General features: G+C 62.2%; 57 protein-coding genes and 3 tRNA genes (2 of these 60 cut by a window edge). 41 read left to right on the top strand and 19 right to left on the bottom strand.

The window, feature by feature from the left end; translation table 11 throughout:
- The 3 genes from LJF34_RS04980 to LJF34_RS04990 all read right to left on the bottom strand — a co-directional run.
- Positions 1-423: the 5' portion of a succinylglutamate desuccinylase/aspartoacylase family protein gene (locus LJF34_RS04980; protein ID WP_231183672.1), read on the bottom strand. The gene continues 480 nt to the left of window position 1, outside the view; the window shows 423 of its 903 coding nt (coding positions 1-423); its start codon is at positions 421-423; its stop codon lies beyond the left edge, outside the window.
- Between the two features lie 73 nt (positions 424-496).
- Positions 497-1,372, bottom strand: coding sequence for a mechanosensitive ion channel family protein (locus tag LJF34_RS04985; protein ID WP_231183674.1), 876 nt, complete (start codon positions 1,370-1,372; stop codon positions 497-499).
- Positions 1,372-1,617: a YhbY family RNA-binding protein gene (locus tag LJF34_RS04990; RefSeq protein WP_231183676.1), complete on the bottom strand. Its 246-nt coding sequence runs from the start codon at positions 1,615-1,617 to the stop codon at positions 1,372-1,374. The genes LJF34_RS04985 and LJF34_RS04990 overlap by 1 nt, the downstream gene beginning before the upstream one ends.
- Before the next feature lie 134 nt (positions 1,618-1,751).
- Between LJF34_RS04990 and LJF34_RS04995 the strand changes: the two genes are divergently transcribed.
- Complete coding sequence (locus LJF34_RS04995; protein ID WP_231183678.1) at positions 1,752-2,915, top strand: NAD(P)/FAD-dependent oxidoreductase; 1,164 nt, start codon at positions 1,752-1,754, stop codon at positions 2,913-2,915.
- Between the two features lie 82 nt (positions 2,916-2,997).
- On the opposite strand, the gene LJF34_RS05000 is transcribed toward LJF34_RS04995, so the two are convergent.
- On the bottom strand, positions 2,998-3,729 hold the full coding sequence (locus LJF34_RS05000; RefSeq protein WP_231183679.1) for a fumarylacetoacetate hydrolase family protein: 732 nt from the start codon (positions 3,727-3,729) through the stop codon (positions 2,998-3,000).
- A gap of 105 nt (positions 3,730-3,834) precedes the next feature.
- Between LJF34_RS05000 and LJF34_RS05005 the strand changes: the two genes are divergently transcribed.
- The 4 genes from LJF34_RS05005 (at position 3,835) to LJF34_RS05020 (ending at position 6,441) form a co-directional block, all read left to right on the top strand.
- A complete protein-coding gene (locus tag LJF34_RS05005; protein WP_231183680.1) occupies positions 3,835-4,560 on the top strand; it encodes a metal-dependent hydrolase in 726 nt (241 codons plus the stop codon).
- A gap of 984 nt (positions 4,561-5,544) precedes the next feature.
- Complete coding sequence (locus tag LJF34_RS05010) at positions 5,545-5,937, top strand: OsmC family protein (protein ID WP_231183681.1); 393 nt, start codon at positions 5,545-5,547, stop codon at positions 5,935-5,937.
- A gap of 58 nt (positions 5,938-5,995) precedes the next feature.
- Entirely contained in the window at positions 5,996-6,172 is a 177-nt protein-coding gene (locus LJF34_RS05015; RefSeq protein ID WP_007978781.1) for an HVO_2753 family zinc finger protein, read from the top strand.
- Positions 6,173-6,174: 2 nt separating this feature from the next.
- Complete coding sequence (locus LJF34_RS05020; RefSeq protein WP_231183682.1) at positions 6,175-6,441, top strand: elongation factor 1-beta; 267 nt, start codon at positions 6,175-6,177, stop codon at positions 6,439-6,441.
- A gap of 27 nt (positions 6,442-6,468) precedes the next feature.
- Here the strand turns inward: LJF34_RS05020 and LJF34_RS05025 are convergent, their stop codons facing one another.
- Both LJF34_RS05025 and LJF34_RS05030 read right to left on the bottom strand, forming a co-directional pair.
- Complete coding sequence (locus LJF34_RS05025) at positions 6,469-7,131, bottom strand: MBL fold metallo-hydrolase (protein ID WP_231183683.1); 663 nt, start codon at positions 7,129-7,131, stop codon at positions 6,469-6,471.
- A gap of 76 nt (positions 7,132-7,207) precedes the next feature.
- A complete protein-coding gene (locus tag LJF34_RS05030; RefSeq protein WP_231183684.1) occupies positions 7,208-8,374 on the bottom strand; it encodes a cystathionine gamma-synthase in 1,167 nt (388 codons plus the stop codon).
- A 230-nt stretch (positions 8,375-8,604) separates the two neighbouring features.
- On the opposite strand from LJF34_RS05030, the gene LJF34_RS05035 reads away from it, so the two are divergent.
- The 8 genes from LJF34_RS05035 to LJF34_RS05070 all read left to right on the top strand — a co-directional run bounded on the left by LJF34_RS05035 (position 8,605) and on the right by LJF34_RS05070 (position 14,823).
- Positions 8,605-8,895 carry a 50S ribosomal protein L21e gene (locus tag LJF34_RS05035; RefSeq protein ID WP_231183685.1) on the top strand — a complete coding sequence of 97 codons (291 nt, stop codon included), beginning with the start codon at positions 8,605-8,607 and terminating at the stop codon, positions 8,893-8,895.
- A gap of 3 nt (positions 8,896-8,898) precedes the next feature.
- Positions 8,899-9,255 (top strand): RNA polymerase Rpb4 family protein, encoded by a 357-nt coding sequence (locus LJF34_RS05040; RefSeq protein ID WP_231183686.1) that lies wholly within the window; start codon positions 8,899-8,901, stop codon positions 9,253-9,255.
- 43 nt (positions 9,256-9,298) lie between these two features.
- Positions 9,299-9,871: a DUF655 domain-containing protein gene (locus LJF34_RS05045; protein ID WP_231183688.1), complete on the top strand. Its 573-nt coding sequence runs from the start codon at positions 9,299-9,301 to the stop codon at positions 9,869-9,871.
- A 113-nt stretch (positions 9,872-9,984) separates the two neighbouring features.
- Positions 9,985-10,869, top strand: coding sequence for a 16S ribosomal RNA methyltransferase A (locus LJF34_RS05050; RefSeq protein WP_231183690.1), 885 nt, complete (start codon positions 9,985-9,987; stop codon positions 10,867-10,869).
- Positions 10,869-12,068 (top strand): mechanosensitive ion channel family protein, encoded by a 1,200-nt coding sequence (locus tag LJF34_RS05055; protein WP_231183692.1) that lies wholly within the window; start codon positions 10,869-10,871, stop codon positions 12,066-12,068. The genes LJF34_RS05050 and LJF34_RS05055 overlap by 1 nt, the downstream gene beginning before the upstream one ends.
- Positions 12,065-12,640 (top strand): HemK2/MTQ2 family protein methyltransferase, encoded by a 576-nt coding sequence (locus tag LJF34_RS05060; protein WP_231183694.1) that lies wholly within the window; start codon positions 12,065-12,067, stop codon positions 12,638-12,640. The genes LJF34_RS05055 and LJF34_RS05060 overlap by 4 nt, the downstream gene beginning before the upstream one ends.
- Positions 12,641-12,703: 63 nt before the next feature.
- Positions 12,704-13,699: a 5-methyltetrahydropteroyltriglutamate--homocysteine methyltransferase gene (locus LJF34_RS05065; RefSeq protein ID WP_231183695.1), complete on the top strand. Its 996-nt coding sequence runs from the start codon at positions 12,704-12,706 to the stop codon at positions 13,697-13,699.
- The gene (locus tag LJF34_RS05070; RefSeq protein ID WP_231183696.1) at positions 13,696-14,823 is read left to right on the top strand and encodes a methionine synthase; all 1,128 of its coding nucleotides are present in this window, start codon (positions 13,696-13,698) and stop codon (positions 14,821-14,823) included. The genes LJF34_RS05065 and LJF34_RS05070 overlap by 4 nt, the downstream gene beginning before the upstream one ends.
- A gap of 98 nt (positions 14,824-14,921) precedes the next feature.
- Here the strand turns inward: LJF34_RS05070 and LJF34_RS05075 are convergent, their stop codons facing one another.
- Positions 14,922-17,237, bottom strand: a complete 2,316-nt coding sequence (locus LJF34_RS05075; protein ID WP_231183697.1) for an immune inhibitor A domain-containing protein — start codon at positions 17,235-17,237, stop codon at positions 14,922-14,924.
- A gap of 484 nt (positions 17,238-17,721) precedes the next feature.
- On the opposite strand from LJF34_RS05075, the gene LJF34_RS05080 reads away from it, so the two are divergent.
- The 3 genes from LJF34_RS05080 (at position 17,722) to LJF34_RS05090 (ending at position 21,999) form a co-directional block, all read left to right on the top strand.
- Positions 17,722-19,068, top strand: a complete 1,347-nt coding sequence (locus LJF34_RS05080) for a ribonuclease J (RefSeq protein WP_231183698.1) — start codon at positions 17,722-17,724, stop codon at positions 19,066-19,068.
- A 1-nt stretch (position 19,069) separates the two neighbouring features.
- Complete coding sequence (locus tag LJF34_RS05085; RefSeq protein WP_231183699.1) at positions 19,070-20,125, top strand: polyprenyl synthetase family protein; 1,056 nt, start codon at positions 19,070-19,072, stop codon at positions 20,123-20,125.
- Between the two features lie 107 nt (positions 20,126-20,232).
- Positions 20,233-21,999, top strand: a complete 1,767-nt coding sequence (locus LJF34_RS05090) for a glutamate--tRNA ligase (RefSeq protein ID WP_231183700.1) — start codon at positions 20,233-20,235, stop codon at positions 21,997-21,999.
- A 283-nt stretch (positions 22,000-22,282) separates the two neighbouring features.
- Here the strand turns inward: LJF34_RS05090 and LJF34_RS05095 are convergent, their stop codons facing one another.
- A complete protein-coding gene (locus LJF34_RS05095) occupies positions 22,283-22,438 on the bottom strand; it encodes a hypothetical protein (RefSeq protein ID WP_231183701.1) in 156 nt (51 codons plus the stop codon).
- Between the two features lie 128 nt (positions 22,439-22,566).
- Between LJF34_RS05095 and LJF34_RS05100 the strand changes: the two genes are divergently transcribed.
- Positions 22,567-22,851 (top strand): HalOD1 output domain-containing protein, encoded by a 285-nt coding sequence (locus tag LJF34_RS05100; RefSeq protein ID WP_231183702.1) that lies wholly within the window; start codon positions 22,567-22,569, stop codon positions 22,849-22,851.
- Between the two features lie 39 nt (positions 22,852-22,890).
- Complete coding sequence (locus LJF34_RS05105) at positions 22,891-23,571, top strand: helix-turn-helix domain-containing protein (protein ID WP_231183703.1); 681 nt, start codon at positions 22,891-22,893, stop codon at positions 23,569-23,571.
- Here the strand turns inward: LJF34_RS05105 and tmcA are convergent.
- The 3 genes from tmcA to LJF34_RS05120 all read right to left on the bottom strand — a co-directional run bounded on the left by tmcA (position 23,568) and on the right by LJF34_RS05120 (position 27,179).
- Positions 23,568-25,841 (bottom strand): tRNA(Met) cytidine acetyltransferase TmcA, encoded by a 2,274-nt coding sequence (gene tmcA, locus LJF34_RS05110; protein WP_231183705.1) that lies wholly within the window; start codon positions 25,839-25,841, stop codon positions 23,568-23,570. The genes LJF34_RS05105 and tmcA overlap by 4 nt on opposite strands.
- A gap of 188 nt (positions 25,842-26,029) precedes the next feature.
- Positions 26,030-26,884, bottom strand: coding sequence for a heme-copper oxidase subunit III (locus LJF34_RS05115; protein WP_231183706.1), 855 nt, complete (start codon positions 26,882-26,884; stop codon positions 26,030-26,032).
- Positions 26,885-27,041: 157 nt separating this feature from the next.
- The gene (locus tag LJF34_RS05120; protein WP_231183707.1) at positions 27,042-27,179 is read right to left on the bottom strand and encodes a hypothetical protein; all 138 of its coding nucleotides are present in this window, start codon (positions 27,177-27,179) and stop codon (positions 27,042-27,044) included.
- A gap of 191 nt (positions 27,180-27,370) precedes the next feature.
- Here LJF34_RS05120 and rpl7ae point away from each other — a divergent pair, with 191 nt between their 5' ends.
- Genes rpl7ae through ndk form a run of 4 tightly spaced genes read left to right on the top strand, consistent with a single transcriptional unit; the run spans position 27,371 to position 28,618 of the window.
- Positions 27,371-27,733, top strand: a complete 363-nt coding sequence (gene rpl7ae, locus LJF34_RS05125; protein WP_231183708.1) for a 50S ribosomal protein L7Ae — start codon at positions 27,371-27,373, stop codon at positions 27,731-27,733.
- Between the two features lie 11 nt (positions 27,734-27,744).
- Entirely contained in the window at positions 27,745-27,972 is a 228-nt protein-coding gene (locus tag LJF34_RS05130; RefSeq protein ID WP_231183709.1) for a 30S ribosomal protein S28e, read from the top strand.
- Complete coding sequence (locus LJF34_RS05135) at positions 27,972-28,163, top strand: 50S ribosomal protein L24e (protein ID WP_007978742.1); 192 nt, start codon at positions 27,972-27,974, stop codon at positions 28,161-28,163. Before LJF34_RS05130 ends, LJF34_RS05135 begins: the two co-directional genes overlap by 1 nt.
- Positions 28,160-28,618, top strand: coding sequence for a nucleoside-diphosphate kinase (gene ndk, locus LJF34_RS05140; protein WP_231183710.1), 459 nt, complete (start codon positions 28,160-28,162; stop codon positions 28,616-28,618). The genes LJF34_RS05135 and ndk overlap by 4 nt, the downstream gene beginning before the upstream one ends.
- Before the next feature lie 60 nt (positions 28,619-28,678).
- Here the strand turns inward: ndk and LJF34_RS05145 are convergent, their stop codons facing one another.
- Positions 28,679-29,377 carry a hypothetical protein gene (locus tag LJF34_RS05145; RefSeq protein WP_231183711.1) on the bottom strand — a complete coding sequence of 233 codons (699 nt, stop codon included), beginning with the start codon at positions 29,375-29,377 and terminating at the stop codon, positions 28,679-28,681.
- Between the two features lie 312 nt (positions 29,378-29,689).
- Here LJF34_RS05145 and LJF34_RS05150 point away from each other — a divergent pair, with 312 nt between their 5' ends.
- From LJF34_RS05150 to LJF34_RS05170, 5 genes are all read left to right on the top strand, one after another.
- A complete protein-coding gene (locus LJF34_RS05150) occupies positions 29,690-31,093 on the top strand; it encodes a selenium-binding family protein (protein WP_231183712.1) in 1,404 nt (467 codons plus the stop codon).
- The gene (locus LJF34_RS05155) at positions 31,090-31,419 is read left to right on the top strand and encodes a 2Fe-2S iron-sulfur cluster-binding protein (protein WP_231183713.1); all 330 of its coding nucleotides are present in this window, start codon (positions 31,090-31,092) and stop codon (positions 31,417-31,419) included. The genes LJF34_RS05150 and LJF34_RS05155 overlap by 4 nt, the downstream gene beginning before the upstream one ends.
- A gap of 194 nt (positions 31,420-31,613) precedes the next feature.
- Entirely contained in the window at positions 31,614-31,805 is a 192-nt protein-coding gene (locus tag LJF34_RS05160) for a hypothetical protein (protein WP_231183714.1), read from the top strand.
- Positions 31,806-32,338: 533 nt separating this feature from the next.
- Positions 32,339-34,714 carry a penicillin acylase family protein gene (locus tag LJF34_RS05165; RefSeq protein ID WP_231183715.1) on the top strand — a complete coding sequence of 792 codons (2,376 nt, stop codon included), beginning with the start codon at positions 32,339-32,341 and terminating at the stop codon, positions 34,712-34,714.
- Entirely contained in the window at positions 34,711-35,040 is a 330-nt protein-coding gene (locus LJF34_RS05170; RefSeq protein ID WP_231183716.1) for a hypothetical protein, read from the top strand. The genes LJF34_RS05165 and LJF34_RS05170 overlap by 4 nt, the downstream gene beginning before the upstream one ends.
- A 10-nt stretch (positions 35,041-35,050) precedes the next feature.
- Here the strand turns inward: LJF34_RS05170 and LJF34_RS05175 are convergent, their stop codons facing one another.
- The 5 genes from LJF34_RS05175 to LJF34_RS05195 all read right to left on the bottom strand — a co-directional run bounded on the left by LJF34_RS05175 (position 35,051) and on the right by LJF34_RS05195 (position 40,367).
- Positions 35,051-35,653 (bottom strand): class I SAM-dependent methyltransferase, encoded by a 603-nt coding sequence (locus LJF34_RS05175; RefSeq protein WP_231183717.1) that lies wholly within the window; start codon positions 35,651-35,653, stop codon positions 35,051-35,053.
- Between the two features lie 120 nt (positions 35,654-35,773).
- Positions 35,774-35,844, bottom strand: a tRNA-Gly gene (locus LJF34_RS05180).
- Positions 35,845-35,960: 116 nt separating this feature from the next.
- Positions 35,961-36,602 (bottom strand): class I SAM-dependent methyltransferase, encoded by a 642-nt coding sequence (locus LJF34_RS05185; RefSeq protein WP_231183718.1) that lies wholly within the window; start codon positions 36,600-36,602, stop codon positions 35,961-35,963.
- Between the two features lie 31 nt (positions 36,603-36,633).
- On the bottom strand, positions 36,634-38,733 hold the full coding sequence (locus LJF34_RS05190) for a type II secretion system F family protein (protein ID WP_231183719.1): 2,100 nt from the start codon (positions 38,731-38,733) through the stop codon (positions 36,634-36,636).
- Positions 38,733-40,367, bottom strand: a complete 1,635-nt coding sequence (locus LJF34_RS05195; protein ID WP_231183720.1) for a type II/IV secretion system ATPase subunit — start codon at positions 40,365-40,367, stop codon at positions 38,733-38,735. The genes LJF34_RS05190 and LJF34_RS05195 overlap by 1 nt, the downstream gene beginning before the upstream one ends.
- 236 nt (positions 40,368-40,603) lie before the next feature.
- Here LJF34_RS05195 and LJF34_RS05200 point away from each other — a divergent pair, with 236 nt between their 5' ends.
- Positions 40,604-41,077: a DUF5793 family protein gene (locus tag LJF34_RS05200; protein ID WP_231183721.1), complete on the top strand. Its 474-nt coding sequence runs from the start codon at positions 40,604-40,606 to the stop codon at positions 41,075-41,077.
- A gap of 23 nt (positions 41,078-41,100) precedes the next feature.
- On the opposite strand, the gene LJF34_RS28860 is transcribed toward LJF34_RS05200, so the two are convergent.
- Entirely contained in the window at positions 41,101-41,232 is a 132-nt protein-coding gene (locus tag LJF34_RS28860; RefSeq protein ID WP_255665692.1) for a hypothetical protein, read from the bottom strand.
- Positions 41,233-41,320: 88 nt separating this feature from the next.
- Between LJF34_RS28860 and LJF34_RS05205 the strand changes: the two genes are divergently transcribed.
- The 7 genes from LJF34_RS05205 (at position 41,321) to LJF34_RS05235 (ending at position 49,439) form a co-directional block, all read left to right on the top strand.
- Positions 41,321-42,682, top strand: coding sequence for a phosphomannomutase (locus LJF34_RS05205; protein ID WP_231183722.1), 1,362 nt, complete (start codon positions 41,321-41,323; stop codon positions 42,680-42,682).
- Positions 42,683-42,770: 88 nt separating this feature from the next.
- Positions 42,771-43,958: a BMP family protein gene (locus LJF34_RS05210; protein ID WP_231183723.1), complete on the top strand. Its 1,188-nt coding sequence runs from the start codon at positions 42,771-42,773 to the stop codon at positions 43,956-43,958.
- A gap of 48 nt (positions 43,959-44,006) precedes the next feature.
- The gene (locus LJF34_RS05215; RefSeq protein WP_231183724.1) at positions 44,007-45,554 is read left to right on the top strand and encodes an ABC transporter ATP-binding protein; all 1,548 of its coding nucleotides are present in this window, start codon (positions 44,007-44,009) and stop codon (positions 45,552-45,554) included.
- Positions 45,551-46,864 (top strand): ABC transporter permease, encoded by a 1,314-nt coding sequence (locus tag LJF34_RS05220; protein ID WP_231183725.1) that lies wholly within the window; start codon positions 45,551-45,553, stop codon positions 46,862-46,864. The genes LJF34_RS05215 and LJF34_RS05220 overlap by 4 nt, the downstream gene beginning before the upstream one ends.
- A complete protein-coding gene (locus tag LJF34_RS05225) occupies positions 46,857-47,909 on the top strand; it encodes an ABC transporter permease (RefSeq protein WP_231183726.1) in 1,053 nt (350 codons plus the stop codon). Before LJF34_RS05220 ends, LJF34_RS05225 begins: the two co-directional genes overlap by 8 nt.
- 222 nt (positions 47,910-48,131) lie before the next feature.
- Positions 48,132-48,551, top strand: a complete 420-nt coding sequence (gene cdd, locus LJF34_RS05230) for a cytidine deaminase (protein ID WP_342765859.1) — start codon at positions 48,132-48,134, stop codon at positions 48,549-48,551.
- Between the two features lie 69 nt (positions 48,552-48,620).
- On the top strand, positions 48,621-49,439 hold the full coding sequence (locus LJF34_RS05235) for a nucleoside phosphorylase (RefSeq protein WP_231183729.1): 819 nt from the start codon (positions 48,621-48,623) through the stop codon (positions 49,437-49,439).
- On the opposite strand, the gene LJF34_RS05240 is transcribed toward LJF34_RS05235, so the two are convergent.
- Positions 49,436-51,709: a DUF2298 domain-containing protein gene (locus tag LJF34_RS05240; protein WP_231183731.1), complete on the bottom strand. Its 2,274-nt coding sequence runs from the start codon at positions 51,707-51,709 to the stop codon at positions 49,436-49,438. The two genes, LJF34_RS05235 and LJF34_RS05240, sit on opposite strands and share 4 nt — an antisense overlap.
- A 149-nt stretch (positions 51,710-51,858) precedes the next feature.
- Here LJF34_RS05240 and LJF34_RS05245 point away from each other — a divergent pair.
- The 6 genes from LJF34_RS05245 to LJF34_RS05270 form a co-directional block, all read left to right on the top strand.
- A tRNA-Met gene (locus LJF34_RS05245) sits at positions 51,859-51,933 on the top strand.
- A 105-nt stretch (positions 51,934-52,038) separates the two neighbouring features.
- Positions 52,039-52,113 (top strand) — tRNA-Met (locus LJF34_RS05250).
- Between the two features lie 98 nt (positions 52,114-52,211).
- On the top strand, positions 52,212-52,895 hold the full coding sequence (locus tag LJF34_RS05255) for a type 1 glutamine amidotransferase domain-containing protein (protein ID WP_231183733.1): 684 nt from the start codon (positions 52,212-52,214) through the stop codon (positions 52,893-52,895).
- Between the two features lie 55 nt (positions 52,896-52,950).
- Complete coding sequence (locus LJF34_RS05260; protein WP_231183734.1) at positions 52,951-53,220, top strand: hypothetical protein; 270 nt, start codon at positions 52,951-52,953, stop codon at positions 53,218-53,220.
- A gap of 143 nt (positions 53,221-53,363) precedes the next feature.
- Positions 53,364-55,424 carry an ABC transporter substrate-binding protein gene (locus tag LJF34_RS05265; protein WP_231183735.1) on the top strand — a complete coding sequence of 687 codons (2,061 nt, stop codon included), beginning with the start codon at positions 53,364-53,366 and terminating at the stop codon, positions 55,422-55,424.
- A 185-nt stretch (positions 55,425-55,609) separates the two neighbouring features.
- A protein-coding gene (locus tag LJF34_RS05270) for an ABC transporter permease (RefSeq protein ID WP_231183736.1) crosses the window boundary here: on the top strand, positions 55,610-55,649 show its start. It continues 947 nt past the right edge of the window; the window shows 40 of its 987 coding nt (coding positions 1-40); the start codon lies at positions 55,610-55,612; the stop codon falls past the right edge of the window.

Raw genomic sequence — 55,649 nt, forward strand, 5'->3', positions numbered from 1 at the left:
CTTCCGCCGCTGGTGTTCGACCCCCTGACTGTTCGCCTCGGGGAGGACGACGAGCGTTCCGGCGTCGATGTCCCACTTCCTGATGGCATCGGCGGCCCAATATCCGCTCTCCTCGTTACCGTGCATGCCGCCCTCCACGAACGCTGTCGGGCCGGGTTTCCCGGAACGAATCTCGTAGATGGTCGTTTCCTGTTCCGTCCCGTCCCGTATCGTCGTGGTCGAGATGCCCCCTTTTCCGTTCGATGTGGTCGTCTCCACTCCGTCCGTCGAAGTCGTTTCGGGCGCTTTTCCCCCCGATTCTCCCGTCGTTTCGGCGTTTGCCGCCGCATCCGAACCGCTTCCGGTACAGCCCGCGAGGAGAACAGTGCTACCGGCCGAAACCGACCCGACGGTCGAAAGGAACGCTCTTCGACTCCCGTCCATGGTAAAACCGTAGCAGTCGCCCTACTTCAATGCTGTTTCCGAATTGTTGAAACGAAAACCCGTAAATCAGGTGTTAGTCATTCGTCAAGACCGCCATTTCGGACGGGTTCGAAATCTCGATGCCGCCCGCGAGGTTTCGATAGGGGTACGGAATGTCGATGCCTTCCGCGTCGAAGCGCTCCTTGACCGCGGTGACGTACTCGCCGCGCGTCTTCACGAAGTCGCCGCGCGCCGGGTCGGCTATCCAGAAGCGGGATTTGAGGCCGACCGAGGAGTCGCCGAGTTCGGTGAGTCGAACCGACGGTTCGGGGACGTCGAGGATCTCCGCGTGCTTTTCGGCCTCCTCGATGATGATTTCGGTCGCCCGGTGGATGTCGTCGTCGTAGCCGATGCCGAAGAGGAACTGGATGCGGAGTTTGTCCTTGGCGACGGGGTTCTTGATGACGTCGTCGGTCAGCACCGAGTTCGGCACGGTCAACATCTCGTTGTCGAAGGTTCGAACGCGGGTCACGCGGAGGTCGATGTCCTCCACGATGCCGGAGTAACTGCCGCCGTCCCACTCTATCCAGTCGCCGATTTTGAACGGCTTGTCGGTGAAGATGAACACCCCGGCGACGAAGTTGGCGAGGAGGTCTTGTAGTGCGAAACCGATGGCCAGCGTTGCTGCAGCAGCGACGGTGGCGAAGGCGGTTAAGAAGTTCCCGAGTTCGGCAAACCCGAACGCGAGTGCGACTGCCACGAATAGGACGACCAACTGAGTTATCTTCGTAAGTGGTTTCTTGACGCTATCATCATATCCACGCCTGTCGAGTAGGCGTTTCATCATCGGAATGACGATTACCCTTCCGAGCAGGTAGAGTATGATAAACGAGACGACGAAATAAACCGCCTGTGTCACGACTTCCGCGTTATCGCCGAAGATACCACTAAGTCCGGGAAGCGGTTCCATCAGTGATACACCGCCGTGTTTCCGCGTGTTTCTACCAGTTGTGCGTTCACCTCGTTGGCCAGTTCCTCCGCGAGTTCGTCCGTCGAGGTGCCGCCGCGGGCCGCCCGCAGGAACTTCACCTTGACGAGTTTCTCGTTTTGCAGTTGGTTCTTTAGCTCCTCGGTGACGGCACCGATGCCGCTTTTGCCGACCCACACGGTTACGTCGAGGTCGTGTGCCTCCTTTCGCAACTCCTGATTACTCATAAGTAGCGGATAGTTTGGCCCTATCGCCTTTAAAGCTTGCAACCAACACGTCCGGGTTTATCGAGAGAGACAATATCTCACACCCGCTTGCGGGTTTCAACACCTTTGTATCGAATGAATCCAGATGGTCGGGTATGACTACGAAGGTCGTCGTGCTCGGTGCTGGCTACGCTGGTGCTGGCGCGATACAGCAACTCGAAGATGAACTCGACGACGCCGACATCACGTGGGTGTCGGACAAGGACTACCATCTGGTCCTGCACGAGTCCCACCGCGTCATCCGCGACCCGCGAGCGCAGGACAAGGTCACGATTCCGATTCACGAGATCAAAGCCCCGAGCACGCGATTCGTTCAGGACACCGTGACGGGCATCGACACCGACGACCGAACGGTCGAACTCGAAGACGGTGCCGACCTCGACTACGACTATCTCGTCGTCGGACTCGGCAGCAAGACGGCCTACTACGGCATCCCCGGCATGGCGGAAAACGCCCTCACGCTGAAGAGTCTGGACGACGCGCTCGAAATCCACGAGCAGGTCAAGGAGGCCGCGAAGACCGCCTCCCGAAACGACCCCGCGAAAATCGTCATCGGCGGCGCTGGTCTGTCCGGTATCCAGAGCGCCGGTGAAATCGCGGAGTACCGCGACAAGCACCGCGCACCCATCGACATCTACCTCGTCGAGGCGCTCGACGAGATCATGCCCGGCATGGATCCCGAACTGCAGGGGACGGTCAAGAAGTACGTCCTCGAAAAGGACATCAACATCCTGACCGGCGACCCGATTACGGAAGCGACCGAGGACGAAATCCAGTTCGACGAGGGCGAACCCCTCGACTACGACGTGTTCGTCTGGACGGGCGGCGTGACGGGCCGCGACGCCATGGACGACTGCGGACTCGACAACCAGCACAATCGCGTCACCGCCGAATCCGACTTCCAGACCAGCGACGACCGCGTGTTCGCCATCGGCGACTGTGCCATCATCGACCAAGGCGAGAACCCGGCACCGCCCACCGCACAGGCCGCGTGGCAGGCCGCCGAAGTCGTCGGCGAGAACGTCGCCCGCTCCATCTACGGCCAACCGCTCAAAACGTGGACCTTCGACGACAAGGGGACCGTCATCTCTATCGGCGACGAGGCCGTCGCTCACGGCGTCAAAGTCGCCGGCATGGACTTCCCCATCAGCACCTTCAACTCCCGTGCGGCGGAGACGCTGAAGAAGATGATTGCGGCACGCTGGATCGCCGACATCTCGTCGTACAACCGCGCCGTTAAGGCGTGGAGCGTCCTCTAAGCGCGACCGTCGTTCCGAAAATTCGTCTCACATCTACCGTTCCCGCTTCTATTGGTTTCCTGCTCCTACGAGTCCCCCGCTTCTACGGGATCCGAACGTCGTGTGCGAGCGTTCCGACTCCCTCGATTTCGACCTCGACCGAATCGCCGTCTTCGAGCGGTCCGACCCCCGACGGCGTGCCGGTGATGACGACGTCGCCGGGTTCGAGCGTGAGGTAGGTCGTGATTTCCGCGATGAGTTCCGGGATGGAGAAGATGAACAGGTCGCGCGAGGACTCCTGTCGAACCTCGCCGTTGACGCGGAGTCGGACGCTGGCGTCGTCCGGCACTTCGTCGGGCGTCGCCACGACCGGCCCCAGCGGGCAGGAGTTGTCGAACGCCTTGCCGCGGACCCAGTTCTGCTCCAAATCCTGATCGTCGCGGTTCGAGATGTCGTCGGCACACGTGAAGCCTGCGACGACGTCCATCGCGTCTTCCTCGGCGACGTGGCGACACTGTTCGCCGATGACGACCCCGAGTTCGGCCTCGTGATCGATTCGCTCCTTTCCGGCGGGAAGCGTGATCGTATCGCCGTGGGACGCGACGGCGTTCGGCGGCTTGAGGAACAGGAGCGGGCGCTCGGGGACGTCCTCGTTTCGCTCGGCCGCGTGTTCCGCGTAGTTTCGGCCCACGCAGACGATTTTCGTCGGTTCCGTCGGCGCGAGGATATCGACCTCCTCGGGGTCGTAGCTGTCGTCCGCAAATAGAAGTTCGCCGTCGTGCCATTCGCCGGTTCGGACCGACCCTGCCGGATCACGGAATCTAACTCGATGCATACGCTGGGTGTCGTATTCCCGCGCCTAAACCGTTCGGACTCCGGTAACACCCCACTCGTCGTCAACATCCTTTAAGGCCGTTTGCGCCCTATCGGAACCCACACTATGGAGCTTACTTGGTACGGACACTCGACATGGCACGTCACCCTCGACGACACTGAACTCCTCATCGACCCCTTCTTCGACAACCCGAAGACGGACACGGACCCGGAGGAGTTGGATCCGGATTACGTCCTGCTCACGCACGGGCACGCCGACCACATCGCGGACTCGGACCGTTTCCGCGACGCACACTTCATCGCCACGCCGGAGGTCATCGGCTACGTGACGGACGAGTACGGCATCGAGGACGGCACCGGGATGAACATGGGCGGGACCTTCGAGGCCGAGGACGCCTACGTCACGATGGTCCGCGCGGACCACACCAACGGCCTCGACACGGGTTACGGTGCCTCTGGCGGAATGCCCGCCGGTTTCGTCATCAGCGACACGAAACCCACCCAAGTCTCCGACGAGGAGAGCGAGACGTTCTACCACGCGGGCGACACCTCGTTGATGACCGAGATGCGCGACGTCATCGGCCCGTTCCTCGAACCCGACGCCGTCGCGATTCCCATCGGCGACCATTACACCATGGGACCGTGGCAGGCCGCCATCGCGGTCGATTGGCTGGACGCCGACTACGCGTTCCCGATGCACTACGACACGTTCCCGCCAATCGAGCAGGACCCCGAGGACTTCGTGCGCGAGGTGGACGCTACCGGCAACGACGCCGAGGTCCACGTCCTGGAGGGCGGCGAGACGTTCGACCTCTCCGACCAACTCTGGTAACGGGAATCGAACGCAGACGGGACAGTTTTTCGTTTTCTTCGGCGAGTTCGAGTGCGTTGGTCGCTACGATTCGATTTCGACGGAAGAGAGGTGTGTCTCGGAGAGTACCAGTTTTCGAAAGCCCCCACCCGCTCGCTACGAAGTGACTTTGATTGTTTTGCGATTGCAGTTACAGGGGAGCAGGCGGCCCCTTTCAATCCACCCACCCAACCGCACCGCGTGCTCGCGGCTACACCGCTCGCTTTCGAGGTTTCGAAGAAACCTCGCACGCCACGTCCTTCCCAACCGATTCCCTCGGTCGTTTCACTTTCTCGGTCATCCATTGGAAGACGTTTCTGCTCACTTCGTTGCGCAGACATGCGACTTCCATGCCATTCGTTCACTCCGGAAGACGCTCTGCGTCTTCCGTGCCCTCGTTCGTTGCACTCACGAGGATTCCGTTCACGAAGACCTCGCGCGATATCAACGGAGACGACTCGGACGAGATGTCCTCGTCGCCCCGCCAGCACGCGCCACCTCAGAAGTCAGTGGTACGCGATACCGACCAACCGCTATGGGCGCGTGCACCAGCAACCAGAGGATTTCACATCCGAGGGTTGCTGGCAAGCGCGAGGGACGACTGAGCGCATGCGAAGGAGTCGGTTGGGGAGGATGTGGCCGTCGCGGTGCGGTGCCGTAGCGGTTTCACTGACGTCTGTACTTGCAGTCACAGCAATATCAACGAGTCAGCGGGGGCTTTCGAGGACGTCTTCTCGCCGTTGCTGAAATCCCAAGACTCCAAAACACGTCCGTTCGAAGCAGGGCCTTCGGGTCTGCGTCTCCGTAACTACCGTAGCAGAACGACCAAACGTAGCTCGTGATAAATATCGATAATTCCGACCAACTCCTCGCGATGACTATCTTCCACGGTTCTACACGTTCACTCCGACAATCCCGACCGGAAGAACAAACCTTAGGAGTGTCGCGGATAAGGAGACAACTGCAATGCCAGAAGTCACTACCACGTCGGAAGAGGGATACAGCGCAGAGAACGACATTCGCGACTTCTCCGTCACCATCGACGCGACGGGCGAGGACGCCCCGGACACGCTCGAAACACTGCTGGCCGCGTACGGTTCGTGCTACGTTCCCGCCCTTCGCGTGGGTGGCGAACAGCGCGGCGCTGGCGACCTCGGCACGATCGAAATCGACGTGACCGGCGACCTGAACGACGACGACAAACTCGAAGCCGTCGCGTTCGACATCAAGTGGGAGACCGAGACGGACGACGAGACGGCACAGGACGTCATCGACCGCGCCTTCGAACTCTGCAAGGTTCACGACGCGGTGAAGGCGGACCTGCACGCCGACACGACCGTCGAGACGGGCGCGTTCTAACGCCCTCCTCGAACCCCGAAAGGGAAGCGTTAAAAGTCGCGCGGCGGAACGTGGGTGTATGAGTCAGACCCAAAAACAAGCGCGAAAATGCGTCTCGTGCGGGATCAATATCTCCGGCACGAACGCCGCGTCGTTCAAGTGCCCCGACTGTGGGCAGACCATCTACCGCTGTGCGAAGTGCCGAAAACAGAGCAACCTCTACGAGTGCCCCGACTGTGGGTTCCTCGGACCGTAATCATGGGAAAAGTAGCAGCCAAAGTCAAAGTGATGCCGCAGAGCCCGGAAATCGACTTGGACGACCTCCAAGAGAAACTCGAAGATTCGCTCCCCGAGGGTGCGAAAATCAACGGCTTCGAACGCGACGACGTCGCGTTCGGTCTCGTCGCGCTCCTGCCGACGGTCATCGTCCCCGACGATGCCGGTGGCACGGAAGCCGTCGAGGAATCGTTCTCGAACGTCGACGGCGTCGAGAGCGTCGAAGTGCAGAACGTCGGTCGGATATAACTCCGCGGTTTCGTTTTCGGTCCGCGCTTACTCCGTGAGCGACTGGTACGTCGCCCCGACGTCGGCGTCCTCGACGAACCCACCGTGATAGCAGAGGACGTGACTCGTGTCGAAGGCGGCGAGTTTGCCGACGGAATCGACCGCTCGTTCCATCTCGGGCGTGAACTCCTCGTTCGGGCCGACGAGTCCGTCCTCGTCGGCGACGGTGGCGTCGGCGGCGATGAGGAGGTCCGCTTCGGGCAACACGACCGAGAGGTGACCGGGCGTGTGACCCGGCGTTTCGACGATACGCATCGGTCCGGCCTCGGTTCGGAAGGTGACGCCGTCGACCACCTGCACGTCGACCGGAACAGGCGGGTAGCGGTTCGACTTGACGAGTTCCTCGTCGCCCTCGATGGCGGGCGTGTCGCCCGTCGAAGCGACGACGGTGGCGTCGGTTCGGGAGAGGAGGTCCTCGGCCCCGCCCGCGTGGTCGCCGTCCTGATGGGTCAGAAGCAGCGTCTCCACGTCGTCCAACGTGAAGTCGTGTTCGGCGAGTGCGTCGGCCAAGTCGTCCATTTGGCCGGAAAAACCGGCGTCGAGGAGAATCAGTCCGTCCTCGGTTTCGACGCCCGAGGGGTTGATGACGGCTTCATGGTCGCCGCGCTCGAAGGTCAGTGGAAACGCGTACACGTGGTCGCTTAGTTCCATACGCGAACGTATGGGTTTCAACGAGGTGTACTATTCGGCTCCGGCACTCGGTTCCGGGAGTTGGACCCGTCTCGGTTCAGTGCAGCGCGGCGTCGAACGCCTGCTGGAGGTCCGCTTTCAGGTCGTCCACGTGTTCGATGCCGATGCTGGCGCGGATGAGGCCGTCGGTGAGTCCCGCCGCCAAGCGCTCTTCCTTCGGAATCGCGGCGTGGGTCATCGTCGCGGGTTGTTCGATGAGCGACTCGACGCCGCCGAGGCTTTCCGCGAGGGTGAACACCTCCGTCTCGCTCACCACGTCGGCGGCCTCTTCGAGCGTGGCGTCGAGTTCGAAGCTGACCATGCCGCCGAAGTCGGTCATCTGCTCGGCCGCGAGTTCGTGGTTCGGATGCGATTCCAAACCGGGATAGTAGACGGTGTCCACCGCGTCGTGGTCGTCCAACCACGCCGCGATGTCGCGGGCGTTGTCGCAGTGGCGGTCCATCCGCACGCCGAGGGTCTTCGTCCCGCGCAGGACGAGGAAACTGTCGTGCGGGCCGGGGGTCGCGCCGACGCTGTTCTGGTAGAACCCGATTCGCTCGTCCAAGTCGGCGTCGTCCGTGACCAGCGCGCCGCCGACCACGTCCGAGTGACCGCCGAGGTACTTCGTCAGGGAGTGGGACACGATGTCCGCGCCGAGTTCGAGCGGACGCTGGAGGTACGGCGTTGCGAAGGTGTTGTCCACCGCACACAGCGCATCCGCTTCCGCCGCGATATCGACCATCGCGGCGATGTCCACGATGTTGAGGAGCGGGTTCGTCGGCGTCTCGACCCACAGCAGTTCGGTGTTCTCGCGCACCGCGTCGGACACCTCGCTCGGGTCGGTCATGTCCACGAAGGAGAACTCGATATCGTAGTCGGCGTACACCTGCGTGAAGATTCGGTGGGTGCCGCCGTACACGTCCTCGCTGGCGATGACGTGGTCGCCCGAAGAGAGCAGGTTGAGGACGGTGTTGATGGACCCCATTCCGCTGGAGAAGACGCGGCCGTACTCGCCCCCTTCGAGGCTGGCGAGGTTCGCTTCGAGGTCGGTTCGCGTCGGGTTGCCCGTGCGGGAGTACTCGTAGCCGCGGTGGTCGCCCGGCCCGTCCTGCACGTACGTCGAGTTGGCGTAGATCGGCGTCATCAGCGCGCCCGTCTCCTCGTCGGGTTCCTGTCCGGCGTGGATGGAACGCGTTTCGAACTCGAAATCGTCGCTGTCGGTCATGCGCGAGGGAACGAACCCGAGGAGGGTTATCCTTTCGTCTCGCGGTCGGAACGAAGAGGCACGTAGGGGCGACGTGGCGGACGGGGTCCACCAGCGGTGGTGGCGCGATTTGCCTCCCTGCGACGTGGCGTTTCGGCCGGATCCGTGCGAAACCGACCCGCGGCGGTGAACGCTCGGCGATGAGGAACGTATCTTTTATAACCGTCACTGAACAAGAGCGTCATACGACTATGCCGAGCTCGAACGGACCGTACAACACCACCCGAGAGAAACTGTCGAACAATCCCCGCGACCGTGGCACCTCGCCACCACAGCGTGCAGTCCAGCAGTACGAGAACGGACAGAAAGTCCACCTCAAAATCGACCCGAGCGTCCGCAAAGGTCGCTTCCACCCGCGATTCAACGGTCGAACGGGTGAGGTCGTCGGTCAGCAGGGCAAAGCGTACAAAGTCATCATCAACGACGGCGGCAAGGAAAAGACGCTCATCACCCAGCCCGCACACCTCCGCGCACAGAAGTAAGTCATGACCATCTTCAAGGAAAAGCTCGACGAGGAGTATCTCACGACGCCGGAGGCGAAGGAACTCCTCGCGGACATCGAACGCGAACGTGCGCTCGACGAGGACCGCGAGATGCCCTACAACCTCTCCCGTGCCATCGAGCACGTCAACCGATTCGCCGTCCTCGATGCCGAGGAGTCGCGCGAACTGGTCGAGGAACTGCTCGAACTCGAAAAAGTAAACGGCGCGACGGCGTACAAAATTGCCGACCTCCTGCCGCAGGACCGCGACGAACTGCGGGCGATTTACGCTCAGGAGCGGTTTACCCTCTCGGGCGACGAGTTGGACGAGATACTGAACGTCGTGGCGAAGTACGAGTAACTTCACCGATTCTTTAAGTTGCTCGTCGCCGTATTTGGTTGCAATGAGTGAATCCGAGACTGACAGCGAAGCGTCGGCTGTTGTACTCGACTTCCTGCCGAACGGTCGTGCGGAGGACGACCGTCCCCAGTACCAGAAGGAACCGCTCGCGTACGTCTTGACGGAATCCGATTTCCATCTGCTCGAACTCACGCTCGAACAGGAAGCGAGCGTCGGTATCGGCGACAGCATTCCCATCGAACCGCCCGCCGCCCGCGAGAACGTGACCAACGTTCGAGAAGTCGCATATAGCGACCTCACGTCCGCGGCGCAGTCGGAACTCGAACACGCCGTCACGGACGTCGTGAACCGTCACGAGCGCCGATTCGTCGACTTCTACAACGACGCCCAACCGATAACCCTCCGACTCCACCAGTTGAACCTCCTTCCCGGCATCGGGAAGAAACTGCGCAATCACGTCCTCGAAACGCGAAAGCGAAAGCCGTTCGAGAGCTTCGACGACCTCGAAGACCGCGTTTCGGGGCTTCACAACCCGAAGGACGTGCTCGTGGACCGAATCCTCGAAGAGATACGCGAGGACGATTTGAAGTATCGGACGTTCGTTCGCTACGACTGACGCGAGCGCTCGGTCGTTTTCGCTCGCTTTCCGTTTCCACCCGAAGAGCGCCGACTAACGTCGGTCGGAACTCGGTGGGTTTACGCCGCTCGCACCGATAGAGGGGGGCAACGATGGAACGCTCGCCACCCGAGGAACCCGGTACGAGGGACCCCGACGCGCTGATTCGCCGTGCGGGCGCACGGGCCGACCCGAACCGCGACCAGCACTTCCTCGTGGACGACCGCGTCGTGGATAGAATACCGACGTACGCCGACGGCTGGGACCTCGAACACGTCCTCGAAATCGGCGGCGGCCCGGGTGTTCTGACCGACCGCTTGCTCGCGGCAGCGGACCGCGTGACGGTCATCGAACGCGACCCGACGTTCGCGGAGTTCATCCGACGGGAGTTTCGAGCGGAGTGCGACGCGGGTCGCCTGACGGTCGTCGAGGGCGACGCGCTGTCGGTCGAACTTCCCGACTTCTCGGCCTGCATTGCCAACCTTCCATATGGGATTTCGAGCGAAATCGCGTTTCGACTCCTCCCGCTCGGAAAACCGATGCTACTCATGTTCCAAAAGGAGTTCGCCGAACGTATGGCCGCGGAGGCGGGAAGCGACGACTACGGCCGACTCTCCGTGACGGCACAACACTACGCCGACGTGAGCGTCGTGGAGACGGTTCCGCGCGAGGCGTTCGCGCCGCAACCCGAGGTCGAGAGCGCGATCGTGCGAACGATTCCCCGAGACCCGGAGTACGAGGTGGACGACGAGGAATTCTTCCTCGACTTCGTGAAAGCGGTGTTCACCCAGCGTCGGAAGACGATTCGAAACGGGATTCGGAACACGGCCCACATCTCGGGACTGGACGACCCGGACGCCGTCGTCGATGCGCTCGAATCGCCCGATGACGACGCGCTGGACGAGGACATCCTCCGAAAGCGCGCCGGGAAGGTTTCGCCCGTGGAGTTCGCCGCGATGGCACGGGTCGCAGACCAGTTCGGACGGGGTGGTGGTTGATGGCAGGGAACCTGATCAGTTGGTTCGACGACTTCATCTGGATCGATATCCGCGTCTTCATCACCGCGTTCGTCCTGATCGCCCTACTTGCCGGATTCGCCGTTGCGTGGCGCGGACGGCAGAAGTTACAGGAAACGATGCCGAACGCGTTGGTAAACGTCATCGTGGCCGGGGCGTTCGGGATTTTCGTCGTGTTGGCGGCGATAACGTTGTTGTTCCTCTGGGAGGTCGTCAACTCGGCCCTGTTGGTCCTCAGCGAAACCAACATATCACAATACATAAACAGCGAAAACGCCGTTAAGATCTCTTTCTCGGTCGCCATCCTCTCCATCGGCTACGTCGTCTCGGGCATCACACAGGAAGGAATCGACCGACTCTCACGGCGACGGGAGACGCTTTCTCGGCACCAAGCGCAGGTGCTCTACCGTCTGACGCAGATCTCCGTGTACGTCGTCGCCGGGGCGACGATTCTCGGGGTCTGGGACATCGATCTCACCGGCCTCCTCGTCGGTGCGGGATTTCTCGGAATCGTGGTCGGTATGGCCGCCCGACAGACGCTCGGGTCGCTGTTGGCGGGATTCATGCTGATGTTCGCCCGCCCGTTCGAAATCGGCGACTGGGTGATAATCGAGGAGGAGGAAGGAATCGTGACGGACATCTCCATCGTCAACACGCGAATCCAGACGTTCGACGGCGAGTACGTGATGATTCCGAACGATACGGTCGGCGGGAGCACCATCGTCAACCGCAGTCGGAAGGGCCGGTTGCGGTTGGAGGTGGACGTCGGCGTCGATTACGACGCGGACGTCGAACGGGCCGCCGATTTGGCGAAGGAAGTTATGCGTGACCAAGACGACGTACTGGCCGTGCCGTCGCCCCAAGTCGTCTCGAAGGAGTTCGGCGATTCGGCCATCGTCCTCGGCCTTCGCTTCTGGATAGACAAGCCGAGCGCGCGCCGGAAGTGGCGGGCGAAGACGGCGGTCATCAACGAGGTAAAGGAAGCCTTCGACGGCGAGGGAGTCAAGATTCCGTACCCGCAGCGCGAACTCTCCGGTCGCGCGGAGACGAACGGCTTTCAGGTCGCCGGGCAACGCGAGCGAGTACGTGAGCGCAACCCGACGGCCGATGGCGGGGAAACGACCGACGACGGCGCGACCGATGGCGGTACGGTACCGAACGACGGAGGGGAGAACGAATGACGGACCTCGCGGAGCGACGTGGCACGGAGACGAAGGTGTACCAACCGGCTGAGGACTCACACCTCCTCGCCGAAACGGCGGCGGCGGAGATAGCGGGCGACGAGTTGGTCCTCGAAGTCGGAACGGGGTCGGGGTACGTCTCGGAGTACGTGGCCGAGGAAACAGGTGCCCGTGTCGTGGGGGCGGACGTGAATCCACACGCCTGCGAGCGCGCACGCGAGCGCGGCGTCGAGGCGGTGCGAGCGGACTTGGTGTCCCCGTTCCACGACGGGGCGTTCGACGCGGTGGTGTTCAATCCGCCGTATCTGCCGACCGACCCCGATGAAGAGCGGGACGATTGGATGGAGCGCGCCCTGTCCGGTGGCGAATCGGGGCGAGAGGTCATCGACCCGTTCCTCGATGCGGTCGGTCGGGTCCTCGCGCCGGACGGTCGGGTTTTCCTCCTCGTCAGCAGTCTCTCCGGCGTCGAAGAGGTCGTCTCGCGGGCGGGAGAGAACGGGTTCAGCGCCGTCGCGCTCCGCGACGAGTCGTTCCCGTTCGAGACGCTGACGATACTGAAGCTCCTCCGCTGATTATCCACGGTTATTTTCCCGAACGGAAAATATTAAACGCCGGCATATCTTAGCCCCGGGTACATGACTGAGCGAATCGCCACGACGACGGGGTTGTTCCCGCTCCCCGATTGGGCGAAAGACGACCTCTCGGACCTGAAAGGCCATCAGAAACACGACCTCATCTCGGGCGACGAGGGACCCGAGTTGACCGCGGTGTACGACGACGCTCGCTCGGAAGTCGTCGCGGTCCAGCAGGACGCCGGACTCGACCGAATCGTCGAAGGGCAACTGCGCTGGGACGACATGCTCGCCCACCCGCTGACGGTCCACGACGCCGTCGAAACGGGCGGGATCGTGCGGTACTACGACAACAACAACTTCTACCGTGACCCGGTCGTCGTGGACGAACTCGGTTTCGACGGCGACGTAGCCGGTGAACTGGAATCCGCCGCCGAACTCGCCGACGACGTACAGGCCGTCCTCCCCGGCCCGTACTCGCTCGCCGACCTCGCCACCGACGAGTACTACGGCGACGACGAGGAGTTCCTCGCCGCCGTCGCGGAGTTCCTCGCGGGGGAAGTCGACGCGTTCCCGAGCGTCGAAACCCTGTTCCTCCTCGAACCCTCGCTCGTGGTGAACCCGCCGGAGGACGGCGAGGACGCCCGCGCCAGCGAGGCCATCGACGCGGTTGCGAACGCGACGGACGCCGACGTGGTGGTTCAGCCCTACTTCGGGTCGCTCACCGAGAAGGTTCACGCACACGTCCTCGACGCCGACATCGACGCGCTCGGATACGACCTCGTGACGGACCACGAGGGTTGTCTCTCCAACATCAACGAGTTCGGGACGACTGATTCGGTGTCGCTCGGACTGGTCGACGGACAGAACACGCTGGTCGAATCGCCGGAAACCGTCGCCGAGCGGGTCGACTGGTTCGAGGAGAACACGCCGGTCAACGGGTTCGAGAAGGAGTATCTGACGACGAACACGGAACCGTTCTACCTGCCGTACAACAAGTTCGAGGAGAAAGTTGCCGTCCTCGGCGAAGCCGCGCGGTTGGAGGAGGTGCAAATATGAGTGGCGAGTCGCCACGCGACTCGAAAAACGAGCGGGGAGGAACGACCCGCGAGTCGCGAAACGATGCTCGAAACCAATTCAAGCCCGACGACCACGACAACGACCACTTCATCCTGACGACCATCGTCGGAAGTTATCCCAAGCCGAAGTGGGTGGACCGCTCGCGAGAACTCTACGAGGACCCGGACGCTGACTTCGACGAAGAGGCGTGGGAGGAGGCACAGATCGACGCGTCGCGTCTCATCACGAAGGAACACGAGCGCGCCGGATTGGACGTCGTCGTGGACGGCGAGATGCGGCGCAACGAGATGGTCGAGTACTTCGCCCACCGAATCTCGGGCTACGAGTTCAACGGTCCGGTGAAGGTGTGGGGACACAACTACTTCGACAAACCGAGCGTCGTCACGGAAGTCGAGTACGACGACACGTGGCTCGTGGACGAGTACGAGTTCACGAGCGAGGTGGCCGGACGCCCGGTCAAGGTTCCCATCACCGGCCCCTACACGCTGGCGAGTTGGAGCTTCAACGAGGCCTACGACGACGAGGAGTCGCTGGCCTACGACCTCGCGGACCTCGTGAACGAGGAGATCGAGAAACTGGTCGATTCGGGCGCGCGCTACATCCAAATCGACGAACCCGCGCTGGCGACGACCCCGGACGACCACGCCATCGTCGGCGAGTGTCTGGAACGCATCGTGGATGGAATCCCGGAGGACGTCTACCTCGGACTGCACGTCTGTTACGGCGACTACTCGCGCATCTACCCCGAGATGCTCGACTACCCGGTGGACGAGTTCGACCTCGAACTCGCCAACGGCGACTACGACCAACTCGACGTGTTCCGCGACCCCGAGTTCACCGCGAACCTCGCGCTCGGCGTCACCGACGCCCACACCGCCGAAGTCGAGAGCGTCGAGGAGATAAAGGAGAACATCCAGAAAGGTCTGGAAATCGTCCCGCCGGAACAACTGACCGTCAGCCCCGACTGCGGCCTGAAACTCCTCCCGCGCGAGGTCGCGTACGGCAAGATGGCGAACATGGTGCAGGCGGCGCGCGAAGTCGAAGCCGAACTCGACTCCGGCGAAATCGACGTCTCCGCGTCGCCCGTCTCGGCCGACGACTGACGACCGAACACCCGTTTCGAAGCCGATCCGCGGTTCGGTTTTACTCGCGTTTCCGTTCTGCCTCCTCGAAAAAAGTGTCGAGCGATGCGTTCGCGATTCTACCAGCCGTGGCCGTGGTGGCCGCCGCGGTGTCCGTGACCCCCGTGGCGTCCGTCGTGTCCGTGGTGGTCGTCGTCGCCGTGATGACCGTGACCGTGTCCTCCGTGATGGCCGTGGCCGCCGTGGTGCCCACCGTGATGACCATGACCGTGACCTCCGTGATGGCCGTGGCCGCCGTGGTGTCCGCCGTGACCGTCACGGGCGTATTCGAACTCGACGCTGACCGGGACGCGGCCCCCTTCGCCGGGGTGGGCCGCCCAGGTCGACGCGGCGATGACCTTCTCGAAGTTGCCGTTGTGGAGGAAATGGTGGAGTTCTTGTTCCTCGTCGTCGGAGAAGGTCCGCATGTCGAGTTGTTTGACTTTGGCCCTGCCGTTCTCCTTGATACCGATGAAGGTGAACTGGTACCCGATTTCGTCGCCGGTCGCCTCGCGGAGGCTCATGAACGAATCCGTCGTGTCGGTCGGGACGCTCTCGCCGCCGACCTCGACGTTACGGACGTACATTCCCGGTTGGGTGGTCGCCCAGTCCGTCGCGTAACGGAACGCGATGAGGACCTCGCCCTCCCCTTCGTACTCGGAGAGGTCGAACGACTGTTCGACCCACTCGCCGCTTGTGTTGCCGGTGTATCCCGGCGCGTTCTCCTTGATGGTCGGATGCGCGTCCGGGTTCGGCGAGTCGTCGGTTCGGTTCGATTCGAGGCTCTCCCATGTCTCGCCGCCGTCAGTCGAGACTTGCACGAAGCCGTAGTCCCAGTTCTCCTCGATGTCGTAGTACGTCTCGAACGACAGCGTCGAATCGCCGTTCGAGGGGTCGGCTTTCGTGATGGCGGACCGGTCGAGGAGGGTGCCGGACCCGGAGTACAGCACCTGTCCCTCGCCGGTGACCGGGTCGGTCGCGTTCTGCCACTGGGTGCCGATGTAGTCGGTTCCCGAGAGCGTCACGTCCGTTATCGGCCCCTTGTCAGACGTATCGACCTCCTTGTAGTTCGTCCCCCACGCACCCGCGGTGCCGACGTCGTTCGACGTGTTCAGGTTCAAGTCGAGGCCGTCGATATCGTACTCGTCCCGCACCCGGCGCTCGGACGAATCGAGCACCGCCGCGGTCGAGAAGTCCTGATACAGGTCGTAAAAGTCCGTGTTCGCGCCGGTCTCGTCGAGGGTCTTCTCGACGCCCTCGATGCCGTTCGCCTCCTCGTGTGCGAGGTTACTGATGAAGTCGGTGCCGTACCTGTCGCTCAGGTACATCTGGAAGCTGAACGCGATGCCGTAGTCCGAGAGGACGTTGATGGCCCCTTGGTCCTCCCAGTTGGTCAGGGAGTTCGATGGCATCTCCTCGTACGCTTGGACGTGACCCTCCGAGACGCCGTAGCCAGTGATGACCTCGGCGTAGTCGGACATGCCTTCGTTCACCCACGTCGTCTCGTCGCCGTCGAGGTCGTTGTGGATGAGGTGCTGATACTCGTGTGCGAGCGTTCCCTCGTAGCCGACCTCGTCGTTCGTCTCGTTGACCTCGTTCCATCCCTTGGCGTCGAGGGTGACGACGTTGCGGTCGGTGTACTGCTGGATGGTCGGCGAGTAGAACCCGGCCGTGTAGATGGGGTACGACGCGTTGTAGTAGTTCTCGTCGCGGACGTTGTCCACCAACAGGACGGTCTTCCCGCTCCCGTTTTCGGTCCGGTAGTAGTCGTCGGGGACGGCACCGATCTCCTCCAACAGACCCTCCGTTCCGTTCCGGGCGTCCGGAGTGCCGAACACGTCCGATTCGGTCTCGTACATGTTCTCCTCGAACTGCGTGCGGAGCGCTTCGGCCTGCTGCTCCGAGATGGTCGGGTCGGTCCGCGAGTCGTTCTCGGGCCACGTCAGGTCGCGGGCGACCCATATCTCGACGTGGTCGCCGAGGGACAGCAGCGTGAAGTTCTTGAAGTAGTAGCTGTCGTTGTCGGAACCGAGGTACTGTTTCGTCGTCCCGACGAGGTCCGGGTCCGTCGCGTCGTCGGACGGGTCCATGACGATGGACGAGGAGTCCTGTGCGAGGATGGAGAACCCACCGGACGCCCCACTCCCTTCGTCGGTCGTCGTGAACGACTCGGGTGCCGAGTCGAAATCGATGGGTTTGTCGAGCGATTCCTGTGACGGTTCGGCCCGCTGAGGACCGTCGCCGTTCGTGGAGTTGTTCACGCTCGTCTTCGGTTCGAAGACGGTCGGTTGAAGGCTATCGCTCGTGTTCGGTTGCGTTGCGACAGCGCCGCCGACCCAGACGGCCGACGTGGACAGTACGACTACTAAACTCAACAGCACCGCTTTTAATTTCATCCGATATTTTATGTTAACCCTAACTACATAATTATTGCCACACTTAACTAAATAATTTAGTATAATATATTACTATAATTATCGGATGTGTGTCGGAGTAGAACTTCGTCTGGAGTCCACCAACGAGTCGAAATGATACAGTCGTACCCTATCGTCCCAGGTAGTCAGTTCGCCGAACAAAGTAAATTATTCCAAATATTTTCGCTAGTTGCCAAACCTCGTACCGCGTATAGATGCCGAGAGCAACGGTGATGGGCCATGGTATTGGCTCCCGACGAACACAATCCCGGCAGTTTTTATTACCCCGGGACGTAGGCGCTAGCAGACTGGGCAACTCGCGGGTGTGCGGCACCCCGCCGCGCGCGAGTGCCAGACCGACGTGCTGTAAGACGCCGGGGTCTGACGCTCGCGGCCCCGCGAGGATTTCAGTGAGCAACGCAACCGCCACGCCGCGTGGCGTTTCAATGCTTGAGGAAAGCAAACTATGGAAATCGAAATCGCAACAATTGGCGGCTACGAAGAAGTCGGACGGCAGATGACTGCCGTGCGCGCAGGCGACGAAGTGGTCATCTTCGACATGGGACTGAACCTGTCGAAGGTGCTGCTCCACGATAACGTCGAGACAGAGAAACTCCACAGCCTCGACCTCATCGACATGGGCGCGATCCCGGACGACCGCGTCATGTCCGATCTGGAGGGCGACGTGAAGGCCATCGTCCCGACACACGGTCACTTGGACCACATCGGGGCCATCAGCAAACTGGCCCACCGGTACAACGCGCCGGTCGTCGCGTCCCCGTTCACCATCGAACTGGTGAAACAGCAGATTCAGGGCGAGGAGAAGTTCGGGGTCGAAAACGACCTCATCAAGATGGAAGCGGGCGAGACGATGCAGCTGGGCGACGAGGTCGAACTCGAGTTCGTCAACGTCACCCACTCCATCATCGACGCCATCAACCCGGTGGTTCACACCCCCGAGGGTGCCATCGTCTACGGCCTCGACAAGCGCATGGACCACACGCCGGTCCTCGGCGACCCCATCGACATGAAGCGCTTCCGCGAAATCGGACGCGAAGGCCCCGGCGTCCTCGCCTACATCGAGGACTGTACGAACGCGGGCCGCAAGGGTCGCACGCCGAGCGAATCCGTGGCTCGTCGTCACCTCAAAGACGTACTGTACAGCATGCAGGACTACGACGGCGGTATCGTGGCGACGACGTTCTCCAGCCACATCGCCCGCGTGACGAGCCTCGTCGAGTTCGCACAGGACATCGGACGGACGCCCGTCCTCCTCGGACGCTCGATGGAGAAGTACTCGGGCACCGCGGAACGCCTGAACTTCGTCGACTTCCCGGAGGAACTCGGCATGTTCGGCCACCGAAAATCCGTCGACCGGACGTTCAAACGCATCATGAAGGAGGGCAAGGAGAACTACCTCCCCATCGTGACCGGCCACCAAGGTGAGCCGCGCGCGATGCTGACGCGGATGGGTCGCGGCGAGACGCCGTACCAGTTGGACAACGGCGACAAGGTCGTCTTCTCGGCCCGCGTCATCCCGGAACCGACGAACGAAGGGCAGCGCTACCAGTCCGAGCGACTCCTGAAGATGCAGGGCGCACGGATTTATGACGACGTGCACGTTTCTGGCCACCTCCGCGAGGAAGGCCACTACGAGATGCTCGACGCGCTCCAACCGCAGAACGTCATCCCAGCTCACCAAGACATGAAGGGCTACGCGCCGTACGTGGACCTCTGTGAATCCCAGGGCTACCGCCTCGGTCGGGACCTTCACGCGACGCGAAACGGCAACCTCATCCAGCTGGTGGAGTGAAATGACTGACGCGAGTACGGAGTCACGCGAAGAACTCGTCATGGAGACGGTCGAACAGCGCCGCGAACTGGTCAACGCGGCCATCGAGGAGGAACTCCCGATCGTCGAACCGGAACGTCTCTACGAGGCGTCCCGCTACCTGCTCGACGCGGGCGGAAAGCGGCTTCGTCCGACGGTTCTCCTGCTCGTCGCGGACGCGCTCGCCGACGTCGAACCGATGTCGGAGGCGTACCGGAAGTTCCCGGCGCTCGACGGAACCGAACTGGACGTGATGGCCGCCGCGGTGAGCATCGAGGTCATACAATCCTTCACGCTCATCCACGACGACATCATGGACGACGACGACCTGCGCCGCGGCGTTCCGTCCGTTCACCGCGCCTACGACACCGAAACGGCGATTCTGGCCGGAGACACGCTCTACTCCAAGGCGTTCGAAATCATGCTGGAGACGGACGCCACGCCGGACCGCTGTGTCACCGCGCTCGACGTACTCGCATCAACCTGTACGAAAATCTGTGAGGGACAGGCGCTCGACGTCGCCTTCGAGGAGCGTCCCGACGTCCTCCCGGACGAGTATCTCGAAATGATCGAGAACAAGACGGCGGTCCTCTACGGTGCGGCGGCGAAGGTTCCGGCGGTCCTCCTCGGTGCGGACGAGGAGACGACGGAAGCGCTGTACCGATACGGTATCGACGTCGGACGGGCGTTCCAGATTCAGGACGACGTGCTCGACCTGACCGTTCCGAGCGACAAACTCGGCAAACAGCGGGGAAGCGACCTCGTGGAGAACAAACAGACCATCATCACGCTTCACGCCCGCAGTCAGGGTGTGGACGTGGATTCGCTGGTCGAAACCGACGATCTCGGCGACGTGACGGAAGCCGAAATCGATGCGGCGGTACAGCGCCTCGAAGCGGCCGGAAGCATCGACTACGCCACCGAAACGGCACAGGAACTCGTCCAACGCGGCAAGGACCATTTGAGCGTCCTGCCGGACAACGAGTCCCGCTTCCTGCTCGAACAGATAGCCGACTACCTCATCGAACGCGGCTACTGAGGTACCGTCGGTTTTTCCGAGACGAAGGTCGATGAGCGCCAGCAGTGTCGTTTCCGACCACGTGCGATTCGCGGGAGTTTTGAGACGGGCGGGAATAGAACCCCATAATGGACGACGAGTTGCGGACGCGAATCGAGACGGAGGCGGAGAAACACGCGTTGTTCAACGCGTTGAAACACGACAGCGACGCGGACGTCGGTGCCATCATGGGGTCGCTGATGGGCGAGAATCCCGACTTCCGCGAACACGGGGGCGAAGTGCCGGGTATCGCGGGGAAGGTCGTCGCGCAGGTGAACCAGTTGGACGCCGCGGGTCGCCGCGACCGACTCGAAGAACTCGACCCCGAACTCGTCGCGGAACTGGAGGCCGAGGACGAGGAAGACGACCGGGTGCTCCCCGACCTTCCGAACGCCGAGGAGTACGACGAGATTCGGATGCGCTGTGCGCCGAACCCCAACGGCCCGTGGCACATCGGGCACGGGCGGATGCCCGCCGTCATCGGGACGTACAAGGACCTCTACGACGGGGAGATGCTGGTCCGGTTCGACGACACCGACCCGGAGACGAAGCGTCCGGACATGGACGCCTACGACGCGATTCTGGAGGATATCGACTATCTCGGCTTCGAACCCGACGAGGTCATCACGGCCAGCGACCGCCTCGAAATCTACTACGACCACGCCCGCGACCTCATCGAGAAGGGCGGCGCGTACACCTGCTCCTGTTCCGGCGAGGAGTTCTCGAACCTCAAAAACGACGCGAAGCCGTGTCCACACCGCGACAAGGACGTGGAGACGACGCTTTCCGAGTTCGAGGACATGATCGACGGTGAGTATTCGTCCGGGGAGATGGTGCTCCGCGTGAAGACCGACATCGAACACAAGAACCCCGCCCTGCGCGACTGGGTGGCGTTCCGAATCATCGACACGCCCCACCCGCGGCCCGAGGCCGCAGATTACCGCTGCTGGCCCATGCTCGACTTCCAGTCCGGCGTGGACGACCACCTGACGGGCATGACGCACATCATCCGTGGCATCGACCTGCAGGACTCGGCGAAACGACAGCGGTTCGTCTACGACTACTTCGACTGGGAGTACCCCGAGACCATCCACTGGGGGCACGTGCAGGTGGACGAGTACGACGTGAAGATGTCCACCTCGACCATCAAGGAACTCATCGAGAAGGGCGAACTCGACGGCTGGGACGACCCGCGCGCCCCGACGCTCCGGAGCGTCCGCCGTCGCGGGATTCGCGGCGAAGCCATCCGCGAGGCGATGGTCGGCCTCGGCACGTCCACGAGCAACGTCGATTTGGCCATGAGCACCATCTACGCCAACAACCGCGAGTTGGTGGACGACGACGCGCCGCGTTTCTTCTTCGTCCGTAGTGGAGTGGAATACCCGCTCATCGGCGACTACCCCGAGGCGGCGGAACCGCCGGTTCACCCCGACCACGAGGACAGGGGTACGCGTCACATCCCGGCGGGCGAGGCCGTACTCATCGAAACCGACGACATTCCGGACCACGGCGAGCGCGTCTGGCTGAAGGGATTGGGCTGTTTCCAGCACACCCGCGATGCCCTCCAGTACACGGGCGACGACATCAGCGCCGTCCGCGAGGAGGGCGTGGACGTGATTCACTGGGTGCCCGCCGATGCGAACGTCCCGGTCCGCATGCGAACCATGGACGGCGACGTGGAGGGCACGGCGGAACCCGACTTCGCGGAGGCGGACGTGGACGACATCGTGCAGTTCGAACGCGTCGGGTTCGCCAGAGTCGATAGCGTGGCGCGAAGCGCCACGGAAGGTCGAGCGGAGGAACCGCGAGACAACGAATACGACGGCGAGACGCTGACCTACTTCGCCCACGAATAGGCGTCCTCCTTTCTCGTTTCTCGCATTTCCACCGTCCATACGGCCACGAGGACGGAACGAGCCAGTTCGGCGAGTGACGTCCTCAGCGGGGAAGGGCAGGTGCGGGCCTGGCGGATGAAGGGCGACTGAGGCGTCGCCGAAGGAGGGCTTCGTATTCCCTGCTGATTCCGACGGTATCGTTTCCGTCGTCACCGTCGTCAACTACGGGTGGGAAACACGAAGTCTGCGTCATCCGCCGGAGGAATCAAAGATACCGTCGGCACGCATTCGTCCCGTCCCTCCGTCACTCCCAGTCGATCCCTTCCAACGGTTCGGCGACCACGCCGTCCCGTCGTGCTAGCACTCTGGCGTGTCCGGTACAGACGACGCGGTTTTCGTTCCACGGAACGTGGAGTCTAACTGCTGCTTCGTTTTCACAACCGTCTTCTGTACACTCCATCGAGTGGAATCACGGATTGAAGCCACATGGCGGTACCGCCGGTTTTTTGGACAGATTGAAACGTGCGTTATAAATGGGTTTCAAGAATAACCCCGCGTTTCAGGGACGCCGCGCGATTGCATTATGCTATGGACGTTGCCGAGTTGGAGAACGATGCCGATTTTGTGTACGACATCGGTCCCAACGAGACAGTCACGGAAGGTGTCGTCACCGCGGCGGCGGCGGTGACGAACACGAAAACGAACGAGATGCCGCCGCTTTTCGAGACCGTCAACGCCGACGCACTCGATGAATTGTTCGCGAACAGTTGGGGTGGTCGCATGAGAGATACCGGGCGAGTTACCTTTACCTACTGTGAGTGTGAAGTGGTCGTTCTCAGCGACGGTCGCATCCTTATCGAGGCAAATCCTTGATATGGCCGCTCGTCTCAGGCATTGGAGGGAATCAAAGGAATGAGCGTCATTGCAGAGTTCACGATCCCAACGGAGGAGTTCGCGCTCTCCGCGACCTTCGACGCGATTCCGAACTTGGCCGTCGAAATCGAGCGGATGGTCGCCCATCCCGCCAGTCGTGTCCTTCCGTACATCTGGGTGTGTGGGGGAGCGGCGGCCGCCGTCGAGAAGGAACTCCGTGCTGATCCGACGACGGTGTCGGTGACGAAACTCACGGAGATTCCGTACGGTTCGTTGTATCGAATCGAGTGGGCCGATGAGACGAAATCGACCGTCGAGGACGTGCTGGAAAGCGACCCGGTCATCCTCACGGGGACCGCCGCAAAGCAGGGCTGGGACTTCCAAATGCGGTTCGAACACCGGGACCACATCTCGAAACTCCAAGCCGACCTGACCCACCACGACGTGACGATCGAACTGAAGCGGTTGCACACTCCCGAAACGCCGACCGTCGACGGGCAGTTCCTCCTCACGGTAAAACAGCGTGCGGCGTTGAACGCCGCGCTCGACGCGGGCTACTTCGAAGTACCACGAACGACGAACCTGAGCGAACTCGCGGAACAACTCGATATCAGCCAGCAAGCGTTGTCCAAGCGACTTCGACGCGCCCACAGAACGGTGAGCCGTCACATCCTCACGACGGGACCCGACGAAATCGTCGGCGACGACCGACTCGATTAGTCCGAATAGCGTCGTTTCTCTTCCATCGCGGCCTCGTTTCCGTACAGGTCGACGAGCGGCTGAAACGCCGCACCCAACGCTCGCATCGCTTCGCCGGCCGAGTGGAAGCCGAGTTCGTCGGCCACCGCGGGCCAGCGATGGGCTTGGAGGACTTTCCGCACCAGCAACCGCTCCTGTCGCGGTGAGAGCGTTTCGGTGTCGTCGGGATCGACGAGATGTTTCACGACCAGCGTTCGGAACGGGGCGGGACCGTGGTCGAACTGCCCCGGCCCGTAGGCGCTGGCGGCGACCAAACGCCACTCCCAGTCGGTGAGCGACGGGGAAACTTCGGCGGCCGTCGCTCGGAGGGATTCGCGAACGACGTCCGGGTCCATGTCGGCGAGCGCGTCCGAAAGAACGGAGGGAATCCGCCCCACGAACCGACGCGCGTGGCGGTCGTACAGGTCGTATCCGGCGTCGGAAATCGGGTCGAACATGAGCGCGGAGTACTCCCCGCTGGCGTCGTTGCGCGTGGTCGAAAGTTGTACCGTTCGATAGCCGTTGTCCCGCCAGAATCGAAGCAGTTCGGGGGTCGCACCGAACCCCGTGCCGAGCCAATCGAGGTCCGAAAACTCCCGGCGAATCGACGCGAGGAGCTGTGACCCCAACCCCGACGAGCGCACCGCGTGGTGGGTGGCGATACGCATGATTCGCATCCCGACGGGGATTCCCGCCTCGAAGTCACGGAGTTGCGTCGTCAGCACGTCGGGAAGCATGTTGCCCTTCACGCGCCCGCCGTCGTACATGTGTTCGCGGACGTTCTCGGGGAGGCCCCCTTCGCGTGCCAGCAGGGCGACGCTGACGACGTGGTCGTTCGACTGGAGCGCCCGCACCGAGACGTTCGGGGCGTCGAGCAGTCGGGCGAGGTCCGCCGGTTCGGTCCGGTAGTGTGCGAGGACGAGCAGACCGAACGACTCCCGGAGCAGGTTCTCGTCGGCGAGCAAATCGCCCGCGTCGAGCATCCGGTACTCCGATTCCTCGGGCGTCGCGTCGGTTACGAGCGGGTCCACCGCGGGGCGGGCGTCGAGGGCAAGCGCGCGAAACGCCCAGACCTCTATCGGGTCGCCCGCCGCGTACCGTATCGGTTCGTCCAGCGTCACGTCGGTCACGTCGTGGTCGCTCCCGTCGAGTCGGTCTCGGAATCGCACCGAAAATCCCCGTCCGGCTCCCTCGTAGCCGTGAATCGTCGTGGTGAACGCGACGCGGGAGAAGTTCAAAAACCGCTCCAGCAGACGCACCGAGAGGGCGGCGGCCTCGTCCACGAACACGACGCCGGGGGTTTCGTCTCGTTCATCTCCCGACCCAACGCGGTCGATTGCGTCGGTCGGTTTCTCGAATCGGACCGTACCGCCCGATTTCGCCGCGATTCGCGTCGGTGGCTCGTGGTCCGTGTCCGCTAGTTCGTCCATCGAATCGAGCAGCGCGGCCGCGCGGACGAACACCTCGCGGGCGCTCCGGTAGGTTCGCGCCGTCACTAACACGCTTTCGCCCTGGGCGGCGAGACTCCCGGCGGCGATTCCGGCGGCGCTCGACTTTCCCCGACCCCTGTCAGCCTCGACGACGACGGCGGTGTTCGGGTCGCGGAGCGTCTCGAAGGCGCCGACCGCCGAGACTTGGTCGTCGGTCAGACAGGCCTCGACGGCGGCCTGCGGAAACGCGACAGTCGCCGTCGGGGGTGCCTCCCCCCTTTCCCGGTCGGCGAGTCGGGGCACGGGGTGTGTCAGACCGTCGTCCTCGACGGTTTCCGAATCCACGTCCGCGATGGCGATACCGCGGTGTGCGCGGAGGAGGGAGACGAATCGTCGTCGGAAATGTCCGGTTACGTCCTCGACTTCGAACGGCGGCACCGCGAGCGTCGCGTCGAAGTCGTCCCTGCGGGTCGGCCACGAATCGAGGGGAGGCGTAAGGAGAACGAACAGGCCGCCGCCGTCGACCGCGCCGACGACTCGGCCCAGCGCGTTCGGTTGGAGTTCGTCGTGGGCGTCGAAGACGATGGCCTCGTGAGTCGTTCCGAGGAGGGTTCCGGCGCGACGCTGGCTCACTTGCTCACAGTCGAGGACCCGTCGCGGGCCGACCTGTGTGGTCGTTTCGTCGGCGATTTCCGCACCGGCGAGCGCGCTCCGAGCGGTTTCGTACCCCTTTTCGCGGTTTCCCGCGAGGACGAGTAGCCGTCGCTCGTTCGACCGTCGGGCCTCTTCGAGAAGCGATGTCACCAGTGACGAGACGTTCACAGCGGACCTTGGTCGGTCCGTCGCATGGATGTTTCTCTTCGGTCGGACAAAAGCCAGGAGTCGGGCGAGGTGGGGTTACGTGATGGCGTCAACCCGCTCGCATTTAATGCGGGGACCTCGCCATCTAAACGAATACGCGCGTTCCGTATATGTTTTTTGGCCATGACAAAGGGTGTCATGGTCGTTAGTCACCCGGAAAGCGTGGACCCGACGTACAGCGCCACGACGAGGAAGATCCAGACGGCGTCCACGAAGTGCCAGTACATCGTGACGGTGGTGACCGACGTATCGCGTTCCGAAGAGAACTGTCCGTACGCCGCCCGAATGAACAGAACGCTCATGAGGACGATACCGAGCGTCACGTGAAGTCCGTGGAGTCCGGTCAAGCCGAAGAAGGCGCTTCCGAAAACTCCCGACGTGATGGTGAACCCCTCGTGCGTGATGAACAAGTTATATTCGTAAATCTGGCCGCCGAGGAAGACGAGCGCCAGCAAAATCGTCAGGCCGAGGAAGACGATGAACCGTTCCCGGTTTCCGCGAAGGAGCGACATATGCGAATAGTGGAGCGTGAAACTGCTCGAAATCAGGATGAGCGTGTTGACGAGGACGAGTGAAGTCAGCACGTCCGGGAGCGCCTGTCCTGCCGGTGGCCACGTCCCCACGCGGATGAAGAAGTAGTAGACGAACCCCGCGCCGAATGTCGCCACTTCGGTCCCGAGAAACAGCGTCATCGCCCATCGGAGTTTCGTCTGTCCGTGTCCCTCCTCGTGCCAATAGTGATCCACGAACCCGTGGTACAACCACCCGTAGAGTCCGACGAGGAAGACCGCCGTTCCGAGGACGAAGAGAACCGGGCTGGTGATTTGCGGGACGTAGGAGTTTCCGCCGTGGCTCAACACGTACAGTCCCGCGCCGACGTACAGTCCGACGATGCCCACCGCGGAGACGAAGGGCCACCACGACGCTTCACCGAACCCCTTCGGCCAATCGTCGGGTGCCGGAAGGTGATGGTCCTGTTCCTCCGGCGCGGTCTCGGTACTCATGTCCGCCCCCCATTCATGGACGCACGTACGTGCCGAAGCCACAAAACGGGTGTTCGGATTCCTCGGAAACGTTTCGGACGGCATTTTGTCCCCTCTTCCGATAAATTGAAACCTTTTTGTCATCCTCTGCCTTGAAATCGGTGACTTCAACGACGGGTCACGGGCGCTCGCCGAGTGCCTCGGGTTCGAACGCGAGGGTCGCCCACGCGAACACGTGTTTTTTCGGGGGACGTACCACGACACGCTGTTTGACGGACTCCTCCGCGACGAATGGAAACCCGAGTTCGACTCGCATCAATAATCGCCCGAAATCGGGGGACAGAAGCGTGTGCGCAACCGTGCCACCCCGTCGATGATTTGAAAGCGTTTTTATGGGGGCATACTCTACTGGAGGGTACAACCTACGCGGGGTTGATGATGCTCCTAGCCGCACAGGACTCATCCGGCAGGGGAGCCTGAGCCAGCGCGTAGGGAGGTGAACAACCTATGCCAGTATACGTCAACTACGACGTCCCAGCCGACTTGCAGGACCGAGCGCTCGACGCGCTCGAAGTCGCACGGGACACAGGAAGTGTAAAGAAAGGAACGAACGAGACGACCAAGGCTGTCGAGCGTGGCAACGCCGACCTCATCTACGTTGCAGAAGACGTCCAGCCCGAGGAAATCGTCATGCACCTGCCCGAACTCGCCGACGAGAAGGGAATCTCCTTCATCTTCGTCGAGACGCAGGACGATGTCGGTCACGCGGCCGGACTCGAAGTCGGCAGCGCCGCCGCCGCCATCGTTGACGCTGGCGAAGCCAGCGACGACGTGGATGACATCGCCTCGAAGGTCGAGGAACTTCGGTGAGGTGGTAGACGATGAGTGCTGAAGAGACCGGAAACGAGGACTCCACCTCCGCCGAAGTCATCGAAATCGTCGGTAAGACGGGGATGCACGGCGAGGCCATGCAGGTCAAATGCCGCATCCGCGAAGGCGGTAACCAAGGGCGCATCATCACTCGCAACTGTCTCGGACCCGTCCGAGAGGGCGACGTGCTCCAGTTGCGAGAGACCGCACGCGAGGCAGACTCCATCGGAGGACAATAATGCCACAGACGCGAGAGTGTGATTACTGCGGAAACGACATCGAACCCGGAACGGGAACGATGTTCGTCCGCGTAGACGGAACGACCATCCACTACTGCTCGGCGAAGTGCGAGAAGAACGCCGACCTCGGTCGCGAACCGCGCGACCTCGAATGGACCGAGCAAGGCCAAGCAGAGAGTGGTAACGAATGAGCGAACGGACCTTCGTGATGGTCAAGCCCGACGGCGTTCAGCGCGGCCTCATCGGCGAGATAGTCTCCCGATTCGAGGACCGCGGTCTGAAGATGGTTGGCGGCAAGTTCATGCAGATCAGCGAGGAACTCGCCCACGACCACTACGGTGAACACGAGGGCAAGCCGTTCTTCGACGGCCTCGTCGAGTTCATCACCTCCGGACCGGTCTTTGCGATGGTCTGGGAAGGGCAGGACGCGACACGACAGGTTCGCCGCATGATGGGCGAAACCGACCCAGCCGAATCCGCCCCGGGCACCATCCGCGGCGACTTCGGTCTCGACCTCGGCCGAAACGTGATTCACGGTTCGGACCACGAGGACGAGGGAGCGAACGAACGCGAAATCGACCTGTTCTTCGACGAGGACGAACTGGTCGACTACGAAGCGGTCGACGCCGAGTGGCTGTACGAATAAGCCACTGACGCGGTACGGTCTTTTTCGGAGAACGACGACGATGAGCGGTGCGACCGGCTTTTAGGCCGTCAAAACGAACGTGAGGAGGAACCCGGCGGCCGTCGCCAGCGCGACGAGCGGACCTCCTTCATCGAACGCTTCCGGCATGACGGTCGCGGCCAGCGACGCGAGCACTGCACCGCCGGCGAAGGCGCGAACCGCGGCGAGGAGTCTGTCCTCGAATCCGGCCGAGACGATGCTGCCGATAACGACCGCGGCGGTCAACAGGCCGGCCACGAGCGCCCAGAGGCCGATGATTTCGTACTTCGAGTAGTCCTGTCCGCGCATGTCGGTCGCGCCGTTGAGCGACTCGGGGAGGTTCGAGGCGAAGATGGCGACCAGCAGGGTGAGGTAGTGGACGTGTCCACCGCCTGCTATCGTGACGCCGAGGGCGGTGTTCTCGGGGACGCCGTCGAGGGTGACACCGGCCAACAGCGCGAATCCCGACTGGCTCGAAGCGAGACGGTCTATGAGCTCATCCGCGCCGACGAAAACCGCCGCACCGGCCATCAGTCCGCCCCCGGCCCACCACGGGCCGCCCATCTCGAACGCCTCTTGAAACAAGTCGAAAGTCAACGCCGTGATGAGTGCCCCGCTCGAAAACGCCAGCGCGGCCGCGACGATGTCGTCCGGCGGCGTCCAAAATGCGCCGAGGAAACTCCCTATCACCAACGCGCTGGAAGCCAGCACGCCGACGATGACCGATGTAGGAAACAGCACGTCCGGTAGTTCTCAACCGAAACCGTTTGTGGTTCTGGCCTTTCGAAAATATTTCACCGGTGCTCGAATGGTCATAAATCACATGTTGTGGACCAGAAACGGCGTCGTATGACCAGTGTATCGCGTGCGACACCCCTTATCGAAGTCGTGGAAATGACACGAGAGAGACATTAATCGATACAACCGTCTGCGAATGTTGGGAAGATGGTGTGGTTCACGGTGTGACGAAAACGGTGTGCGCCGACAAATAGGCAATTTTTGCCGCAAAGCCCCTCGTCACGACGGCTGCTACCGAAGGACATTGGGGGAACAATGAGCGATACCGAATCATCCGAAAGCGGAGCACACGAACACCACGAACACCATCACGACGTGGAGGGGCCCGGATACGCCACGCCGCAGGCCGCCATCGAGGAGAGCGAACGCGAGGAGATAGCCTACGTCCCGTCGCTGTACGTCGGAACCGACGTGGACGCGCCCGACTTCCTGTCGGTCGTGGACGTGAATCCCGACTCCGATACGTACACGGAGGTCATAGACCGGGTGGAGATGCCGAACAAGGGCGACGAACTACACCACTTCGGGTGGAACGCCTGTTCCTCGTCCTGCCACGTCGAGGGGTTGGAACGACGCCACCTCGTGGTTCCGGGCCAGCGCTCCTCGCGGTTGCACATCATCGACACGAAGGACCGCGAGAACCCGGAAATCGTCAAGGTCATCGAACCGGAGGAGGTGTACGAGTACGACCTCTCGGCACCGCACACCGTCCACTGTATTCCCGACGGGGAGATCCTCATCTCGATGCTGGGTGACAAGGACGGCGACCTGCCGGGCGGCTTCCTCGAACTGAACGACGACTTCGAAATCGAGGGACGGTGGGACCCGCCGGGCGAAATCGGGATGAACTACGATTTCTGGTATCAGCCGCGGCACAACGTGATGGTCTCCTCGGAGTGGGCCGCGCCGAAGACCTACTATCCGGGCTTCGATTTGGAGGACGTGGAGGCGGGTAAGTACGGCCACAAACTCCACTTCTGGGACTGGCAGGAACGACAGCTTCAACAGACCATCGACCTCGGCGAGGAGGGCATGATTCCGTTGGAAGTCCGATTCCTGCACAGCCCCGAGTCGGCCCACGGCTACGTCGGCGCGGCGCTCTCGTCCAACATCTTCCACTTCTACGAGCGCGAAAAGGAGTGGTTCGCGGAGAAGGTCATCGACATCGAACCGCGCGAACACGATGACTGGGACATGCCCGTGCCGGGTCTCATCACCGACCTTCTCGTCTCGATGGACGACCGCTACCTGTTCTTCTCGAACTGGCTCCACGGCGACGTCCGCATGTACGACGTGAGCGACCCGTCGAACCCGCGCCTCGCCGACCAACTCTGGGCGGGCGGGTTGTACGGCCCGCGCCACCCCACCGGCGAGGACGATAGGCCCGTCGTCGCGGGACCGCAGATGCTCCAACTCAGCATCGACGGCGAACGGCTGTACTGGACCACCTCGCTGTTCTCCACGTGGGACAACCAGTTCTACCCGGAGGAGGCCGAAAAGGGGTCCGTGATGCTCAAAGCCGACGTGGACCCGCGAAAAGGGACGATGACGCTGGACGAGGACTTCCTCGTGGACTTCGGCGAGATGCCGAACGGTCCCGCGCGGGCGCACGAAATCCGGTGGCCCGACGGCGACTGCACGAGCGACGTGTGGCAGTGAGGCGAGCGAACGCACACCGCGTCGAACTCCGGTGGCGCGACGGCGGGACGGAAACGGTTCACGCGACCGACACCGAATCGGTGCTGGAGGCGGCCGAGAGAGAGAACGTCGGCCTTCCCTTCGGCTGTCGAACGGGAGCGTGTGCAACCTGCACCGGTCGCCTGCTGTCCGGCGACGTCGAACACGAACGCGAGCCACGGGCGTTGAAACCGGATTCGTTGGCGGACGGCTACGTCCTGCTCTGTATCGCCTACCCGCGAACCGACTGCCGAATCGAGGTCGGAACCGCGGTTCATTCGGATCTCGTGACGAACCCGTGGAAGTAGGGTGCGGCGGGACCGGAGATGGGTACTCGCACCGCGTTCGATTTTGAGACGGTGTGTTCGCGCTATCTTCCGCGACCCTTCGAACCAATAGAATTAATTCACCGGAATCTGATATGTCGGACGAAGCAAACCGGGGTATCCGCCGAAAGGCCAGTGTAGCAGCACTGACCTCGGTTGCTTCGAGGTATCGAAGCATGTCCGACAACGAACCTTCTCCGGAAAAACGTATCGCCACCGAACAGACAGTCTTCCGTCTCGACGGGGTAGAGGCGGACGACGTGACGACCGAACTACTGATCGAGATGCACGACCTGTTTGCACGGCACGACCTCCCGCTCACCAGCATCTCCGTCGAATGGAGGATCAAAGGGGTTCATAGGTCGTGACGACGACCTCGCACGTTTGGGTCACGTCCACTTCGTCGCGTTGATTTTGGTCGTTCTAGCGTTTCGGCTACTACCGAAGAGGACTCTGAAAGCCCTGCCACGCTCGCGGTCGTCTCCACGAAAATATCCCGTGCTCTCCGCACGGTTCGTACGAGAATAGTTGCTTCCGGAGACGACCACAAAAACGCGACCGGGTGGCCCCTCTCAACCACCCAAACCACGACTGCACCGCAACCGCCCACACGCCTCTCCAACCGATTCGCTCCGGGAGAGCAGGGCTCTCCTGTGCTCCCGTTCGCACGCCTACGGGAACTCCACTCCTTACAGTCGTTCCGCTCATCCCTCGCACGCTATCAGCGGAACGTCTCGGACGAGGTATCCTCGCCGTCCCGTCAGCGCGCGCCATCCGGACAGTCAGTAGTGCACGATACCGACCAGTCCCCGGTGTGCGATAATGACAAAGGGTCCCCACCCTCCTCCGAAATCCCCGCCTGAAAGACGACGTTTATATCTGCCAAATCACACGTCCCGGTATGGACGACGACATCACGCGCCGTACCCTCGTCGGCGCGATAATCGGGGGGACCGCCGTCGGCGGGTCCCTCTCGCCCGTCCGGAGCTACCTCCGGCGGTTCGCTCCCCTGAGCGGGTCGGCGTGGGCGAGTGCGACGGACGACGTCAACGGGTCCGTCGAGAGCGACTACGGGTCGGCGAAACTCCGCTACGACGGGGACGGCGTGCCGAACGTCACGGCCGAGAACGAGGCGGCGCTCTACTTTGCGGTCGGCTATGCACAAGCCCGTGACCGGTTGTTCCAACTCGATTTGCAGCGTCGATTGATGCGCGGACGGGTGGCGGCCGTCGTCGGCGAATTAGCGGCCGACTCCGACGAGTTCCATGCACAGATGGATTTCGCCGGGGCGGCGGAGACGACGTGGAACCACGTCGTCGATGCGGACCCGGACGCCGCGGAACTCGTCCGGGCGTTTTCGGCGGGCGTGAACGCTTTTATCGAGAACGAACCGCTCCCGCTGGAGTTCGGCCTCTTGGAGTACGACCCCGCGAGGTGGACGCCCGAGGATACGATGCTGATGGAAAAACAGATCTCGTGGACGCTGACGGGAAGCTTTCTCACCCTCCGTCGCGCGAAGGTCGCCTCCGTACTCGGCCCGGAAGCCGCGACGGACCTCTATCCCGAGCGACTCGGCCACGATTCTCCGGTCATCCGAGGAAAGGACGAGGGAAAAACGAGCGAGGGAACGACGGCGAACGACGTGCGTCGAGAACGCGGCGCGACCGATTCCGAAGTCGTCGGCGCGCCGTTGCTCGATTGGCTCGGGGGGTTCGAACGCGACCGCGGTATCGGGTCGAACAGTTGGCTCGTCTCGGGAAAACACACGAAAAGCGGGAAGCCCATCGTGTCGAACGACCCGCACCTGTCCCTGATGGCCCCGCCGGTTTGGTACGAGGTGAACCTGAAGCGAGGGGACATGCGCGTCCGTGGGGTGACGTTTCCGGGCGTCCCGTTCGTCATCATCGGCGAGAACCACGCCGGAGCGTGGGGGTTCACGAACGCCGGTGCGGACGTCATCGACTTCTACCGGTACGAAACCGACGGCAATCGGTATCGCTACGGGGGTAACTGGCGCGAGTTCGAGGTCGAGGAACGGGAAATCGAGGTCGCCGACGGCGAGAACAGAACGACGACGGTGCGGAAGACGGTCCACGGGCCGGTGCTCGAACGCGAAGGCTATCGGGTCGGCGTCGCGTGGACGGGGCACACGGCGACGGAGTCCACGATAGCGATCCGCGAGTACGCGACGAGCGACGGGGTGGAGGACTTCCGCGCCGCGACCGAGCGCTTCGACGAACCGACGCAAAACCTCGTCTACGCCGACCGAGACGGCAACACGCTCTACTACGTCACCGGGCGGATCCCTCGGCGGACGGTCGACGGCGAGGAGGTCCGCGGCGGCCGTATTTTCGACGGTTCCGCGGGCGAGGGAGAGTGGAAGGGATTCGAACCCTTCGGCGTCTCGACGTGGGAGGGGTTCGTTCCGTTCGACGAGAAACCGCACGTCACCGACCCGGACGTGATCGCGACCGCGAACCAGCGAATCACGGACGACCAGTTTCTCTCCGAAGGGTACGCCAGTCCCTATCGCGGCCAGCGAATCTACGAACTGCTGGACGAGGCGACGAACGACGGCGACGTGGACGTGAATACGATGGAGCGGATACAGGACGACACGCTCGACAAGCGGGCGGAAGCGCTCGTTCCGACCCTCCTCGATGCGGCGCGAAGGGAGGACGGCCTCGAATCGGCGGTCGAAACGTTCTCGGGCTGGGATTACAGGATGGAACGCGATTCGAAGGCCGCCCTGCTGTTCGTCCGCTGGTTCGACGCCTACCGCGAGGCGGTTCTCGCCGACACGTTCGATGAGGCCGGGTTGAGCGAGGAGTACCATCCCCGCGATTGGGTGCTCGCACACCTCGACGGGGAGCGCTGGTTCGGAAGCGGGGGACGGTCAGCGACGATGGTCCACGCCCTCCGCGTGGCTTGGAAGCGAGTCGAAGAGGGGGGCGACGAAACCTACGGCGACTACAACACGACGGAAGCCATCACGCACCCCTTCGACCAGTCGTTTCTGAACTTTCCCGTCCTCGTCACGGACGGGTCGAGCCACACCGTGAACAACTACAGAAAGAACTCGGCGGTGGGCAGCAGTTGGCGGATGATCTGTCCGATGGCGGGCGATTCGCAGGCCATCATCCCCGGCGGCAACTCGGGTGATTACTTCTCGGACCACTACCACGACCAACTGCGACGGTGGGCGAACACGGAGTACAAGCCGATGTCACACGAGATTCGCGGCGACGTCGCCGTCGAATTCGGAGGGAAGGAATGAGCCGAATCGACGGATTGCGGGCGAATTCGACCTACCGTCTGTCGTTCCTCGCCGTCGGAACGGTCGTCGGCCTCGGCCTCGCGTGGACCCACTGGCTCGGCCTGTTAGTCGGTGGCGCGCTGGTCGGCCTCCCCACACTGACCCCGAAACGCGGCATCCTCGCCGGATTCGGGTTCGGCGTCCTCTCCCTGCTCGTCTTTTCGGGCCTCCTCGCGCTCCACGGGTCGCTCTCCCACGCCCTCGGTATGGGGCAGATAACCGCCCTCGCGGTGGCGATTCCGTTGGTCTTCGGAACCGTCGGCGGACTGGCGCGAACGCTGGTGTAGAAACCCATTCTCAGGCCCGAGCCAGCAGTTGGACCCACGACCCGCTTGGGTCCAAATCGACCGATTCGACCGTGAAATCGGCACCGTCCACCATCGTCCGCAACTCGTCGGGCCGATAGAGCGTGAATCGCCGTTCGTCCGCATCGTACACGTCGCCGCTCGTTTCGCCGTCGCCGTGCTTGACCGAGAGCAGACACACCCCACCGGGTTCGAGTATCCGGTGAAACGCCGCCAGCGTTTCGGGGGCGTCCTCCCGCGGGACGTGGAGAAACGACGCACAGGCCCACAGTCCGTCGAACGACCGCGATTCGAAAGCGAGGCGGCGCATGTCCATCCGTGCGAACTTCGCTTCAGGGGCGATATCTCGCGCCGCCCGGAGGAAGTTCGGCGTAAGGTCGATACCGACCACGTCGTGACCGTGCTCCCCGAACGTCGCGGACTCCCACCCCGGCCCACAGCCGACGTCCGCGATTCGAGCGTGCGTTCCCGCCGTCTCCTCGACGGCCGTCAGGAATCGCTCGACCAACGGCTCGACGCCCGTTCGGTCGGCGTGCAGTTCCCGATACTCCTCGGCCGCGGACTGGTAGGTCGAAATCGTGTCCGGGTCCGTCATCGTTCAGTTCGAACGATGGAGTGTGCCGGTTTAGTTGTCACTGATGAACGGGGTGAGTCATTTCGCTTCGAAGCCGAGCGACGCAGAAAACCGGTCGCTCGGGGAGTAGCGCTCGGAAAATGCACCGGACGGGACTTGAACCCGTGCCATGAGCTTGGAAGGCTCAGGTCCTACCACTAGACCACCGGTGCGTACTCTCACTCCGTTCCGAGTACGCACCGAGGCTCGCAAACCCTTCGGATTTGCTCACCACCGGTGCGTTCGAATACGAGTGTATCCCTGAATTGTGCACCCCGGCTTAAGGGTGTTACTGTTTTCGTCCGCGGACGACGGCGTAACAGTTCCCGTTCGATACGAACACGTCGTCGGGAACGAGGGCGCTCTCGTCGATGTCCGACCGGAACTCCTCGGGCGAGTAGATGTGGTAGAATCGCGGGACCGTTTCCCCGCCCGGAAGCGTCCAATCGACGGTCGTATCGAAGGCCTCCTCGCGGTCGAACTTGTCGTGGGCCGTACTCCACGCGCTGACCAGCGCGGTTCCGTCGGGAGAGAGCACGCGGGCGAGTTCGTCCAGACTGTCGATGCGGGCCCGTCGTGTGGGAAGGTGGTGCAGCGTGGCGACGTACACCCCGAGGTCGATGGTCTCGTCGGCGAGCGGAATCCGGGCGGCGTTACACTGCACCAGTTCGAGGTCGAAGCCGCGTTCCGTCGCCCGTTCGCGGGCCTCGGCGAGGAGGCCCGCGCTCACGTCCGCACCGACGACCCGGTCGGCGTGACCGGTCAGCAGTTCGGCGTGTCTGCCGTTGGCACAGCCGAGGTCGAGGGCTGTGGTTCCAGACCGGCCGTCGAGAAACGATTCGACCTCGGGCCACGCGTACTCCCGCGTCTTGGCGAAGTGACCCGCGATGCGGTCGTAGGTCGCCCGGACGTCGTGACTCGTCGGTTTCACACTCGAACTCTCGTTCCGGAGAGTAAATCTCCTACGGATGAATCGTGTACTCGATGAACAGGAAGACGACGTAGGCGATGGCGAGCATGACCGTCGCGTGTTTCGCGCCGTCGCGTAGCTTCCCCTCGCCCATCTTCCCCGCGACGAATCCGGAGACGACGGCTTGGACGAGCGCGGTGTGGAAGAAGACGACGGTGTAGGCGTGAATATCCACCGCGGCGATGTTTCCGAGGCCGCCGACGCCGACCGGCCCACCCGCTCCGTTCCCGGAGGAAAGGTCTTGGAGCGCGGGAACGAGGATGGAAGCGAGCGTCCCGATGATGACGAGGAAGATGAAAAACGAGAGGTAGATGATGACGAGGTAGGTCATCATCTCGTCCTCGCGTTGGCGTTGGAGGCGTCGCGACTCCTGTGCATCGTCGGCCGCAATTCGAAGGACGCGCCCGATGTCGCCGCTCGCGTGCATTGCGTTCGTCACGAGCGAGACGACCCGCGTGACGGTCGGCGTGTCGATTCTGTCCTCGAAGCGCCGGAGCGCGGTCACGGTGTCGGTTCCCCACTCGATGTCGCGCGACAGCCGCTCCAATTCGGGGTTCAACGCGCCGAGGTCGCCGGTCGTCACCCGTCGGAAGCTTTCGATGACCGTCATCCCCGCCTCGTTGACGCTGGCGAGGCGGTCGAGCATGTCCGGAATGGCCCTCTCTATCGCTTCGAGCCGACGGCGGCGAACCTCTCGGACGACGGCGTACGTCCCCAGCACGAACAGCGTGGCCTGGACGACCACGTCGTCCGCGGACGTGAGCGCCGGCGTTCCCGCCGCGAGGTTCGGGAAGAGGCGAATCACGATGGAGAGGAGCGCGAGCGGAACCGTCACGAGGAGTAGCGTATCCGGATTCACTCGCACGGTTCGGAACGGTTCCGTGAGTACGGTTCGAACACCCCGAAACCGGTCGTAGGCGTCCAGTCGCTCCGTGTTCGTGAACGTGGTGCCACCGTCGCTCACCGTTCGTCCGGCGTCCGGGTCGCCAACCCGGCGAACCGCCGGAGGGGTGATTTCGGGGACGACCCTCGACTCACGACTGATGCGAAGCGACTCCGTGATGCTGTCGAGATACACGACGAAGCCGACGTTTCCGAGCGGGATGAGGAGATAGGTGAGCAGGTAGAGGAACGAGAGCGTGTCTGCGACACCCATCAGCCCCGTGATGACGAGAACCGTGATGAGCAGGAGGGGACCGACGACGAACAGCGAGACGTACCCCTCGGCGAGAACCGAGAGGAGTTCGAGGAACGCCTCCTGTTCGGCCTTCGCGTCCCGCCGGTAGCGTTCGTACTGCTCGCCCAGATACGCCGGAAGGCTCCGGCCGCTCTGGAGGACGCTCGCCAAGTTCTCGCCGAAATCCTCGAACTTCTCGCTCGGCGACTGCCGCGACATCTGTTCGATGGCGGTCAGCACGTCGAGACCGAACAGGTCCATGGCTTTGACGCCGACCGCGATTTCCTCGGCCGCCTCGCCGTACACGTCGCGGTTTCGCGCCAGCGTTCGCAGTATGGCCGGCATTCCCATGCCGCTTCGGGAGAGCGCGTAGATGAACGCGACCGTTCGCGAGAGACTGTTGTCTATCTTCCGGGCGCGTTCGTTCCCGCGGTAGGAGGGTAGCTCCCATCGAAGCCAGTACGTCATCAGTCCGCCGAGGAGGCCGACCGTCCCGCTGCTGAACAACAGGAGGAAGAACAGTCGGCCGAGGGTGAGCGAGGGGACGGCGACGAGGTTGGCGAGGAAGTCCACCTGCGCCGGAAGGGTCGCACGGAGCGTCTCGGGCGAGACGGAGAGGACGGTCAAGGCCAATCCCGCGACGTAGACGCCGATGATGCTGCCGGAAACCGCAGCGAGCGTGGCGTACACCCACGTCTTCGACGCGTACAGGCGGTACGTCTCGCCGACGTGTGCCGCCCGTAGGGTCTCCTCGCGGCGCTTCCGTCGTCGTCCGCTCTCGCTAACGTACGATCCGAACGTCTGCAGGGAAAGCCGAGTGACGGTTCGGTAGGCCGTCGTGCTGAGCGGCGAGAGGGCGACGGGAACGAGGAGAACGAGCGCGATGACGAGGGGAACGAAGTTCGACACCCCCATCAGTCGAACTCCGCGACGGTCGATTCGACGGTTCGTCGGACGTTCGCAACGACGGCCTCCGAGTCGGCGTAGTACTCGTTTATCATCGCGGTGAACCGGCGATAGTCCGAGATGTCGTTCTCGCGGAGGTACTGCAGCACGAGCTTCCGGTCCCGGAGTTCGGTGAGGAGTTCGGACTGCGACCAGCCGTGATCGCGCCGAATCTCGTCCAATACGTCGCTGTCGCGCCGTCGGAACGCGTCGTCGCCAGCGTCCCACGAGAATGCGGTCGTGTAGTCCAGGTCACCGGTTCGCTGGTCGATACCGTTTATTTCGGCGACCGTCCGATTGCGGCGCAGGCGCTCCTCGCCGACGTACGTCAGCGACTGAATCGAGAGGATGTCGAGCGACTGTATCATGGCACGCGGCACGTTGATGGGTTCGTTTTCGAGGCGGTTGATTACCGTCTGTACCGAATCGGCGTGCATCGTGGAGTAGGTCGTGTGCCCCGTGTTCATCGCCTGAAAGAGCGTCATGGCCTCCTCGCCACGGACCTCGCCGACGACGATGTATTCGGGCCGATGGCGGAGAGCGGACCGGAGGAGGTCGTACATCGTGATGTCGGTCCCCTCGTCCAATCGGTCACGGGTTACGGACGACAGCCAGTTGTCGTGATACAGCGTCAACTCCCGCGTATCCTCGATGGTGAGTACCTTCGAACGCGGGGGGATGAACATCGAAATCGCGTTCATCGAGGTCGTCTTCCCGGAGGCCGTCCCGCCCGCGAAGATGAGCGATTTGTTGTTCTCGATGGCGAGCCAGAGGTAGGCCATCTGGTCGAGCGAGAAGGTCCCGTAGTTCACCAAATCGACGGGAGTGAACGGTTTGTCGGCGTATTTTCGAATGGTAAACGCCGACCCGCGAGGCGTCACTTCCTCGCCGAGGGCGAGTTCAGCACGACTGCCGTCCGGTAGGGTCGCCTCGACGACCGGTTCGCCGACGCTGACGTGCTGACCGGACTGTTGGGCAAGGCGAACCACGAGGCTGTCGAGTTCCGCTTGGGCGTAGACGACGCTCGTCTCGATGTCGTTGAATTCGTCGTGGTAGACGAAGATGGGGAGGTCGTAGCCGTCACAGGAGATGTCCTCGATGCGGGGGTCGTTGATGAGCGGGTCGAGTTTTCCGAAGCCCCGAAACGACCGAAAGAGGTAGTAAAACAGGCGGTAGAAGGTCGCGGCGTCCACCTCGACGCCGTACACTTCGAGGAGTTCGCGCAGTTCGTCCCGGAGAACCCTTTCCGCCGTCTCGTTCCCCATCTCGCGGCGGTAGATGAGCGACTCGCGGAGGTCCGAAAACAGCCGTTCCAGCAGTTCGACCTCGAACCCGTCCAGTTCGGGTTCGACGACGTGATACAGGTGCTCGTTCGCCTCCGCGTCGTAGTTGATCGAGACGAACGCGAACGGCGCGTTCACCCAGTACCGGTCCACTTCCTCGTATCCCGGTATCCCGGTGAACGTGATGAGCGACCCGTGGGTCGTCGGATCGTACTCTCCGACGGAAATCGTCGAACCCCCAAGCATCTCTGCGGTGCGCCGAATCGTCCGTCCCCACTCCCGCACCCGAATTGTCAGATAGTCAAACTTTAACTCGGACATATTTGTTCTCTGCCCCTCGTGTAAGCGTTCCGATACCGGACCCCGTTCGACCCGAACCTTCACGCGAGAGCGTGTTCGTCCCGCTCATTGGAGTGCGGATACTTAAATCAATGGCTGGATACTTTCATCGAGGATAGGTATCAGGAAGGGGGAGACGAGGACTTCCGAACGGCCCGTCCGGTTTCGGGATATGGCGTTACGTTCATGAGACGCGAGAACGTAGGTCCGCGTACGGAATGAGGCGCGATTATTTCACACTGAACGTCGAAAACATCGATTGGGTCGAAGCGGACGGGACACCCAGCAAGCCGACGGTAATCATCGATTTCGAGGGACCGTCGGGAACGCTCCGTGAGCGACTTACCGGTCCATCCGACGAACTCCTCGATGCGAGCGAAACGGACGTTACCTTTCGGTTACAGGCCAACCTGGACGACCCGAGCGCAACGGGCGTCGTGAGCGTGACGAACCGAACGACGGGCGATTTCATCCTCGAACTCAACGAGGACGCGGACGACGTGCTTCGATTCATCCGGGCGGCGCGTGCGTACGGCGACGAAACGGACGAATCGAACGGTCGTTATCACGTCGACATCGCCATCAACGGCGACCACGTGGTCGAGTACGACAAGAGTACGTTTCTCGTCTACAACAGCGAGGGCAACCTGTTGCGCCAACACAGTCTCATCCCGAGCGGCGTCGAACTGTAGTCCCACCGCCTCTTTTCGCGCCTTCAGAACCACGGAGCCATGACGCCGGTCATGACCGCGACGATGTAGACTCCCGCGATTGCTGCAAGCAGGATGATGAGTCCGATGAGGTAGTCGAACAATCCGCTCGGAGTCGTGAGTTTTGGAAGGTTCATGTCAGCCACTACGACCTTGATCGGCATATCGTTATTGGGGAAAAGCCGAATCGCGGGTACCAAGTACCAGCGTGCGAACTCACCCCGTATGAACTTGTTCGGAACTGCGGGTATCCGTGGTGACGTCGTGGAGCGAGTGACGCCCGAACTCGCTCTCGCCGTCGGACGGGCCGCGGGACGGCAGGCAGAGGAGTTCGTCGTCGCCCGCGACGGACGCGAAACGGGGGCGGCGCTCGCCGCCGCGATGGAGGCCGGACTCGAAAGTTCTGGTGCGACGGTTCGTCGGGCGGGACGACTGCCGACTCCGGCGCTCGCGTTCGCCTCACGAGGTCGCCGTGGGGTCATGCTCACCGCGAGTCACAACCCGTCGGCCGACAACGGCATCAAACTGTTCGACGACGGGCAGGAGTACGACCGAACGGCGGAACGGAGCGTGGAAACCGGCGTCGAAGACGAACTCCCGCCGTTGGCGTGGGACGAGTGGGGCAAGAGCACCGACGAGGGCGTTCTCGACGCGTATCGCAAAGCCGTCATGGAGTACGCACGCGAGTACGGTGCACCGTTGAACGGCGTCCGCGTCGCCGTCGATTGTGGAAACGGGATGGGGAGCGTGGCGACGCCGCAGGTACTCCGGGCGCTCGGTGCGGGGGTCATCGCGCTCAACGCGAACGTCGACGGACACTTCCCCGGTCGGCCGAGCAAGCCGACGCCGGAAACGTTGACCGACCTGCGCTCGTTCGTCGCCGTCGGCGACTTCGAATTCGGCCTCGCCCACGACGGCGATGCCGACCGAATCGTCGTGGTCAACGGGGACGGTGACGTCGTCCACGAGGACACCGTCGTCGCCATCCTCGCGGAACACTACACGAGTTCGAGCGACGCCGAAGACCCCGTCGTGGTGACGACGCCGAACGCTTCGGCCCGAATCGACGAGCGCGTCCGGGCCGCAGGCGGCCGCGTCGAGCGCGTGCGCCTCGGTGCGCTTCACGAGGGCATCGTAGCGGCGCTCGAAGACGGCGACGACGGCACCGAAGTCGTGTTCGCCGCCGAACCGTGGAAACACATTCACACCCAGTTCGGCGGTTGGATAGACGGCGTGGTGAGCGCGGCGGTCCTCTCCAGACTCATCGCCGACGCCAGCGGCGTGGAGACGCTCCGGGCGGAGGTGACCGAGCGACCGTACCGAAAGGTGAGCGTCGACTGTCCCGACGCGGCGAAAACCGAGACGATGGAACGCGTCGAGACGTCGATTCCGGAGCGGTTCCCGGACGCCACGGTCGAAACGGAGCACGGAGTCCGTGCGGAGCGACCCGACGGTTCGTGGGTCCTCGTTCGACCGAGCGGCACCGAGCCCTACGTCCGAATCTACGCCGAGAGCGAAACCGTGGACGAACTCGTGGCCGAGACGAAAACCGTCGTAACGGACGCCGTTTCAGCCGCTGAAAAATAGCCAACAACGCACTTCTGTGGACTATCTTTCTGGGTTTCGAGCGTGAAGCGACGCGTTTATCACAAATTACCCGTCTGATTACTCATAGATGACGAACATTGACAAACGGCGTCGAACATTGATGAAAACCGGCGGTGCGGTCGGCATCGCCGGTCTTGCGGGGTGTATCAGCAGCCCAAGTGACAGCGGAAACGACGGCGGGGACGGCAGTGGAGACGGCTCCGGTGACGAAACCGAGAACACGTCGTCCGAGGGGACTGACAACGGCAGCTCCGGCGAGGGTGGAGAAACGACGAACGTCGGGATGGTCTACGCGACCGGTGGCCTCGGCGACAACTCGTTCAACGACATGGCCCACATGGGCATCGAACAGGCGAAAAAGGAGTTCAACGTCCAGTACCAGAACGCGGAACCCGACTCCGCGACGGACGTGGAGAGCCTCCAGCGACAGTTCGCCCAGTCCAGTAGCCCGAGTTACGACCTGATCTGCTGTATCGGCTACGTCCAGACGAACTCCCTCGTCAAGAACGCCGGTCAGTTCCCGGATCAGAACTTCATGCTCGTGGACAGCGTTGCGGAGAAGGAAAGCGGCGACCTCGTGAAGAACGTCGCGAATTACACGTTCAAGGAGCAACAGGGTTCGTTCCTCGTCGGCCATCTCGCGGGACAACTGACCCAGATGGACTTCAGCGCCGGCAAGGGTTCGACGAACCCGGACGAGAAGACCGTCGGCTTCGTCGGTGGCATGGAAGTGCCGCTCATCAAGAAGTTCGAGGCGGGTTTCAAAGCCGGTGTCGCACACGCGAGCGAGGATATCGAGGTCAAAACCGCGTACGCCGGAACGTACAGCGACCCCGTCAAGGGGAAGGAAGCGGCGATTTCGATGTACGACCAAGGCGCGGACATCGTGTACCACGCGGCGGGTGGCACCGGTACCGGTGTGTTCAAGGCCGCGAACCAGAAGGGTCGGTTCGCCATCGGCGTGGACAGCGACCAGTCCAAGGCGAAGGGGACGGCGAAGTTCAGCAACGTCATCCTCGCCAGCATGGTGAAGAAGGTGAACAAGGCGGTGTACCGCTCCACGAAGAACGTCATCGACGGCAACTTCAAGGGTGGCTCGGTCAACACCCTCGGCTTGGAACAGGGCGGCATCGAAGCGGTGTACGGTGCCGACCTCGGTTCGGAGATTCCGGACGACGTGAAGTCGAAGGTCGAAGAATCGAAGCAGGCGATCATCGACGGCGACATCGAAGTGCCGACCAAACCCCAGCAGTGAGCGCAAACCCGCGCGCTTAAACAAGTAGGGCGGAAATCCAGATTTAGAATGAGCCGGGCGGTACATCTCGACGGCATTACGAAACGATTCCCGGGTGTCGTCGCAAACGACAACGTCGATCTGACGATAGAACCGGGATCGATTCACGCACTTTTAGGGGAGAACGGGGCCGGAAAGACGACGCTGATGAACGTCCTCTACGGTTTGTACGAACCGACGGAGGGCCGCGTCGTCGTCGACGGCCAACCGTGTGAGTTCGACTCGCCACGCGACGCCATCGAGAACGGAATCGGCATGATTCACCAACACTTCATGCTGGTCGATACCCTCTCGATCGCGGAAAACATCGTTCTCGGAAACGAACCCAAAAAGTGGGGTGGATTGGCGATGGACAGCGACCGCGCCGTACGCGAGGTGCGAGAACTAAGCGACCGGTACGGGTTCGACGTGGACCCGAACGCGCTCGTCGAGGACGTGAGCGTCGGCGTTCAACAGCGCGTCGAAATCCTGAAAGCCCTGTATCGCGGCGCGGACGTCCTCATCTTGGACGAACCGACCGCGGTGCTGACGCCACAGGAAATCGGGGACCTCCTTTCGGTCCTCGACGAACTCACGGCGCAGGGAAAGAGCATCATCTTCATCACGCACAAACTCGGCGAGGCCATGGAGGCCGCAGACCAGATCACGGTCCTTCGGGACGGGAAGAACGTCGGGTCGGTCGATACCGACGGGACGACCCGCGAGGAACTCGCGGAACTCATGGTCGGCCGCGAAGTGTTGCTCGAAACCGAAACGGAACCGGCGGACCCGGGCGACGTGATGCTCAACGTCTCCGGGCTTCGCGTCACGGACGAACGCGGTGTCGACCAGGTGTCAGGCGTCGACGTCGTTGCCCGAGAGGGAGAGGTGTTCGGCATCGCGGGCGTCGACGGAAACGGTCAGTCCGAACTCATCGGATCCATCACCGGTCTCACCTCGCCCGACGAGGGGTCGATTTCGTTCGGCGGGACGGACGTGACGAAGCTTTCCCGCCGCGAGCGCATCGAGGCCGGGATGGCCTATATCCCCGAAGACCGCCAAGTTCGAGGATTGGTCATGGAGTTCGACCTCGTCGAGAACGGCCTCCTCGGAAGCCAACATTCGGAGCCGTACGCGAAGGACGGGAGAATCGACTGGAACGGCACGCGAATCCACGCCGAGGAGATAATCGAGGAGTACGACGTTCGCCCACCGGACGCGGACGCGTCGGCGGAGTCGCTCTCCGGCGGCAACCAACAGAAGTTCATCGTCGGTCGGGAGTTCGCGCGCGACCCGTCCCTCGTCGTCGCCGCTCACCCGACCCGCGGTGTGGACGTCGGCAGCATCGAGTTCATTCACGACCGACTGCTCGAACTGCGGGCCGAGGGGAAGGCCATCGTCCTCGTCTCCTCGAAACTCGACGAAGTGCAGCAGCTCTCGGACCGACTCGCAGTCATGTACGAAGGTGAAATCATGGACGTCGTCGACCCGGACCGCGTGACAGAAGAGGAACTCGGCCTGCTGATGGCGGGCGAATATCCGGAGGAAACGGAGAGTCCCAGAGGTGAGGCGCAGTGAGTTCGTGGCGGGATCAAGCGGAACGGGGGTTGGCCCGGCTCGTCGAAGCGTCGGCGGTCGAACGGGTCCTCATCAGCATCGCGGCGCTCGTCATGTCGATCTTCGTCGGCGGGTTCGTCATCCTCATCTCCGGGTGGGTCGCGACGTGTTCCGACCCGTTCCTCGCACGACAGGTGCTCATCACGATTCCGGGAACCGGTGGCTGGGGCGTTCAGTTCCCGATTCCGGGGTCGTTCTGTTACAACCCGGTTCAGGTGTACAAGTACCTCTTCGTCGGGTCGTTCGCCAATCCGCAGACGTCCACGCTGTTGCCGCCGGACTTCGTCCTCGACAAGTTCAGTCTCGCGGTGACGCTTCGACAGACGAGCATGCTCCTCTTCGCGGGACTGGCCGCCGCAGTCGCGTTCCGCGCGGGGATGTTCAACATCGGGACGCAGGGGCAACTCGTGCTCGGCGCGCTCGGTTCGGCGCTTTCGGTGCTGTGGGTCGCCCCGTACGTTCCCGGCGGACTCGTCGGCAGTCTCGTCCTCATTCCGTTCGGCTTGGTCGTCGGGGCGCTCGTCGGTGGCGCGTACGGCGCGATTCCGGGGGCGATGAAGGCGTACGCGGACGCGAACGAGGTCATCACGACCATCATGCTCAACTTCATCGCGACGGGCGTCGCGTTCGTCCTCGTCTCCGAGTACTTCAAGAATCCCGCGAGTCAGACCGTCGAGACGCGCCCCGTCCCGGGGGCCGCGGTGCTTTCGCCCATCGTGTTCCCGAGTCAGGCGTCGTTCTCGATACTCGTCCTCATCGGCGCGCTCGCCCTCGCCGCCGGACTCTATCTCCTCCTGCACCGGACCTCGTTCGGATACGACCTCAGGACGAGCGGGATTCAACCGGAAGCCGCCGAATACGGCGGCGTGGACGCGAAACGAACGATGGTGTCGAGCATGGCGCTCTCCGGTGCCATCGCCGGTATCGGCGGGACCGTCTACGTCCTCATGATCCTCGGCCGCTGGCAACAGGGCGTCCCGTCCTACGGGTTCGACGGCATCACGGTGACGATTCTCGCGGGCAACAACCCGCTCGGCGTCCCGCTGGCCGCGCTGTTGTTCGGCATGCTCAAGAGCGGAAGCCTCGCTATCGACTTCGCGCTCGGCGTTCCGAAGCAACTCGTCGGCGTCCTCCGCGGGCTTATCATCCTCTTCGTCGCCATGCCGGAGTTCTTCCGCATGATCGGAAAACGGGTGACGACACCCGAATCGAGGGGTGCCGTCGCCGCGGACGGTGGCCCCCGAATCGAGGGAGGTGAGGGGGATGAATAAACGCCTCCAAATCACCGGCATCTCCGTCGCTATCGCCGCGCTGCTCGCCGTTCTCGGCCTCGTGTTCCCGAACAGCGCGCTGGGGAAGATCGTCGGGACCATCAACGCGAGCTACGTGAGTGCCGCACTCCGATTCACGGTTCCGATCGGTTTCGCCGCGCTCGGCGGAATATTCGCCGAAAAGAGCGGCGTCATCAACATCGGACTCGAAGGCCACCTCATCATTTCGGCGTTCACCGGCGTCGCGGTCGCTAACGCGCTGGCAGGATCGGGAAGCGCGACACAGACGACGCTTTGGCTCGGATTCCTCGCGGCGGTACTTGCAAGTGCGCTCTTGGCGCTCCTGTTCGCCATCGTCTGTATCGAGTTCAAGGCCGACCAGATCATCGCCGGACTCGCCGTTTGGCTCATCGCGCTGGGACTCGCGCCGTTCGCCAGCAAGATCCTCTGGGGCGGCATCAACAGTCCGAGCGTCGGAACGCTCTCGAACTGGCGGATTCCGCTCCTCGCGAAGATACCCGTCGTCGGTCCGATCCTGTTCGACGCGAATCCGACCGTGTACATGCTTCTCGTCGCCGTGCCGTTGACGTGGTTCGTGCTGAACGAGACGGCGTTCGGCCGCTGGGTGAAAGCCAGCGGGGAGAACCCGATGGCGCTCGATACGGTCGGCGTCGATGTCCAGCGCGTTCGCTACGCGAGCGTCCTTCTCTCCGGGATTCTCGCCGGAATCGGCGGCGCTGGACTGTCGCTGGGACAGGCGGGCCTGTTCAACGGCAGCGGCACCACGATGGTCGACGGACGCGGATGGATCGGTATCACCGCCTACCTGTTCGGGAACTACAACCCGCTCGGGGCGTTCGGCGCGTCGTTCCTCTTCGCCAGCCTCGATGCGCTTCAGTTGCGACTCCAACAGGTCGGCTTCAGCGTTCCCAACGAACTCATCGGCATCATCCCGTACGTGACGGTCATCATCGTACTGGTGTTCGTCGGGCACACTCGAACCCCGGACGCCGCGGGCGAACCCTACGAGTCCGGCGAGGAGTAACGGGGGCGGCCGGTCGTTCGGCACGACCGACGTTTGGCGCGGTTCGGTTCTGACGTGTTTCGATTCTGGTTTTCCGCCGGTCGTGGTCGCGTGTTCCCGTGATGGGACGAGTTCGAGTAACTCGCCGAGGAAAATGCAAACCGCGGATTCGACGAAGCGGCGAAACACGACGGGGTTGGCTTCGTTTTGCTATAAAAATATTCGCTCCCCGGTGGGTGTCGGTTGTTATTTGACCCGCGAAACCGCACCTTCGCTATGGACGAACTCGTCGAGCAGGCACGCGAGATACAGGACCGCGCGCACGTTCCGTACTCCGACTACCCGGTCGGTGCGGCGCTCCGGACGGCGGACGGAACCGTGTACATCGGTTGTAACATCGAGAACGCGAACTTCAGCAACTCGCTTCACGCGGAGGAAGTCGCCATCGCGGAGGCGATAAAGTCGGGGCATCGGGAGTTCGACCGCCTCGCGGTCAGTTCCGAGCGACGCGATGGCGTCACGCCGTGCGGGATGTGCAGGCAGACGCTCGCGGAGTTCTGTGACGACGATTTGGTGGTCGTGTGCGACCACGGCGACGGCGTGACCGAGTACACGCTCGGCGAGTTGCTTCCGGACACGATAACCGAGGAGATGCTGGACTGAACGGCGGGAGACGAAATTCACCGACCCGAACGCGAAGCACCTATTTTTGCGGCGGCAATCGTGAGTGGTATGGAAGACAGCGAAGACCCGAACGCGGACGTGCAATACCACATCGAAGTGAGGGAAGAGGACGTCGCGAACGCCGTTCTCCTGCCGGGGAACCCGGAGCGAGTCGAGAAGATCACGCAGTTCTGGGATTCCGCGGACGAAAAGGCGTTCCACCGCGAATACCGAACCGTAACGGGGGACTACGACGGCACGCCCATCAGCGTCACGTCGACCGGTATCGGCAGTCCATCGGCGGCCATCGCGGTGGAAGAGTTGGCGCGAATCGGCGTGGACACGTTCATCCGGGTGGGGTCGTGCGGCGCGATTCAACCCGAGATGGACGTCGGCGACCTCGTCATCACGACCGGCGGCGTCAGACAGGAAGGGACGAGCGACGAGTACGTGCGCGAGGATTATCCGGCGGTCGCGGACTATGAAGTCGTCGCGGCGCTGGTCGCCGCCGCCGAACGACTGGAGTACGACTATCATACGGGAATCACGATGAGCGCCGACAGTTTCTACGCGGGACAGGGCCGTCCCGGATTCGAGGGCTTTCTCGCGGAAGGCGGTAAGGAGTTGGTCTCCCATCTGAAGGACGCAAACGTCAAGAACATCGAGATGGAGGCGAGCGCGATTCTGACGATCGCGAACGTCTACGACCTTCGTGCGGGGGCGGTCTGTTCGGTGTACGCGAACCGCGAGACGGGCGAGTTCAGGACGGAAGGTGAACACTGCGCGGCGGAGACGGCGAGCCTCGCGGTGAAACTACTGGCTCGAATGGATGCCGTGAAAGCGGAAGCCGACGTCGACCGCTGGCATCCGGGTCTCTCGCTCGATTAATTTGCCGTCGTCTCCAACCCGATGACGGTCCGATTGACGCGGTAAATCGAAACCGAACCCGAGTGGTGGACGCGGTGGATTCCGGGGAACCGTTCGAATCCCGTCCGGCCGTACCTGTCCCGTTCCCGTGGACCGTAGTAGATGTACCGAACGTCGTATTTGTCGAGCCTGCTGGCACGGGTCTCCCACGCCGTATTCGGACTGAATATCAGCTCGACGTCGTGTTTTCGTTCCAAGTAGGCCGAGTCGCCGCGGTAAATCCGTTCCTGATACCATCCGACGACGGTCGGAAGTCCCGTCAGCGAGGAAGCCGGACTCCCCCAAGCGTAGGGGTCCCCGGGTGCGGAAACGATGTGCGGGCGTCCCTCCCTCGAACCGAGCCATTCGATCGCGTCGGCTTCGTCGGAGTGGACCGTCGAGACGAAGGCGAGTCCATCGAGAGTCGGGTCGTCGGCACGATGTATCGGGTTTTCGGAGCCGACGTGTTCGGCGAACCCGAAGGCACCGTACACCGACGTGGACAACACGAGAACGGCCGCAACGAGTGCGACTCCACGCCGGAGCGACAGCGGGAGTTGTCCGTGACGGCCACCGGAAAGCCTCGGTATCGCACCCGCGAGCAGTCGGGAAAGCCCGACGCCTCCGGCGACTCCCCAGAGGACCCACACCTGCATGTACACCTTGAACACCGTGTTGAATCGTCCGGAAATGGCGTTGTCCCGCACGTACGCGAACTCGACGAGGAGGACGAGGCCCGCACCGGCTACCAGCAACACCGTTTCGAAGCCGAAGTCGGGGTCACGACGGAGCAACAGCCATCCGCCGACGAGGAAGGGCGCGACGAGCAACAGGGCGGCGATTCCGGTTTGCCAACTGATCGCCGCTAGCAGGAGTACAAGTACTCCCGTGCGTGCGAGGTCGTCCGTGTGCCAACGGGTGTTCGCCGCGAGATACAGCGCGAACAGGCCGAGGAATCCACCGTGGACGATGAGCAACTCGACGGCACTACTGTGGTCGGGGAGGAAGCCGAGTCCCCGGGTGCCCGCTGCCCCGAACAACACGTTGACCACGAACGGGGTCGCCCAGACGAAGGCGAGGCCGCCGACGGCAACGACGAGGAGCAGCGAAACCACGATTCGTCCGAGTTCGTCGGCGAACGGCGACCCGTCGGTCATCGAAACGACGCGTTCGCCGCCCGGAACGAGCCTCGCCGGGTGCGTTTCCGCGAACACGAGCGACAGCCAGACGACGCCGAGGGCGGTCGGAAAACTCCAGAAGCTGATGGTGCTGACGAAGGCGACGACGGGCGGGAGAACTCCGAAGACCAGAAGCCGTTGCCGCCGGGCGTCGGATCGATAGACAGCGTAGCCGAGGGCCGCGACGAACAGCAGAAACGGCTGTCCCATCATGTGGGCGTGAAGGTCGCCGTTCAGATACGCGAAGAAGGGGAACTCGTTTATCGTTCCGACCATCACGCGACTGGCGTCCCAGTAGGAAAAATCCGCCGGCGCGAGGGGAATCGCGGTCGGGTCCATCTCCAGCGGTTTCGCGATTGCGTCGAGGAGCCATCCCGGAAAGCTTCCCGCGAGCAAGCGCAACGGCGTAAACAGGTTCCCGGCGACACCGACAAGAAAGGCGGCGCAAACGCCCGCGAGGCGTCGTGGGCTTCCGTGCCGGTCGGCGATCGCACCCGCCAATCCGTAGGCGGTGGTGATGAGCATGCCATAGAATCCCGCGAGCGAGAGGTTGTAGCTGTACTGTGGTGGCGTGCCCGACAGTTTCGTCAGGATCGCTGCGATGAGATGGCCGCCGTAGTAGTACCGAACAGGTTCTCCCGCGAACCACATGTCCTCGGGCGGGAGCGCGGGTGCTCGCATGAGCGACTGCAACAGGCCGAAGTCGAGAAACTTCTCGCCGCCGGTCGCGATGATGCCCGGGTCTATCGCGCGGACGATGACGAGAAAACAGAACGCGACCGTGAAGACAGTCATGGCTTCCGCGTATTCCTGTAGGTCGATTTCGATATCACGTCGAGTCAGCAGTATCGACAGGGAAGCGAGAAACAGGACCGCGACGAGAACCGTAATGTTCGAGAAGACGAACTGGCCGAACCAGTACGTCACGATGGTAACGACCGTGAGGCTCACCGGAAGCGCGAACGTCGCTCCCCGGTCCGGGAATCGTCGAAAGAGCGTCGTTGCGACCGGTAATCCCGCGATTGCAAGGAGGTAGTAGAGGATTAACCAGAAGCCAACGAGCAAGAACTCCATTTCTGAGTCAGTCCGGGTACTACAGTGATATACTTCTTGCGGTGTTGTCTATCATTGAACATAACTCACACGCGGTGATGCCGCGATACAAAATGACATACGGCGACCGAATCACAACCCATAACTAGCCGACGGCAGTACAAACTGGTAGCGGGATGGGATAGCCAGGAGATTCCGGCGGGCTCATAACCCGCAGATCGGTAGTTCAAATCTACCTCCCGCTATTTTCACGCGAGTCGTCTCGACATCCACCCGGTCTCTCGTTTTGCAAAATCACATACGGCGGTCGAATCATAACCCTTAACTAGCCGACGGCAGTACAAACTGGTAGCGGGATGGGATAGCCAGGAGATTCCGGCGGGCTCATAACCCGCAGATCGGTAGTTCAAATCTACCTCCCGCTATTTTTACACGACTCGTTTCGACATCGACGACGTTTCTCGTTCCTTCAAATACGGCCGGTGCCGCCCCACTTATTCCCCGCGAACCGGTAGTCCCACCCATGGCATCCGCACTGTTCGTCGTTAGCGAGGAAGGATACTGGGGAGAGGAATGTATCGAACCGCTACAGACGCTGGACGGGGCGGGGGTCGACATAACGGTCACGACCCCGAGCGGCGGGAGGCCGGTCGTCGACGAACGGTCCGTCGATCCGGAGAACGTCGGCGAGGAAACCGCGGAGCGGGTCCGCGAAGCGCACGAATCGGATCCACGACTTCAAAACCCGATTCCGTTGGCGGCGACGAGCGCCGACGAGTACGATACCGTCGTGTTTCCCGGTGGACACGGAACGGAATGGGACGTGAATCAGGACCGCCACGCTCGGGCACTGCTCCGCGATGCGGTAGAAACGGGAGACACGAAAGCGCTCGTCGTCTGTCACGCCGTGGGACTGCTGGCGTTCACCCGCGATAGTGACGGTGAGTTCCTCGTGGACGGTCGAAACGTCACCGGCTTCCCGAACGACTGGGAGGAGGGAATCGTGGACGAGAACGACCGCATGCCCGACGGACGGAAGCTCCCGTACTGGGTCGAGGACGAGGTGAAAGCGGCGGGCGGCGTTTGGGATGCGGAACTCGACGCCGAGACGAGCGTACGAACCGACGGTGACCTGTTGACCGCTCGCGGTCCGGGATCATCTCACGCGGCAGCGAAGACGCTCCGCTCCGCGCTCGGTATCGAATAACGGGTGAACAAAAAGCGCGTGATTTATACCCGATTCGTTCCCAGTTGACACGTAGATGATAGGCACGCGTAGCGTTCTGGCAGTGATGGCCGGTGGCGTCATGATAACCGCTATCGTTGCCTTGCACTCCGGCCGAAAGTCGACGGGACTCTGGTTGCTGACCGCAGGGTTTTTCATCGCCACCATCTGGTCCGGGCTGAGTATCGCTTGGACACGGAACAATTCGGGAATGCTGTCCTTCGATTCACACATCCTCCTCGGTTCGACGGCACTCGCCGGGACGATCTATTACGGAATGTTGGCCCGAGAAGCGGCCGCCGAATAATCGGTCCAAATCGAGCGACTTGAGGGCTCTTTGTATCGATAACGGCGACTACTTTTTCACCGAAGCGGGCTTCTATAACGTCAGGAAAACTAAAAGCTTCTGCTAACCAGTAGTTTTAAATACATCTTCTACAAGTGTTTGGTATGCCACGGCGACGCAACCCGAGTGGTGCTGACGATACCCGAAGGAACTTTCTAAAAGCGAGCGGGGCCGGCGCTGTTGCTCTCTCCCTCGCAGGGTGTTCCAGCAATGGAGACAAAGAGACCACCGATGACGGGGGTACCGAGGACGGTGGTGACACTACTGAAACAACTCAAGCTCCGAGCAAGAACAGTCTGAGCCCCGACGACATCGAACCCGGTGGAACGCTCCGATACGGGATGGCGGAAGCGCCCGACAGCCCGAACATCATGCTGTCCGGCAGCGTGTACTCCGCGGTCGCTCTCTCCCCGGTCTACGATTACGGTATCGAACAGGACCCGGTGACGTTTGAGGTCAAACCGAGCGTCTTCACGGACTGGACGATCAAAAACGCAGACAAGGAGAAACCGGACGTCTACTTCAACGCGCGCAAAGACGGACTCGAATGGAACGACGGCGAGAAGTTCAAGACGGAAGACATCCTATACTCCTACCAGTTCCAACTCGACAACGAACCGGGACAGTTCTCGATCTGGAACGATTACGAGATGATCGAGGAGGCCAAAAACGACTGGGACTTCCACGTCAAACTGTCCCGACAGGTCGGGACGTGGGACGCCGACATTCTCGGTGACCCACCACTGATTCCCAAACACAAGTGGGAAGGCGTCGATTACAAGAACTACGACCCGACGAAGGAGAACGAGGAGGGTCCTGTCGGAACCGGACCGGGGAAACTCGTCCAGTGGAATCCGGACACCTCGATGCAGATCAAGTTCCGCCGCGATTACATCGAGAACACCTACGCGCTCAACAAACTCGACTGGAAGAAAGAACACGACTCGCTCATCCACGGCGGTCCGTTCCTCGACGGCGTGAACTTCAAGGTGTACGGCGGAACGTCGCCGCTCACGCAAGCGTTCCTGAACGGCAAGGTCGACACCCACTACGGGAGTCTTCAGACTTCGAAGATTTCGAAGGTCGAGAAGTCGGACGACAAGGGTCTCGTAAAGGGATACGACAGCGGCTTTTCCTACTACGGATTCAACTGTCGTCGCGCCCCGCTCGACGACGTGGCGCTCCGACAGGCGATGTCGTTCCTGTACGACGACGTATTCTGGGTGAAGACGCTCAAAGGGACCTACGTCATCAAGGGCGACTATGCCCAGTCCCCGGGGTACAAAGGTGTTCGGCCGGAGACTATCTACGGCGGCGACCTGCTGACGGACCCGCGAACGAACGCGTTCGACTTCCGCGGAAAGAAGGGTAGCAAACAACCCAAAGTCGCGGAGGTTCGCAAGTTCCTGAAGGACGGCACGGTCGTCGATGGCTCGAAGGGTACCTACGCCGGAAAGGACTTCCCCGGAACGTTCTCCGGTGTCAAGGCCAGCCAATCGAAAGCGAAGTACAAGTACACGTTCGGTTCGGTCAAATCCGACAACCTCAAAAACGCGAAGGTCGAGGTCGATAAGGAGATTCGTGTGGATGGAAAGACCATCCCGGAGATGATGGACGGCGACGCCATCAACCTCTTCATTGACCCGCCGAGCGAACAGCCACAGGAGGCGAAAGCCATCGAACAGTGGAAAAAGAACATGCAACGGGTCGGTATCCCGGTCAAAACCGAACCGGTCGCGTTCAACACCATGTCCGGGAAGGTGTACGAGACCGAAGAGTTCGACGTGTACCCGATGGGTTGGGGCGGAACCAGTCCGTATGGAACGTCGCTCTACTCGTTCTTCCACTCCGAGAACGCCGGCGAGGACACGGAGAAATTCGCGTACAACTCCACGGGATACGGTATCTCGGGTGGCAGCGCGGACAAACTGCTCTCGGAAGCGTACAAGGAGACCGACCCCGAGAAGCGCTCCAAGAAGTACGCAAAGGCGATGGAGCGAATCTATCTCGACATGCCGTACATGCTCCGCGATTACGCGAAATACCGCTGGCCGGTCAACTCGGCGAAGTTCGACGGGTTCGTCGAGAACATCGTCGACCCCGGATACGCGAACTGGGACACGGAGTACAGCAGTATCTTCCTCAAAGAGAACCTGAAGAAGTAACCACGTCTTCGACCGTCGAGGGGTGGTTTTTTCGCGCTGTGGGATAGTAGACCGGTGGTTGAATTTAATACCCAACCGACACGAGAACCACCACATTGATAATGAATGTATGCCATGAATGGCATAGTTACGCAAGAGTAAGACGATATGGTAATCAGGATACCAAAATCAACGGACGACAGAAAATGACAAGGATTAGCACCCGTTATCTCGCGAAACGGCTGA

This window comes from Haladaptatus sp. DYF46 (genome assembly GCF_021083305.1).
Taxonomy (GTDB): Archaea; Halobacteriota; Halobacteria; order Halobacteriales; family Haladaptataceae; genus Haladaptatus.

Excerpts from the sequence above, each read along its gene's own strand:
- LJF34_RS05030 (WP_231183684.1), bottom strand. The coding sequence starts at position 8,374 with ATGACCGACAGCGACGATTTCGAGTTCGAAACGCGTTCCATCCACGCC.
- LJF34_RS05055 (WP_231183692.1), top strand. The coding sequence starts at position 10,869 with ATGGCAGGGAACCTGATCAGTTGGTTCGACGACTTCATCTGGATCGAT.
- LJF34_RS05015 (WP_007978781.1), top strand. The coding sequence starts at position 5,996 with ATGAGTCAGACCCAAAAACAAGCGCGAAAATGCGTCTCGTGCGGGATC.
- LJF34_RS05175 (WP_231183717.1), bottom strand. The coding sequence starts at position 35,653 with ATGACGGACCCGGACACGATTTCGACCTACCAGTCCGCGGCCGAGGAG.
- LJF34_RS05160 (WP_231183714.1), top strand. The coding sequence starts at position 31,614 with ATGTCCGACAACGAACCTTCTCCGGAAAAACGTATCGCCACCGAACAG.
- LJF34_RS05195 (WP_231183720.1), bottom strand. The coding sequence starts at position 40,367 with ATGTCCGAGTTAAAGTTTGACTATCTGACAATTCGGGTGCGGGAGTGG.
- LJF34_RS05000 (WP_231183679.1), bottom strand. The coding sequence starts at position 3,729 with ATGCATCGAGTTAGATTCCGTGATCCGGCAGGGTCGGTCCGAACCGGC.
- LJF34_RS05070 (WP_231183696.1), top strand. The coding sequence starts at position 13,696 with ATGAGTGGCGAGTCGCCACGCGACTCGAAAAACGAGCGGGGAGGAACG.
- LJF34_RS05035 (WP_231183685.1), top strand. The coding sequence starts at position 8,605 with ATGCCGAGCTCGAACGGACCGTACAACACCACCCGAGAGAAACTGTCG.
- LJF34_RS05190 (WP_231183719.1), bottom strand. The coding sequence starts at position 38,733 with ATGGGGGTGTCGAACTTCGTTCCCCTCGTCATCGCGCTCGTTCTCCTC.
- LJF34_RS28860 (WP_255665692.1), bottom strand. The coding sequence starts at position 41,232 with ATGAACCTTCCAAAACTCACGACTCCGAGCGGATTGTTCGACTACCTC.
- LJF34_RS05065 (WP_231183695.1), top strand. The coding sequence starts at position 12,704 with ATGACTGAGCGAATCGCCACGACGACGGGGTTGTTCCCGCTCCCCGAT.
- LJF34_RS05265 (WP_231183735.1), top strand. The coding sequence starts at position 53,364 with ATGCCACGGCGACGCAACCCGAGTGGTGCTGACGATACCCGAAGGAAC.
- LJF34_RS05100 (WP_231183702.1), top strand. The coding sequence starts at position 22,567 with ATGGACGTTGCCGAGTTGGAGAACGATGCCGATTTTGTGTACGACATC.
- LJF34_RS05075 (WP_231183697.1), bottom strand. The coding sequence starts at position 17,237 with ATGAAATTAAAAGCGGTGCTGTTGAGTTTAGTAGTCGTACTGTCCACG.
- LJF34_RS05240 (WP_231183731.1), bottom strand. The coding sequence starts at position 51,709 with ATGGAGTTCTTGCTCGTTGGCTTCTGGTTAATCCTCTACTACCTCCTT.
- LJF34_RS05260 (WP_231183734.1), top strand. The coding sequence starts at position 52,951 with ATGATAGGCACGCGTAGCGTTCTGGCAGTGATGGCCGGTGGCGTCATG.
- LJF34_RS05085 (WP_231183699.1), top strand. The coding sequence starts at position 19,070 with ATGACTGACGCGAGTACGGAGTCACGCGAAGAACTCGTCATGGAGACG.
- LJF34_RS05165 (WP_231183715.1), top strand. The coding sequence starts at position 32,339 with ATGGACGACGACATCACGCGCCGTACCCTCGTCGGCGCGATAATCGGG.
- LJF34_RS05255 (WP_231183733.1), top strand. The coding sequence starts at position 52,212 with ATGGCATCCGCACTGTTCGTCGTTAGCGAGGAAGGATACTGGGGAGAG.
- LJF34_RS05205 (WP_231183722.1), top strand. The coding sequence starts at position 41,321 with ATGAACTTGTTCGGAACTGCGGGTATCCGTGGTGACGTCGTGGAGCGA.
- LJF34_RS05040 (WP_231183686.1), top strand. The coding sequence starts at position 8,899 with ATGACCATCTTCAAGGAAAAGCTCGACGAGGAGTATCTCACGACGCCG.
- LJF34_RS05060 (WP_231183694.1), top strand. The coding sequence starts at position 12,065 with ATGACGGACCTCGCGGAGCGACGTGGCACGGAGACGAAGGTGTACCAA.
- LJF34_RS05095 (WP_231183701.1), bottom strand. The coding sequence starts at position 22,438 with ATGGAGTGTACAGAAGACGGTTGTGAAAACGAAGCAGCAGTTAGACTC.
- LJF34_RS05105 (WP_231183703.1), top strand. The coding sequence starts at position 22,891 with ATGAGCGTCATTGCAGAGTTCACGATCCCAACGGAGGAGTTCGCGCTC.
- LJF34_RS05235 (WP_231183729.1), top strand. The coding sequence starts at position 48,621 with ATGGAAGACAGCGAAGACCCGAACGCGGACGTGCAATACCACATCGAA.
- LJF34_RS05115 (WP_231183706.1), bottom strand. The coding sequence starts at position 26,884 with ATGAGTACCGAGACCGCGCCGGAGGAACAGGACCATCACCTTCCGGCA.
- LJF34_RS05200 (WP_231183721.1), top strand. The coding sequence starts at position 40,604 with ATGAGGCGCGATTATTTCACACTGAACGTCGAAAACATCGATTGGGTC.
- LJF34_RS05020 (WP_231183682.1), top strand. The coding sequence starts at position 6,175 with ATGGGAAAAGTAGCAGCCAAAGTCAAAGTGATGCCGCAGAGCCCGGAA.
- LJF34_RS04990 (WP_231183676.1), bottom strand. The coding sequence starts at position 1,617 with ATGAGTAATCAGGAGTTGCGAAAGGAGGCACACGACCTCGACGTAACC.
- LJF34_RS05170 (WP_231183716.1), top strand. The coding sequence starts at position 34,711 with ATGAGCCGAATCGACGGATTGCGGGCGAATTCGACCTACCGTCTGTCG.
- LJF34_RS05045 (WP_231183688.1), top strand. The coding sequence starts at position 9,299 with ATGAGTGAATCCGAGACTGACAGCGAAGCGTCGGCTGTTGTACTCGAC.
- LJF34_RS05025 (WP_231183683.1), bottom strand. The coding sequence starts at position 7,131 with ATGGAACTAAGCGACCACGTGTACGCGTTTCCACTGACCTTCGAGCGC.
- ndk (WP_231183710.1), top strand. The coding sequence starts at position 28,160 with ATGAGCGAACGGACCTTCGTGATGGTCAAGCCCGACGGCGTTCAGCGC.
- LJF34_RS04995 (WP_231183678.1), top strand. The coding sequence starts at position 1,752 with ATGACTACGAAGGTCGTCGTGCTCGGTGCTGGCTACGCTGGTGCTGGC.
- LJF34_RS05135 (WP_007978742.1), top strand. The coding sequence starts at position 27,972 with ATGCCACAGACGCGAGAGTGTGATTACTGCGGAAACGACATCGAACCC.
- LJF34_RS05010 (WP_231183681.1), top strand. The coding sequence starts at position 5,545 with ATGCCAGAAGTCACTACCACGTCGGAAGAGGGATACAGCGCAGAGAAC.
- LJF34_RS05120 (WP_231183707.1), bottom strand. The coding sequence starts at position 27,179 with ATGCGAGTCGAACTCGGGTTTCCATTCGTCGCGGAGGAGTCCGTCAAA.
- LJF34_RS05130 (WP_231183709.1), top strand. The coding sequence starts at position 27,745 with ATGAGTGCTGAAGAGACCGGAAACGAGGACTCCACCTCCGCCGAAGTC.
- LJF34_RS05005 (WP_231183680.1), top strand. The coding sequence starts at position 3,835 with ATGGAGCTTACTTGGTACGGACACTCGACATGGCACGTCACCCTCGAC.
- LJF34_RS05080 (WP_231183698.1), top strand. The coding sequence starts at position 17,722 with ATGGAAATCGAAATCGCAACAATTGGCGGCTACGAAGAAGTCGGACGG.
- LJF34_RS05090 (WP_231183700.1), top strand. The coding sequence starts at position 20,233 with ATGGACGACGAGTTGCGGACGCGAATCGAGACGGAGGCGGAGAAACAC.
- rpl7ae (WP_231183708.1), top strand. The coding sequence starts at position 27,371 with ATGCCAGTATACGTCAACTACGACGTCCCAGCCGACTTGCAGGACCGA.
- LJF34_RS05210 (WP_231183723.1), top strand. The coding sequence starts at position 42,771 with ATGACGAACATTGACAAACGGCGTCGAACATTGATGAAAACCGGCGGT.
- LJF34_RS04985 (WP_231183674.1), bottom strand. The coding sequence starts at position 1,372 with ATGGAACCGCTTCCCGGACTTAGTGGTATCTTCGGCGATAACGCGGAA.
- LJF34_RS05225 (WP_231183726.1), top strand. The coding sequence starts at position 46,857 with ATGAATAAACGCCTCCAAATCACCGGCATCTCCGTCGCTATCGCCGCG.
- LJF34_RS05150 (WP_231183712.1), top strand. The coding sequence starts at position 29,690 with ATGAGCGATACCGAATCATCCGAAAGCGGAGCACACGAACACCACGAA.
- LJF34_RS05050 (WP_231183690.1), top strand. The coding sequence starts at position 9,985 with ATGGAACGCTCGCCACCCGAGGAACCCGGTACGAGGGACCCCGACGCG.
- LJF34_RS05215 (WP_231183724.1), top strand. The coding sequence starts at position 44,007 with ATGAGCCGGGCGGTACATCTCGACGGCATTACGAAACGATTCCCGGGT.